46 protein-coding genes, 1 tRNA gene and 1 pseudogene (2 of these 48 running past the window's edge) are annotated in these 57,671 nt (G+C 67.0%); 26 read left to right on the forward strand and 22 right to left on the reverse strand.

What is annotated here, in order from left to right:
- The 3 genes in view from rpmF to mutM are tightly spaced (at most 16 nt apart) and all read left to right on the forward strand, a layout consistent with a single transcriptional unit that may run on beyond the window.
- Positions 1–201, forward strand: partial view of a 50S ribosomal protein L32 gene (gene rpmF, locus RIL96_RS03070; RefSeq protein WP_070161041.1) — the 3' portion only. 3 nt of this gene lie to the left of the window's left edge; 201 of the gene's 204 nt are visible here — the last part of the coding sequence; its start codon lies beyond the left edge, outside the window; the stop codon is at positions 199–201.
- A gap of 16 nt (positions 202–217) precedes the next feature.
- Positions 218–949: a ribonuclease III gene (rnc, locus tag RIL96_RS03075; protein ID WP_310547536.1), complete on the forward strand. Its 732-nt coding sequence runs from the start codon at positions 218–220 to the stop codon at positions 947–949.
- Positions 942–1,826, forward strand: a complete 885-nt coding sequence (mutM, locus tag RIL96_RS03080) for a bifunctional DNA-formamidopyrimidine glycosylase/DNA-(apurinic or apyrimidinic site) lyase (protein WP_310547537.1) — start codon at positions 942–944, stop codon at positions 1,824–1,826. Before rnc ends, mutM begins: the two co-directional genes overlap by 8 nt.
- Positions 1,827–2,014: 188 nt before the next feature.
- Here mutM and RIL96_RS03085 read toward each other — a convergent pair whose 3' ends face one another.
- From RIL96_RS03085 to RIL96_RS03100, 4 genes are all read right to left on the reverse strand, one after another.
- Entirely contained in the window at positions 2,015–2,983 is a 969-nt protein-coding gene (locus RIL96_RS03085; protein ID WP_310547538.1) for an alpha/beta hydrolase, read from the reverse strand.
- Positions 2,984–3,015: 32 nt separating this feature from the next.
- Positions 3,016–3,906, reverse strand: a complete 891-nt coding sequence (locus RIL96_RS03090) for an aldo/keto reductase (protein WP_310547708.1) — start codon at positions 3,904–3,906, stop codon at positions 3,016–3,018.
- Positions 3,907–4,347: 441 nt separating this feature from the next.
- The gene (locus RIL96_RS03095) at positions 4,348–5,013 is read right to left on the reverse strand and encodes an SDR family NAD(P)-dependent oxidoreductase (protein WP_310547539.1); all 666 of its coding nucleotides are present in this window, start codon (positions 5,011–5,013) and stop codon (positions 4,348–4,350) included.
- A gap of 341 nt (positions 5,014–5,354) precedes the next feature.
- Positions 5,355–6,128, reverse strand: coding sequence for an SDR family NAD(P)-dependent oxidoreductase (locus RIL96_RS03100; protein ID WP_310547540.1), 774 nt, complete (start codon positions 6,126–6,128; stop codon positions 5,355–5,357).
- Positions 6,129–6,177: 49 nt separating this feature from the next.
- Here RIL96_RS03100 and RIL96_RS03105 point away from each other — a divergent pair, with 49 nt between their 5' ends.
- The 3 genes and pseudogenes from RIL96_RS03105 to RIL96_RS03115 all read left to right on the forward strand — a co-directional run.
- Complete coding sequence (locus RIL96_RS03105; protein ID WP_310547541.1) at positions 6,178–6,312, forward strand: hypothetical protein; 135 nt, start codon at positions 6,178–6,180, stop codon at positions 6,310–6,312.
- 221 nt (positions 6,313–6,533) lie between these two features.
- A complete protein-coding gene (locus RIL96_RS03110) occupies positions 6,534–7,433 on the forward strand; it encodes a helix-turn-helix transcriptional regulator (RefSeq protein WP_310547709.1) in 900 nt (299 codons plus the stop codon).
- A gap of 553 nt (positions 7,434–7,986) precedes the next feature.
- Positions 7,987–8,130, forward strand: a pseudogene (locus RIL96_RS03115) (zinc finger domain-containing protein); the annotation flags it as partial.
- Here RIL96_RS03115 and RIL96_RS03120 read toward each other — a convergent pair.
- The 5 genes from RIL96_RS03120 to RIL96_RS03140 all read right to left on the reverse strand — a co-directional run bounded on the left by RIL96_RS03120 (position 8,078) and on the right by RIL96_RS03140 (position 11,025).
- A complete protein-coding gene (locus RIL96_RS03120; RefSeq protein WP_310547542.1) occupies positions 8,078–8,260 on the reverse strand; it encodes a hypothetical protein in 183 nt (60 codons plus the stop codon). The pseudogene RIL96_RS03115 and the gene RIL96_RS03120 overlap by 53 nt on opposite strands.
- A gap of 188 nt (positions 8,261–8,448) precedes the next feature.
- Positions 8,449–8,802, reverse strand: a complete 354-nt coding sequence (locus tag RIL96_RS03125) for a helix-turn-helix domain-containing protein (RefSeq protein WP_310547543.1) — start codon at positions 8,800–8,802, stop codon at positions 8,449–8,451.
- A 244-nt stretch (positions 8,803–9,046) separates the two neighbouring features.
- Positions 9,047–9,280: a DUF2188 domain-containing protein gene (locus RIL96_RS03130; RefSeq protein ID WP_310547544.1), complete on the reverse strand. Its 234-nt coding sequence runs from the start codon at positions 9,278–9,280 to the stop codon at positions 9,047–9,049.
- 336 nt (positions 9,281–9,616) lie between these two features.
- Complete coding sequence (locus tag RIL96_RS03135) at positions 9,617–10,528, reverse strand: ATP-grasp domain-containing protein (protein ID WP_310547545.1); 912 nt, start codon at positions 10,526–10,528, stop codon at positions 9,617–9,619.
- On the reverse strand, positions 10,525–11,025 hold the full coding sequence (locus RIL96_RS03140; protein WP_310547546.1) for an Lrp/AsnC family transcriptional regulator: 501 nt from the start codon (positions 11,023–11,025) through the stop codon (positions 10,525–10,527). The genes RIL96_RS03135 and RIL96_RS03140 overlap by 4 nt, the downstream gene beginning before the upstream one ends.
- 811 nt (positions 11,026–11,836) lie before the next feature.
- Here RIL96_RS03140 and RIL96_RS03145 point away from each other — a divergent pair.
- On the forward strand, positions 11,837–13,006 hold the full coding sequence (locus RIL96_RS03145) for an LCP family protein (RefSeq protein WP_310547547.1): 1,170 nt from the start codon (positions 11,837–11,839) through the stop codon (positions 13,004–13,006).
- Entirely contained in the window at positions 13,003–15,183 is a 2,181-nt protein-coding gene (locus RIL96_RS03150; protein ID WP_310547548.1) for a glycosyltransferase, read from the forward strand. Before RIL96_RS03145 ends, RIL96_RS03150 begins: the two co-directional genes overlap by 4 nt.
- A gap of 104 nt (positions 15,184–15,287) precedes the next feature.
- On the opposite strand, the gene RIL96_RS03155 is transcribed toward RIL96_RS03150, so the two are convergent.
- Positions 15,288–18,314: a glycosyltransferase gene (locus RIL96_RS03155; protein ID WP_310547549.1), complete on the reverse strand. Its 3,027-nt coding sequence runs from the start codon at positions 18,312–18,314 to the stop codon at positions 15,288–15,290.
- Positions 18,315–18,463: 149 nt separating this feature from the next.
- Here RIL96_RS03155 and RIL96_RS03160 point away from each other — a divergent pair.
- A tRNA-Gly gene (locus RIL96_RS03160) sits at positions 18,464–18,534 on the forward strand.
- 6 nt (positions 18,535–18,540) lie between these two features.
- Positions 18,541–19,770, forward strand: a complete 1,230-nt coding sequence (locus RIL96_RS03165) for a glycosyltransferase family 4 protein (protein ID WP_310547550.1) — start codon at positions 18,541–18,543, stop codon at positions 19,768–19,770.
- Between the two features lie 17 nt (positions 19,771–19,787).
- On the opposite strand, the gene putP is transcribed toward RIL96_RS03165, so the two are convergent.
- The gene (gene putP / locus RIL96_RS03170; RefSeq protein ID WP_310547551.1) at positions 19,788–21,296 is read right to left on the reverse strand and encodes a sodium/proline symporter PutP; all 1,509 of its coding nucleotides are present in this window, start codon (positions 21,294–21,296) and stop codon (positions 19,788–19,790) included.
- Positions 21,297–21,350: 54 nt separating this feature from the next.
- Entirely contained in the window at positions 21,351–21,866 is a 516-nt protein-coding gene (locus tag RIL96_RS03175; protein ID WP_310547552.1) for a hotdog fold thioesterase, read from the reverse strand.
- Between the two features lie 84 nt (positions 21,867–21,950).
- On the opposite strand from RIL96_RS03175, the gene polA reads away from it, so the two are divergent.
- The 3 genes from polA (at position 21,951) to rpsA (ending at position 27,787) form a co-directional block, all read left to right on the forward strand.
- Entirely contained in the window at positions 21,951–24,686 is a 2,736-nt protein-coding gene (gene polA / locus RIL96_RS03180) for a DNA polymerase I (protein WP_374761841.1), read from the forward strand.
- Positions 24,686–26,035: a GNAT family N-acetyltransferase gene (locus RIL96_RS03185; protein WP_310547554.1), complete on the forward strand. Its 1,350-nt coding sequence runs from the start codon at positions 24,686–24,688 to the stop codon at positions 26,033–26,035. Before polA ends, RIL96_RS03185 begins: the two co-directional genes overlap by 1 nt.
- A gap of 270 nt (positions 26,036–26,305) precedes the next feature.
- A complete protein-coding gene (gene rpsA / locus RIL96_RS03190) occupies positions 26,306–27,787 on the forward strand; it encodes a 30S ribosomal protein S1 (protein ID WP_310547555.1) in 1,482 nt (493 codons plus the stop codon).
- A gap of 318 nt (positions 27,788–28,105) precedes the next feature.
- Here the strand turns inward: rpsA and RIL96_RS03195 are convergent, their stop codons facing one another.
- Positions 28,106–29,329, reverse strand: coding sequence for a class I SAM-dependent methyltransferase (locus tag RIL96_RS03195; protein ID WP_310547556.1), 1,224 nt, complete (start codon positions 29,327–29,329; stop codon positions 28,106–28,108).
- The gene (locus RIL96_RS03200; RefSeq protein ID WP_310547557.1) at positions 29,326–30,069 is read right to left on the reverse strand and encodes a YigZ family protein; all 744 of its coding nucleotides are present in this window, start codon (positions 30,067–30,069) and stop codon (positions 29,326–29,328) included. Before RIL96_RS03200 ends, RIL96_RS03195 begins: the two co-directional genes overlap by 4 nt.
- Positions 30,070–30,197: 128 nt before the next feature.
- Here RIL96_RS03200 and RIL96_RS03205 point away from each other — a divergent pair, with 128 nt between their 5' ends.
- The 3 genes from RIL96_RS03205 to uvrB are packed head-to-tail and all read left to right on the forward strand — an operon-like array spanning position 30,198 to position 34,860.
- The gene (locus RIL96_RS03205) at positions 30,198–32,078 is read left to right on the forward strand and encodes a BCCT family transporter (RefSeq protein ID WP_310547558.1); all 1,881 of its coding nucleotides are present in this window, start codon (positions 30,198–30,200) and stop codon (positions 32,076–32,078) included.
- Complete coding sequence (gene coaE, locus RIL96_RS03210) at positions 32,075–32,671, forward strand: dephospho-CoA kinase (protein ID WP_310547559.1); 597 nt, start codon at positions 32,075–32,077, stop codon at positions 32,669–32,671. The genes RIL96_RS03205 and coaE overlap by 4 nt, the downstream gene beginning before the upstream one ends.
- Before the next feature lie 32 nt (positions 32,672–32,703).
- The gene (uvrB, locus tag RIL96_RS03215; RefSeq protein ID WP_310547560.1) at positions 32,704–34,860 is read left to right on the forward strand and encodes an excinuclease ABC subunit UvrB; all 2,157 of its coding nucleotides are present in this window, start codon (positions 32,704–32,706) and stop codon (positions 34,858–34,860) included.
- Between the two features lie 23 nt (positions 34,861–34,883).
- On the opposite strand, the gene RIL96_RS03220 is transcribed toward uvrB, so the two are convergent.
- Genes RIL96_RS03220 through RIL96_RS03240 form a run of 5 tightly spaced genes read right to left on the reverse strand, consistent with a single transcriptional unit; the run spans position 34,884 to position 40,747 of the window.
- Positions 34,884–35,771 (reverse strand): ABC transporter ATP-binding protein, encoded by an 888-nt coding sequence (locus tag RIL96_RS03220; protein ID WP_310547561.1) that lies wholly within the window; start codon positions 35,769–35,771, stop codon positions 34,884–34,886.
- Positions 35,768–36,850, reverse strand: coding sequence for a FecCD family ABC transporter permease (locus RIL96_RS03225; RefSeq protein WP_310547562.1), 1,083 nt, complete (start codon positions 36,848–36,850; stop codon positions 35,768–35,770). Before RIL96_RS03225 ends, RIL96_RS03220 begins: the two co-directional genes overlap by 4 nt.
- Positions 36,847–37,860, reverse strand: coding sequence for a FecCD family ABC transporter permease (locus RIL96_RS03230; RefSeq protein WP_310547563.1), 1,014 nt, complete (start codon positions 37,858–37,860; stop codon positions 36,847–36,849). The genes RIL96_RS03225 and RIL96_RS03230 overlap by 4 nt, the downstream gene beginning before the upstream one ends.
- Positions 37,848–39,767, reverse strand: a complete 1,920-nt coding sequence (locus RIL96_RS03235) for a siderophore-interacting protein (RefSeq protein ID WP_310547564.1) — start codon at positions 39,765–39,767, stop codon at positions 37,848–37,850. Before RIL96_RS03235 ends, RIL96_RS03230 begins: the two co-directional genes overlap by 13 nt.
- The gene (locus RIL96_RS03240; protein ID WP_310547565.1) at positions 39,764–40,747 is read right to left on the reverse strand and encodes an ABC transporter substrate-binding protein; all 984 of its coding nucleotides are present in this window, start codon (positions 40,745–40,747) and stop codon (positions 39,764–39,766) included. The genes RIL96_RS03235 and RIL96_RS03240 overlap by 4 nt, the downstream gene beginning before the upstream one ends.
- 255 nt (positions 40,748–41,002) lie before the next feature.
- On the opposite strand from RIL96_RS03240, the gene RIL96_RS03245 reads away from it, so the two are divergent.
- From RIL96_RS03245 to RIL96_RS03260, 4 genes are all read left to right on the forward strand, one after another.
- Positions 41,003–41,764: a helix-turn-helix domain-containing protein gene (locus tag RIL96_RS03245; protein ID WP_310547566.1), complete on the forward strand. Its 762-nt coding sequence runs from the start codon at positions 41,003–41,005 to the stop codon at positions 41,762–41,764.
- A gap of 50 nt (positions 41,765–41,814) precedes the next feature.
- Positions 41,815–42,558: a hypothetical protein gene (locus RIL96_RS03250; RefSeq protein ID WP_310547567.1), complete on the forward strand. Its 744-nt coding sequence runs from the start codon at positions 41,815–41,817 to the stop codon at positions 42,556–42,558.
- The gene (locus RIL96_RS03255) at positions 42,555–43,232 is read left to right on the forward strand and encodes a hypothetical protein (RefSeq protein ID WP_310547568.1); all 678 of its coding nucleotides are present in this window, start codon (positions 42,555–42,557) and stop codon (positions 43,230–43,232) included. The genes RIL96_RS03250 and RIL96_RS03255 overlap by 4 nt, the downstream gene beginning before the upstream one ends.
- A 285-nt stretch (positions 43,233–43,517) precedes the next feature.
- Positions 43,518–44,774: a TerC family protein gene (locus RIL96_RS03260; RefSeq protein ID WP_310547569.1), complete on the forward strand. Its 1,257-nt coding sequence runs from the start codon at positions 43,518–43,520 to the stop codon at positions 44,772–44,774.
- A 6-nt stretch (positions 44,775–44,780) separates the two neighbouring features.
- Here RIL96_RS03260 and RIL96_RS03265 read toward each other — a convergent pair whose 3' ends face one another.
- From RIL96_RS03265 to RIL96_RS03275, 3 genes are all read right to left on the reverse strand, one after another.
- A complete protein-coding gene (locus RIL96_RS03265; protein ID WP_310547570.1) occupies positions 44,781–46,220 on the reverse strand; it encodes an alpha/beta fold hydrolase in 1,440 nt (479 codons plus the stop codon).
- Positions 46,221–46,304: 84 nt separating this feature from the next.
- Positions 46,305–48,902 carry a DEAD/DEAH box helicase gene (locus tag RIL96_RS03270; RefSeq protein WP_374761833.1) on the reverse strand — a complete coding sequence of 866 codons (2,598 nt, stop codon included), beginning with the start codon at positions 48,900–48,902 and terminating at the stop codon, positions 46,305–46,307.
- A complete protein-coding gene (locus tag RIL96_RS03275) occupies positions 48,881–49,558 on the reverse strand; it encodes an MBL fold metallo-hydrolase (protein WP_310547571.1) in 678 nt (225 codons plus the stop codon). The genes RIL96_RS03270 and RIL96_RS03275 overlap by 22 nt, the downstream gene beginning before the upstream one ends.
- 155 nt (positions 49,559–49,713) lie before the next feature.
- On the opposite strand from RIL96_RS03275, the gene uvrA reads away from it, so the two are divergent.
- The 6 genes from uvrA to whiA form a co-directional block, all read left to right on the forward strand.
- Entirely contained in the window at positions 49,714–52,638 is a 2,925-nt protein-coding gene (uvrA, locus tag RIL96_RS03280; RefSeq protein ID WP_310547711.1) for an excinuclease ABC subunit UvrA, read from the forward strand.
- A gap of 161 nt (positions 52,639–52,799) precedes the next feature.
- A complete protein-coding gene (locus tag RIL96_RS03285; RefSeq protein WP_374761842.1) occupies positions 52,800–53,477 on the forward strand; it encodes a lysophospholipid acyltransferase family protein in 678 nt (225 codons plus the stop codon).
- Positions 53,477–55,486, forward strand: a complete 2,010-nt coding sequence (uvrC, locus tag RIL96_RS03290; protein WP_310547572.1) for an excinuclease ABC subunit UvrC — start codon at positions 53,477–53,479, stop codon at positions 55,484–55,486. Before RIL96_RS03285 ends, uvrC begins: the two co-directional genes overlap by 1 nt.
- Before the next feature lie 11 nt (positions 55,487–55,497).
- Positions 55,498–56,391 carry an RNase adapter RapZ gene (gene rapZ, locus RIL96_RS03295; RefSeq protein ID WP_310547573.1) on the forward strand — a complete coding sequence of 298 codons (894 nt, stop codon included), beginning with the start codon at positions 55,498–55,500 and terminating at the stop codon, positions 56,389–56,391.
- A complete protein-coding gene (locus RIL96_RS03300; protein ID WP_310547574.1) occupies positions 56,388–57,395 on the forward strand; it encodes a gluconeogenesis factor YvcK family protein in 1,008 nt (335 codons plus the stop codon). Before rapZ ends, RIL96_RS03300 begins: the two co-directional genes overlap by 4 nt.
- 49 nt (positions 57,396–57,444) lie before the next feature.
- Positions 57,445–57,671: the start of a DNA-binding protein WhiA gene (whiA, locus tag RIL96_RS03305; RefSeq protein WP_310547575.1), read on the forward strand. Its footprint extends 754 nt past the window's final position; the window shows 227 of its 981 coding nt (coding positions 1–227); the start codon lies at positions 57,445–57,447; its stop codon lies off the right edge, out of view.

The raw sequence follows: 57,671 nt of genomic DNA on the forward strand, positions 1-57,671 counted from the left end.
GCTGTTCCGAAGCGGAAGAAGTCCCGTGCCAACACCCGTCACCGCCGTTCCCAGTGGAAGGCCCAGGCGCCGACCCTGGTGAAGACGGTGGAGAACGGCCGTGTCGTCTACAGCCAGCCGCACCAGGCCAAGCTGGTCACCGACTCGGCCGGTACGCCGCTGTTCTACGAGTACAAGGGCCGCAAGGTCGCCGACGCCTGATCTCCGCACTGAGGAGATGACGCAGGAGACGACGGCGGACCATCAGACGCTGACGAAGAGTCTCGGGGTGCATATCGCCCCCGAGACTCTTCGTCTTGCCCTGACGCACCGGTCCTATTCCTACGAGAACGACGGGATCCCCACCAACGAGCGCCTGGAGTTCCTCGGTGACTCGGTGCTGGGATATTCGGTCACCGACTATCTCTACGCCCAGTACCCCGCACACAGTGAGGGCGACTTGGCGAAGCTGCGTGCGGCGCTGGTCTCCACGCGCGCGCTGGCGCGCATCGCCCGTTCCTTGGAGATCGGCCCCCACATCATGCTCGGTGCCGGTGAGCTGCGCACCGGCGGCCGCGACAAGGACTCGATCCTCGCGGACACGATGGAGGCGCTGATCGGTGCGGCCTACCTCTCCACCTCGCTGGAGACGGCGCGACGTTTCGTGCTGCGCCAGGTGGTGCCCCTGCTCTCGGACCGTCAGGCCATGAACGCCGGACGCGACTGGAAGACCACCGTCCAGGAGATCGCCGCCGCCCGTGAGCTCGGAGACATCCGGTATCTGATCGAGGACTCCGGGCCGGATCACGATAAGACCTTCGCCGCCACCCTGACGGTGGGTGGGCGTCGGTACTCCACCGGCGTCGGCAAGTCCAAGAAGGATGCCGAGCGGGAGGCGGCGCGTCTCAGCGTGGAGACGCTGGACCCAGACCCTGGTATGTATCCGGGCACTGGTGTCTCCGATGCCTGAGCTGCCCGAAGTCGAGGTCGTGCGCCGCGGACTCCAGGACTGGGCCGCTGGGCGGCTCATCGAGAAGGTCACGATCCTCGATCCCCGGAGCCTGCGTCGGCACCAGGCCGGGCCTGAAGATCTCATCCGGCGGCTGACCGGGGCTCGTCTGATGTCCCCGCAACGACGGGGGAAGTACCTCTGGATCCCTGTCGAGAGCGCGGACTCCGATGCCGCGGGGACAGCGCTGATGATCCACCTGGGTATGAGCGGCCAAGTACTGATGGAAGATGCCGCAGCTCCGCGGGAGAAGCACCTCAAGGCCGTGCTCGAGCTCAGTGCCGCCGCCGAGACGCCCGCTCAGCTGCGCTTCGTCGATCAGCGGATCTTCGGGGGACTCCAGCTCTCGCCGCTGGTGACCTCTGACCATCCCTCCGGCACTGTGCCGCAGGCGGGTGCCCACATCGGCCCGGACCCGCTGGAGCCGTATGTCGAGGCGGAGTGGCTCTTTCGGGCCCTGCGACGGCGTCGTACCGGGCTGAAGCGCGCGCTGCTCGATCAGAACCTGGTCTCCGGCATCGGCAACATCTACGCCGATGAGGCGCTCTGGGCGGCCCGGCTGCACTTCGCCCGCCGTACCGAGACGATCACACGGCGTCAGACCACGGATCTGCTGAATGCTGTTCGCGAGGTCATGAACGCCGCCTTGGCTGCCGGCGGCACCAGTTTTGACTCCCTCTATGTCCACGTCAACGGGGCATCGGGGTACTTCGACCGCTCTCTGAACGTGTACGGACGTTCCGGCGATCCCTGCCGGCGGTGTGGCACCCCCATCGTGCGCGAGCGTTTCATGAACCGGTCGAGCTACTTCTGCCCGGCCTGCCAGCGAAAACGCTAGCCAGGCGGTCGCGTCAAGCGGACCACGAGCAATCGTCCGACCTCTGTCATGATGGCTTGTCACTCAGTTCAGTTGAGATGTCGACGCCAAGACGGGTCGTTTGCCCAGCCTTGAGGCACGCCCGTCCCGCGCAGGTTCATCGCAGGCCGGGTCCACCATGTGGTTTTCCCGGCCCTTCGTGCTCCTGCTCAGGCCAGACTCTCGCCGTAGAACGCTGCGATCCGATCGAAGGGGATCAGGTCCGTGCGGTCGTAGAGGTCGATGTGGCGGGCTCCGGGGACGATGACAAGCTCGCTGGGGCCGAGGGCCTGGGCGTGGACGTCGTCGCTGAAGTAGCGGGAGTGGGCCTCCTCCCCGGTGACCAGCAGGATCGGGCGCGGGGCGATGTCGTCGAGGTGACGCAGCGCGCCGAAGTTGATGTGCGCGGGCCAGCTGGTTGTGGTGAACCCGCCAACCGCCCGGGGATGGTGACCGCGCTCGGTGCCGTAGAACTCGAAAAACTCGCTGCTGACCGGGTCAAGCCCCTCGGGGATCTCGGTGACCGGTTCTTCGGGAAAGGCACGGATGACCTCCGCCTCGCCGGAGTCCACGTCCTTCCACCGCTGTTGCGAGAACGCCTCGATGTTCTTGCGGCGCTCCTCGTCGGTGGCGGAGTGCTCCCAACCGTCATGGTTGACGCCGCTGATGTCGTACATAGCCGAGGTGACCACGGCCTTGATACGGGAATCGACCTGGGCGGCGGACAGGGCGAAGCCGCCGGAGCCGCAGATCCCGAGCGCGCCGATCCTCTGTCGGTTCACGTAGCCGAGGGTGCCGAGGAAGTCGACACCGGCGCTGAAGTCCTCAGCGAAGATCTCCGGTGATGTGACCCGGCGAACTTCCCCGCCGGATTCACCGTTGAACGACGGGTCGAAGGCGACGGCGACGAGCCCGCGCTTCGCGAGCTGGTTGGCGTAGACTCCGGGGGCCTGCTCCTTGACCGCACTGTGCGGCGGGCCGATCACCACCGCCGCGTGCTGCGCGGATTCGTCCAGAACCTTGGGGCGGTCGAGGTCTGCTGCGATCTCGATGCCGTACCTGTTCTGGTAGCGGACCGGGGTGCGGGAAACCGCTGGGTCGAGCTCGAAGCGGTAGCCTCCGTCGTGCGGTGCTGTCATGAGGTGTTCTCCTTGGTTCTTGATGAGCTGGGTCACGGAACATTGTGGCCGGCGGCCTGGATGAGGGCGTACCACTCGCTCCGGGACAGCGGGATGTCGGATCCTGCGGCGGCGTCGGCCACGCGCCGCGGCGTCGTCGTGCCGAGCACGACTTGCATCCCGGCGGGATGGCGGGTGATCCAGGCGACGGCGATCGCGATCGGCTCGACTCCGTACTGAGCGGCCAGGCGCTTCAGCTCGGTGTTCAGCTCCGGGTAGTCGGGCGAGTCGAAGAACACGCCGTCCTGGAAGCCTTTCTGGAACGGCGACCACGCTTGCAGGGTGATCTTGTTGATGCGGGCGTAGTCGACGAGCCCGCCGCCGTCGCGGGTGATCGAGTCATCGAACCCTGTCATGTTCGACGACAGGCCCTGCGCGATGAGCGTGGAGTGGGTGATCGACAGCTGCACCTGGTTGGCAACGATCGGCTGCGTCACCGCGGTCTTCAGCAATTCAATCTGGCGGGGCGTGTGGTTGGAGACACCGAAGGCGCGGACCTTGCCGGAGGACTGGAGGTGGTCGAAGGCACGGGCGACCTCCTCGGGCTCGACCAGTGCGTCGGGGCGGTGCAGCAGGAGCACGTCGAGGTAGTCGGTCCCCAGCGCCTTGAGCGATCTCTCGGCGGAGGAAACGATGTGCTCGTAGGACTGGTCGTAACCCCACGGGTCGGCGACGATGCTCGTCTTGGTCTGCAGGATGATCTGCTCGCGCTCGGCAGGGCGCAGCCGCAGGGCCTCGGCAAAGCGGCGCTCGCACAGGTGCGGGCCGCCGCCGGGGTGATTGAAGCCGTAGAGGTCAGCGTGGTCGAAGAAGTCGATGCCGGCCTCGCGGGCACTCGCGTAGAGGGCGCGGATCTGCTCGTCAGTGTCGCCGGCGATGCGCATCATATCGGTGATGACGTTAGGGACCTCTTGGCCAGTGGTTCCGAGGGGGGACGGTCTTCATGGTGTCCTTTCGTGGGGTGTTCATGGTCTCGGGTCGTATCGGGGTATGCGGTCGTCGTCGGTCTCATTCGTCAGCACTCACAGCGACCCGTCCGGGCCCTCGCCGTCGGTGCACGAGGTCAGCGCAATCGGGACGAGCAGGGCTCCGGTCATGAAAGCTGCGCTGCAGCTGGAGCTCCTTCCCCTGTCGCACACCCCGGGCCGTCTCAGGTGCGGCATTGACGTCGTCTGTCTGGTTGCGACGGCCGCCATTCTTCTCTCCGCACATGTCCTCGAATGCCTCAGTCAGGGTGAGCTGCGAGAGTGGCTATACGTCCCGCCCGGCCTGTTTCTCCCAGACGGTGGCGAGCGACGCCGCGGTGGCGCGCCGTTGGACTGCGCTCACTCGGCTGGGCCTCCGACGAAGGTCCTGTACTCGCCGCGTTCGCTATGCAGGGAGAAGATACGCTCGGCGAGGGCGTCAGGCTCGTGGTCGGGCTCTCCGCCGCCGATGCCCCGTGGGATGATCAGCTGCGCGATGTGGATCTGCTCGGAGGCGAGGGCATCATGGAGCATCTGGCCGTAGGCGGATTCGCCGGCAAAGGCGACTGAGGTCCCGGCGACGCCGCCGCTCGGAGTGACCGCGCTGCCGCCGTTGATGAGCAGGACTGTTCCGCGACCCAGGTCGCGCATTCCGGGCAGGACGTGCTGGACAGCGGCGACCGGTCCGTACAGGGACTGCTCGACCGGACCGACGAGGTCCTCGGCGGTGGTCTCGAGCACCGGCTTCATGAACTCTTTGGCCGGAACAGGGCTGTACTGCAGGACCTCGATCGGGCCCAGGTCGGCGGCTGCAGAGTCGAGGGCAGCGCGCAGCGACTGCGGGTCGCGGGCGTTGGCTGCGTAGCCGCGGGCGATCACGTCCTCGGCCGCGAGCTCAACGGCGAGGGCATCGACGTTGCCCTGTGTCCGCGAGATCAGCGCGACGGAGAAGCCTTCGCGGCCGAAGCGGCGGGCAGTGGCGATACCGAGTCCGGACCCGGCTCCGACGATGGCGATGGTGCTCATGATGGTTTTCCTTCCTCAATGGGTGTGTTGCGCCTTGTGGGTGGAGGGCACCCGGGTTGCATGGCTACTCCTGCCAGGACGGGTGTCTGGGGCTCCGTCCTGCGACACCGATCAGGCACGCTTCCCATGGCGGCTCACCGCGTCAACCGTACGGGGGTCGAGCCTGGGATGGGAGTCCCTTCGAGTACCACTATTGAACGGGCTTCCCGCGCGACGGGAGGGCGTGGTGCCAGGTGTGCCGTCGCAGGCATGCTGATCATGGTGTTCGGGATCGGGATGATCGTGGGCCCGCGCTGATGACGGCAGTGCTGATGACCATCACGTTCGCCACCACCGGCGTCTCAGCTGATGCCGACGGTCTGGCCGCCGTCGACGACGAGGGCGTGGCCGATGGCGAAGCCGCCGAGATCGGAGCAGAGCCAGAGGACGGCTGAGGCGATCTCCTCGGGCCTGCCCATGCGCCCGATCGGCTCCTGGGCGATGACGCGGGCGCGTCCCTCCGGGGTGCCGCCGGAGAAGCGGCCCATCATCGGGGTCTCGATGATGCCGGGGCAGATCGCGTTGATCCGGATGCCCTCGGAGGCGACCTCCAGGGCGGCGGACTTGGTCATGCCGATGACGCCGTGCTTGGTGGCGGCGTAGGCGGCCTGGCCGCTGATGCCGACGACGCCTGCGCCCGAGGAGAGATTGATGATTGCTCCGCCGTCGCCGGACTGCCGGATGGCGGGGATTTCGTGTTTCATCGAGAGGAAGGTGCCGACGAGGTTCACGGCGACGATCCGATTCCAGTCCTCCTCGGTGGTCTCGGCAAGCGGTGTCGGTGCCTGCTCCACGCCGGCGTTGTTCACGGCGAAGTCCAGCCGTCCGAGCTCCTGGACGGTCGAGGACACGGCTACTGCGATCGCGCTGCTGTCGGAGACATCGGCGACGACGGTGTGGGCGCGTCGGCCGGTCTCTCGGACCAGGCGAGCTGTCTCCTTCAGATCGTCCTCGCCGATCGAGACCAGGGCGACGTCGGCCCCGGCCTCGGCGAATGCCAGTGCAGTGGAGCGGCCGATTCCGACGCCGGATCCGGTGATGAGGGCGACTTTTCCGGTGAAGTCAGTGGTGGTCATGACGGTGTCCTTTCAACGGGCTGGTCTGGACGCTGGGCGGAGTCAAAGGGTGAGCATGACCTGGGTGGCGCGTCGCTTGGCCATCGCCGCGTACCCCTCGGCCGTCTGTGAGCTCCTTGATCCTCGCGACCCCGGCGTCGCCGCGCTCCTCAACGACGTCCGTGGTCCCGAACTCCCGGGCTAGGGACTGCCGGTCGGCTCGACGATCCGCAGGTTCTGCCGGTCGGTCACGTCGATCTTGCCGGGACGTGCATGATCACGGTGCGCATGATCTTCTCCTTCTGCGTCGTCGTTCGGTGGTCACCCTTCGATGGGACCATTCATCCGAAGTTTGCGGGAGTCCTCGCCGATGGTGGTACCGGGAAGCACTCCCACGGCCTGGTCTTCCCGTTTACCGTTGTACATATGGACAATCGAGCCGAGGCCCGCAAGTTCCTGACCTCGCGGCGAGAGAAGATCACCCCGGATCAGGCCGGGCTGCCCGGGGGCCCGAATCGGAAGGTCAAGGGGCTGCGCCGCACGGAGGTCGCGGTGCTGGCCGGCATCAGCGTCGAGTACTACACCAAGCTCGAGCGCGGCCAGATCAGCGGGGCGTCCCCGGAGATCCTGGACGCACTGGCCAAGGCGCTGCAGCTCGACGATGCCGAACGTGCACACCTGTTCGACCTCGCCCAGGCAGCCAGCCCGGTCGGGCGGCCGCCCAAGCGGCGCGCGTCGACGCGCTGGTCGGCCGGACCGGGCCTGCAGTGGGCCCTGGACGGTTTCACGGCCGGTCCGGCGTTCGTTCGGAACGGCCGCATGGACCTGCTCACAGTCAACCCGCTGGCCCGCGCGTTCTACACCGAGCTGTACGACATGCCCGGTCCGGTGCCGAACATTGCCCGCCACGCCTTCCTCGACGAGCGTGCCTGCCGGTTCTACCCCGACTGGGACGGCTTCGCCGACATCACGGTCGCCATCCTGCGCACCGAGGCCGCCCGCGACCCGCACAACAAGGAGCTCCACGACCTCATCGGCGAACTGTCCACCCGCAGCGACGAGTTCCGCCGCCGCTGGAGCAAGCACGACGTCCGGCACCACGGTTCCGGCTTCAAGATCTTCCGCCACCCGGTCGTCGGCGAGATGACTCTGGCCTACGAGGGCATGGATATGGAGGCCGAGCACGGACTGACCTTCACCGTCTACACCGCCGAGCCGGGCTCGAAGTCAGAGGAGGCGATGCGGCTGCTCGCTTCCTGGGCCGCCAGCGAACGCCTCGACTCGGAAGACGCGGCCGACCAGTCCACGGACGCTCGCGGGAAGTGACGCGCATGCTGGACGACGTCCCGAGCCGCGCTGGAGCTCGCACCGGAAGCCCCGTCCCGTGACCACACCATCGGCATCACCACCTACGGCGCGTCGGCAGGCCAGCCCGACAAGGGCGTGCCGATCACGGACCCCCGACGAGAAGCGCCGCCTGATCGCGCCGATCTTTCGTGGGCTCGAGCAGATGGGCGGCTGAACCAACGCGTCCGCGGAGAACATCGACGCTTGGCCCCAGGGGCCCATTGGTCGAGGTTGTGTTTGAGGAGGACGGCGCGCTATAAATCCTGGTGGGGACCAGCGTCTGACGATTAAGCAGCGCGTTGCCGCTCGCAGGCATCTCCTTCTCCAGGCCCAGGCAGGCAGGATGCCTAGTCGCGCGGGTGCTGTCTGACCAGCCCAGCGTGCCGGTTGAATGTCATGACGGTCGAGTGCTCATGGCTGATCGGGTGGAGCCTTGGTCCATCAAGGTTGGTCCATGACCATCCGAACAACCCTCGATTTGCGTGAACGCGCCATCCGAACACTCCCCGCACATCAATGTCACAAACGTCAGGAGTCGGGGTACTTCGACCGCTCTCTGAACGTGTACGGACGTTCTGGCGATCCCTGTCGGCGGTGTGGCGCCCCCATCGTGCGCGAGCGTTTCATGAACCGGTCGAGCTACTTCTGCCCGGCCTGTCAGCGCAGCCCTCGCTGAGCCCGGCCTGTTCCCGCAGCTCGCGGAGGCGGTAGGCGCGGACCTCGGCGAGCACCCGCTCCTTGTGCGCCTCGACGCGCTTCCGGTCCACGGGGTGCTCAGCGAGGAAGTCCTTCAGGGTCGTGGTCATCCCGTTCGCTACTGAAACCGCAGGTCACGACAGCATGACGGCTGAATCCGCAGGTTGCCCGACTCTTATTTCCGGGTCCCTGACGATCAGGAACGTGCCGCATGACCTCCCTCCCATCTCCTGTGCTTTCGCCGACGCGCTCCACCACTGCTGCCCCGCAGTCCCCATCCGGTCCATCAGGGGGCCACTCAGGAGATCGGCGAAGGGCCGCGGTCCGAGCGCTTGCACTCGACGAGCTGCTCCACTGCCGCCCCGTCGCGCGTCAGGTGGACCTCGAGGATCCCGGCGCGGGCCAGGGGCTCAAGTGTCCGCATGGATGGGATGACGTCTCCGCGCTCCAGCCGGGCTACGCGAGCCTGCGTCCATCCGAGAACTTTGGCGAGCCCGGTCTGGCTCAGGCCCTGCTCAGCGCGGTGCCTGACCACCACGACGCTGACGGCACCGGCCAGCCGCAGTCGATCCGCCTCGGCCGCGTACGCCGGGTCCACCGCGCGGCGTTCACGGACGACCTCGTCGTGGGACTTCAGATCGGAGAGCCTCATGTCAGGGACGCCTCGCGGTCCGCAGGCGGCAGCGCGCTCATCAGCGGGTGTGCAGCAGGCTCTGCGGTCTCATGCTTCATACAGAGCAATCCTGCCATCTATGGAACGGGGACAATAGGAGCCAAGGCCAGAGAACGTCAGGTATCAGGTTAAGAACTCGTCTGGGAGACGGACGCTGCTCAGGCCGAGTTCGAGCGGGTCCGCAGCGGCGACTGAACGTCCTTCGTGACCCGGGTTCTGGCATTTAGCCCTTCGGCGGGTGCGGGTCCTTCTTGCCTACTGTGTCAGTATTGCGGATCTGGTTGTTGTCCTTCCGGTGATCTCGGACTTCACCCCCGCCGCTCCGTGCGGCGTATCCGCGCGCAGCATCGTGGGCGGCCGCTTGGGTGTCGAACCGTCCGGCGGTGCGAGAAGCTCCCGCACGTTTCGCGCTCCAGTCGTCAGTGTTTTTGTTGTATTGAACGTCGTAGTCGGCCATGTCGAGCTCCTTCGTGATGAGTTGAGGTTCGTGTCCTGATCCTCGCACGAAGCACTGACATTCGAGCGTCCCACAGAAATCTCTTGTCAGAGACCCCATGAGGAACATCTGCTGTCACCACGTGGATGCTGTGTGACCTTGTGAAACGTGACGTCTGAGGCTTCTCCGTACATTGCTGTCCCAAACGTACGGAGTCGGGCTATTTCGCCCGGATCATGAATGCCTTCGGTCTTGCGGGCCGGCCCTGTGCACGTGTTGCGGGTCGCCGGTCGTGTGGGAGAAGTTCATGAACCGGTTGAGCCACCCCTGCTCAGCCTGTCGGCGCCGATGATCCCCTTAGGGCATCCATGCCAGGGCGTGGATGGACTTCTCGAGTCCCACCGCGAAGGACTCGGCCACCGATGAATCTACGCGATCCAGTGACAGGTAGGGGTTGAGGTCCTCGAGTTCGACCAGCAGCAGCCCGCCGGTGCGGGTGCGGCAGGCATCGACACGCTGGACGCCGTGCTCGATGTCGTTCCAGTCGATAAATCCCTGCGCGAAGGCGAGGTCCTCATCGTTGGGCTCGTACGGCTGCAGGTCCCACCTGCGGGCAGGGTCCGGTGTATACAGGGCGTAGTGGAAGTCGTGGTCGACGAAGTAGAAGGAGACCTCGTACTCGAAGTCGATGCGCGGCTGGACTAGGAGGCCGTCCCAGTCGAGCTCGGTGAGTTCCTCGCGTTTGAGGTAGCGCAGTCCCACGGAGTCTGCCCCGAACTTGGGCTTGACGGCGTACTTAGAGGCCGAAGGCAGCCGGTGCAGGTCGCTCGGGGTTTCGATCGTCGGAGTCACCGGATATCCCTTGCTGTACAGGTCAAGGAGGTACTGCTTGCCAGCCATGTCCGCTTTTCCGCTCAGCTGGGTGAGCACCTTCGCCCCGGTGGCTTTCGCGTGCTCCACGAACGCGGCGTAGTCCTCGGGGTAGTGGATCACAGGACCGCTGTTGCGGACCAGAACCACGTCGAAGCCGTCCATCAGCGATACGGCGTCGCCGGGATGGCACAGGGCGATGTCGAAGCTCCTGCGGAGCCTGGTGGAGAGGGCGATGTCTTCGTCGCAGTAGCGCCGTCCACGAGCCGAATAGGCCAGGTCGGTCACGTAGAGCACCCGTGGACGCCGTGCTGCGTTCGCGCTCACGCCGCGGCTGGCGCGGCCCACCTCCACGTCCTGCAGGATGGTGAAGCGGTCCCCGGCGGCGGGAGTGGTCATGATCGGCTCGTTTCGTTGATGGGTGCGATGTCGGCTAGGAGGTTCGCGGTGAAGCCGGGAATGGGAATGGTCTCGACCGCTAGGGTCGTTTCCACGCGCTGGATCCCTTCGACCGGCCAGATCTTCTCGACTAGGAGCCTGCGCAGGTCGGTGAGGTCGGCGACCCGAGCTCGAACCAGCAGGTCGGTCGTTCCGGTCACGATCGAGATCTCCTCGATCCGATCCACCTCGCGCAGCCGGGTCACGATGTTCTCAATGTGCTGGGTCTTGTCAGTGAGCAGCGCGATCTGAGCGAGTGTCGGAAGGCCCAGCTTCGCCCAGTCGATGTCGACGGCGAACCGACGAATGATGCCCCGTTCGGTGAGCCGGTTGATGCGGTCGGCAACAGATGGGCCGGAGAGCCCGACGGCGTCGGCAAGGCTCCGCAGCGAGGCGCGCCCGTCCTGGTCGAGCAGCTGGAGCAGTCGGGCGTCGACTGCGTCGAGTGTCTCGTTCACAACGTTTCTGCTCCTCTGCTCTGAGCCTGAGTTCCGGGTAGCTCTGCGGTCGTATGCGAAGGACTCAAACAGCGCAGATCACCTAGTAACAATGCGATGAAGAGCTATCTTCCTTTGATTATCAAGGCTAATTACGAACTTTACCATGATTTGCAAGAACGTTGAAGCTGTTGACGCTCCACCTCCGGCCGCGCTCCCATCCTGTCCGCCGCAGCGGCCTGCTCGAGCAGCTGCGCCGGCTCTATGTGGCCCTCCCGGCACCCAAAGAGCGAGGTTTCAAGATCGGTGACTTCTCCTACAACACCGGAAAGCTGCGGGGCTCAGAGTGCGATGGGACTGGTCAGATCTCGCTGGATACCCAGTTTCTCCCCGATGTCGACATCGTCTGCCCCGCGTGTGAAGGCTCCCGCTACGCCTGCGATGCGCATGAGATCACTCGGCCCCGCTCCGATACAGGCGGCGTGCCTGGAACCGAGGGTTCTGGTCACAGCTTCCAAGGGTCCAGTAAGTCAATGCCCGCGCGCACGCCCGTGGTTAGCCACGCGTTAAGCGAAGGGTATGCCTGATTCCGCGCGTAGCTGAGGACGTTCGTGTCGAGCAGGTACTTTACAGATCGAACTGTCTCTCGGGTTCGACGCGGCGCTCGGGCAGCTCGAACCCGATGTGTGAATCCTGATATTTCCAGAGGCGGGCGCCCCTTGGCTCCGGGCGGGCCGCCGGTGAGCCCGGGACGTTCGGGCTCGTCCTATACCATGGCTTGCGACATCACGGCCTCCCTGCTGGGGCCTGACCATGCGCGAGAGGAATCTGCGTGGCGACTTCCGACGCTGACGACACTGAGGAGCTCGATGCCGTCCCGGCTGAGGACGCCGAGCCCGGTGATGACGTCAGTGATGATGCCGGCGACGAGCCAGGGGACGAGGAACCGCACGGGCAGCGTCGGCGTCGCCGTCGTCGGGTTCTGCTCATCGCCGCCGCCTCGGTCGCCTCACTGCTGATCGTCACGCTCGTCGCCGGAGGGCTGTATGTGCGCAACCTGCAGAACACCTTCGATGACAACCGCAATATCCTCGACTTCACCCTCGATGGAGATTCCGAGGGACGTACTGAGGACGGCACGGTCAACATGCTGCTGCTGGGTTCCGACAGCCGCGGCGAAGGGCTGGACACTGCGGATAACAAGGGCGAGGACGGCGAACGCTCGGACACGATGATGTTCGTGCACATCCCCGCCGACCGCTCCGGGGTTTATGTGATGTCAATCGTGCGTGATCTCTGGGTGGACATCCCCGGGGAAGGAGAAGGGCGGATCAACACCGCCCTGGATCTGGGTGGGTACCCCCTGGTGGTCGACACTGTCGAAGAGCTCCTGGACACCCATATCGACCACATCGGCATCATCGACTTCACCGGCTTCGAAGACCTCACCACCGCCCTGGGCGGAGTGTATGTGGAGAACTCGGTCAGTTTCTCCGCAGGCCAGCACAACCCGACGTTCTACCCGGAAGGCACGATCCGGTTGCAGGGCAATGACGCGCTGCGCTATGTCCGAGAGCGCAAGTCCTTCGTCCAGGGGGACTTCATGCGCGTGCAGAACCAGCAGCGAGTGGTCAAAGCGATCATCGACCGGTTCCTCTCCGCTGACACGCTCACCAATCCCCAGCGGGTCAATGACGCGGTGGAGGGCATCGTGCCGTATCTGACCCTGGACGAAGGCCTCGACGCCTCCACCGTTGGCGGTTACGCCCTGGAGATGCGGAACCTGCGCTCGTCGGATATCCATATGTTCACCATCCCGACCGGCGATCAGATGGTCACCGGCGGCGGTGCCTATGTGCTGGAAGAGGACCGCAGCGCCACCGAAGTGCTGCGGCGTTCGCTGCGCACGGAGAACCTCGACGGCTTCCTGACCTATATGGATGCTCGCAATGAGGCTCTGGACGAGGACTCCTGGATGCGCTTCGACGAGGAGAACGGATGACCGGTGGCACCTCACCGGGGCGAGTGCAGCTGCTGACCTCCTCGTATTGGCCCGAACGCACCCCGCCGCAGCGGCGGTGGCAGCGGCTGGTGGCCGAACTGGTGGCCGAAGGCTGGCAGGTTGACGTCATCGCACCCGCGCAGAACCCGCGGCACACGCCCGAGGGTTCCGGTGGCCTCGGACGCTTCACCCTCCGGGCGGGTCCGGGGCCGGCGGGCGAGCAGATCCGGCGGGTGCCCTATGCGGTGCTGCGCGACTCGCGGCTCGGACGGTTCGCCGCCGATGTGGTCTCGGCCGCGCTGGTGGTGCCGCGCTCGCTGAGCGCCCCCCGTCCCGATGTGCTCATCGCCACCGTGCCGGCGCTGCCGTTGGCGGTGACCGGATGGGTCGCCGCCCGGTCACGTCGGGTGCCGCTGGTCCTCGATATGCGTGATGCCTGGCCGGATCTTGCCCGGGAGGCGAAGCTGAAGGCGGCCCCGGCGGTTGATGTCCTGGAGCGGGTGCTCACTACGGTGCAGCGGCGGGCAGAGCTGGTGGTCACGGTCACGGAGGGATTCGCCGCTCGGCTGCGCGCCCGGGGAGCGCGCGTGGAGACGATCAGCAACGGTGTGGACCTCGCCGAGGTGCCGCTGCTGGAACCTCGCCCCCGCCGTGCGGGAGAGCTGCACGTGCTCTACTACGGCAACCACGGAGAGAGTCAGGCGCTGCAGACGGCGATCGATGCGGTGCGCACCCTAGAGGCCGGTGGTGAGGTCTCCGTGGTGCTGCGGCTGGTGGGTTCGGGCACGCAGAAGCCGCGGCTCATCGAGCATGCTGAGGGTAGTCCTGCCGTGGAGTTCCATCCGCCGGCGCACGGGCAGGCCCTGCAGCAACACCTCGACTGGGCAGACACGATGCTGGTGAGTCTGCGCACCGATTGGCCCTCCTTCGCCTGGACGGTGCCCTCTAAGACCTTCGAGCTGATGGCCCGGGGGCGCCATATCACCGCCGCCGTCCGGGGTGAGGCTGCGGAGATCCTGCGGCAGGGGGGTCACGTCGACGTCGTCGAGGCCGCTGATGCGCCGTTATTGGCGGACCTGTGGGAACGACTGGCCCGGGATCCGCAGGCCACGCCGTCTTCGGAGACCGGGCGGCAATGGGTGGCCGAGCACGCGGATCTGCCCCGGCTGGGGCAGCGCTACTCGGCGCTGCTGCGTGAACTCATCGGCGCGCCCGAAGCGGCGTCGTCGCCGAGTGTCTGGCACCCGGTCCGTGCCGAGCACACCTGGATCTGTGTGTGCACCTATCAGCGTCCGGAACTGTTGGCGGAGCTGCTGGTGTCGCTGCGGGCCTCAGTGGGGCTTGCCGCGGACCCGGCTGCGGAGCCTGCAGCGGACCCAGGTTTCGTGCCGCGGCTGATCGTCGTCGACAACGATCCCCAGGGCGGCGCCCGCAGCGTGGTCGCTGAACGATACCCTGAGGCCATCTATGTCCACCAGCCCGAGCCCGGGATCGTGGCCGCGCGCAACGCCTCGCTGGATGCGGTGCCCGCTGAGGCTGAGGCCGTGGTCTTCCTCGACGACGACGAGCGGGTCACCCCGCAATGGCTGGCCGCACTGATCCGTGCGGCTGAGGCCTCCGGTGCTGACACCGTCTCCGGGCCGGTGGTCTCCCATCTGCCTGCGGGATCTGATCTGGCCTCCGGTGGTTTCATCCGGCGAATCGATTTTCCGGCCGGCCCCTGGTCCGGGCGTCCGGCGACGAATAATGTGCTGGTCCGGGCGCAGTGGTTCCTCGGAGAGCAGGGGCTGCGTTTCGATCCGGAGTTCAATCTCACTGGAGGTGAGGACTCAGAGCTGTTCTCCCGGATGCAGGCCGCCGGGGCACGCAGCTGGTGGGAGCCGGAAGCCGTCGTGGAGGAGGACGTACCGGCCGAGCGAGTCACTGGCGCGTGGCTGCGCCGTCGGGGGATCCGCGCAGGTCACGTCCGGGCGAAGAAGGCGCAGAAGGTCGGGCGTGGTCGTGCTTCGATCCTGGCTGAGGCTGCGGTGCGTCTGGGTGCCGGGGCTGGCCGCGCCGCCGTCGCTCGGCTGCGTGGCGGTCCGGTGCGCTATACGGACCGGATCTGGTGGCGTGAAGGCCGGGGCATGGCAGAGTACGCCCTCGGCCACCGTCTCGAAGAATACGCCCGCCACTGACCTCCCACCCCATCCACGGCACGGCACAAAAATCCGAATCCTCTGCGGAATCCGGATGCCATAGGGCACGGATTTCGCAGAGGATTCGGATAAACGTGCTTGGGTCAGGGGGTGAGGCGACGTTCCCAACGGTCAGCTTCGGAGACTGCTGAGGTGGGGGAGAGGATCATCTTCTCATCAGCACGCATCTGCGCCTGTTCCGCTGCGGCCTCAGGGTCACGCGGTTTGAGCGTGCGTCGGTAGACCCCACCGGCCAGCCGCCCCGGTCCGGTCCGGCGGAAGGACTCCCCGCGCTCAGCCGCCTCGGCCCGCAGCCGACGACGCCACCGTCCCAGCGTCGGACGCATCCGCCTCGGGTCGGGAAGCGCGCGACGGCCGAAGAAGCGCAGCGCCTCCGGGGTGCGCCAGCGCATCGTTCTCTCCTCGTCGGTGTAGAGCCCGATGATCTCGTGCAGCACGGCTTCCGCCTCGGAACACTGGGCATCGGGTACCAGGGCCAGCTGCGGCAGATACCAGGTGACCAGGAAGTGCTCCAGACGCGTATCGCGGTAGGCCTCAAGCAGTCCCTCGGCCCGCAGCCAGTCCGCGCGGGCGGCCTCGACGATCAGATACTTCCGGAAATACCGCGGACTCACCACATTGACGATGGAGGTGTCCACGGCCCCGTAGTACACGTAGGCGGGTTCAGCCACAGGCAGGTACGCCTCAGTGCGGTCCAGCAGCTGCTGGAAGAACAGGGTGTCCTGTCCCGTGGCCCCTTCCGGCTGGACCAGGCCCAGGGAACGCAACCAGTCAGTCCGTGCCACCATGCCCTCGATGCTCGCCGGGCGGAAGGAGGCCGCGGCCAGGGTGTTCCGGTCTGGGCGCAGCAGTCTCCCGTCGGCGGTGGACGCCGGAGTCAGCCAGCTGTGCACGTCGAGATGACGACGGCGATCGCTCCAGGTGTACTGCGTGCCCAAGGCGAACTGCGCCTCAGGTTCTCCACGCAGCAGGTCCGCCATAGTGGTGTAGGCATCGCCGTACTGTTCATCATCGGGATCCAGGTAGGTGACGAACTCCGTGGCGGCGATCTCCAGCCCGAGGTTCCGGGGCCGGGAGGCTGAGCCTGAGCCGCCCACGGGGTGGCGGAAAGCGGTCACATTCGGGTACCGCGCGGCGAGCTCCTCGAGGATCGAGGCGGTGATCCCATCGGTGGAGCCGTCGTCGATCAGCAGCACCTGCATCCTGGAGAAGCCGGGGCTGCGGCGCAGCGAGGCGAAGGCCTTATGCCGCAGATGCCCGCCGTTGTTGAAGACCGGCACCACGACGGAGACCTCCAGCCCGAGCCGCTGCGCCGTCTGCCGTGCGGCCTCGGCCGCGTGGTTCGGCTCGGTATGCACTCGTGGTGGTCCCGGTTCCGGCTGGATCGGAGTGTGGTTGAGGTGATCGCCGAGGAACACGCGGCGGCCCACTGCTTCAGCGTGCAGTCCCTCGGCTGACGGGCGTGAGGTGGACAGGGTGCTCGGCTTCCAGAAGGCGGTCAGTGAGAGGTCCAAGCCTTCAAGACCCTGACGGTGGCGCAGCGCCAGGGAGTCAGTGGAGGCGGCGTCGCCGTCGAGCTTCACGCTGATCGGCGAAGACTGCAGCCGGAAGGCTGCTACATGATCGGCCGTGTAGTCGGCTCCGTATCGCCGTTCAGGGGTGACCGGCATCAGGATCTCGGCCTCCGGGGCTCCGGCGCTGACCAGCTGATCCCAGGTCACCAAGGTGGTCTGTTCGTGCGTCTGCGCCGCGATGTCCGCGGCAAGCTCCTCGGTGATCTCCGCGGTGACGGCGAGGACGCGCTCCTGCGGCAGCTCCACGGGGACACCTGCCACCTCAGCCAGATGGGCGAGTAAGTCCACGCCGTGATTCTGCCGGAACACCTGCCGGATTCCGTCGGATTGTATGCGCCGCAGCATCTCAAGCCCTTCGGCTCCGTCGTCGAGATACTGCAGCATCGCGGCAACATTCTCAGCAGAGTTCGCGATGTGGACCTGAGGATAATAGGAGTTGATCCCCTGGTTATAGGTAGAGAGCACGGCAGTGCCAGATGCCTGCAGTTCCAACGCCCGGTTGGCGAACATTGTCTGGGAATCGGGGACGGAATTCAGGTTCACCGCGACGTCGACGACTCGCTGCAGCCCCATCAGTGCGGTGTGGTCCACGGCGGGGGCCCGGTAGCCCCAGTAGTCGTAGGGGACCAGCTGGTTCGGGCTCGGGTGCTCAGCCTCATAGTAGCGATCGATGATGACGGGGGAGCGACGGGCGGCGAGCGTGCCGTCGAGGATCCACCGGGCATATTCAGCGCGCAGCGGATACTTCTTTCCCATCCATGAGCCGGCAAAGAGCACGGCCTGCGTGGCCGCCGGGCGAGACCCGAGAGGCGAGTGCAGCAGAGGGTTCACCGCGAAGGGCAGCACGCCGACGCTGTGTGCTTCCGGGCAGTCCCGGTGGTACCAGTCGACGGCTTCGACCGCTGTGGTGAGGATATGCTCGCAGGCCCGGGCTACGGCGAGGAACTTCCGGTAGTCCGGGGGGTCCTCCTTGCCGTAGTAGACCGTCGGTATCCCGGCCTGGCGATAGGCGGGGATCAGGGTCTCGATGAGCAGCTGCCGGCGTGAGGCGGCATCGTCGGCGGTGGTGTCCCAGCTGTGGCCGTCGTGCCCCCGCCAGGTGGCGGCCACCAGGAGGAGATCGACGTCGTCGAGGTGGTCCTGCCAGTTCTGCGGTGTCAACGGGACCAACTCGGCGAGCCCGGTGAAGGTGTCGAAGAGGAAGCGGTCGCAGATGATGCCGATCCGCAGGTCCAGCCGCGGGCGTGAGATCCCCATCTCACCGGGGGGCAGCGTGGCGGCGGTACGCTGCAGTGCGGCAACTTCCTGGGGTGCGGAGACGGCGGCATGCGGTGCTTCCGGTGAGCCGACGCTCCGCAGGTGGGCGGCACGGTCGCGGTGGGCGGCGGCCAGGGTCTCCCAGTGCTGCCGGCGGTGGGTCTTCGTCTCCAGGAGGTGGGCGGCGGCCTCGTGGGCACGGGCGGTCGCAGCGGCGGCCTCGTGGGCGCGGGGGTCCTCGGTCGCGGGCATCTGCACGGGGATTTCGGAGCGGCTCACGACGTCGAGCGTATCCCCGCCCGAGCTGTGCTGTGTATCGGGGCGCGCTGGATGGGCGGGCTTTTGGAGGAGCGAGCGGGCCCTTGCTAGACTCACTTCTCGTCGCACATCGGTCACGGCCTTGTGGCCGACCGGTGGAGGTGACGAGCGGGGATGTAGCTTAATGGTAAAGCTTCGGTCTTCCAAACCGACGACGCGGGTTCGATTCCCGTCATCCCCTCCGAACATGTCATCCATGACCGATGACGGCTGCGAGGTGACTATGACCGATGATCCCCAGCGTCTCCGTGTGTTCTTCGTCGTCCAGCCGACGGCCGCCCATTATCGGGAACCGCTGCTGAGATGCCTGCTGGCCTCCGACCATCTGGACATCGACCTCCACGGCCGTGTCACCAATACCGAGGTGCCCTCATCGGAGGAGATCCATTCTGCCTCGCAGGATGTGCTCAGCCAGGTCACGCCCATCGATTTTCGAACTGCCGGAGAGTTCTGGTGGGAACGCGGTCAAGTCTCGGCGATCTGGCGCGGCACACACGATGTCTACGTCCTGGCCGGACGCATCTACACCCTCTCGGCGTGGGTCGCCACGCTGGTGGGGAGGCTCCGAGGCCGCACCGTCCTGTTGTGGGGTCACGGCTGGAAGCGCCCGGAACAGGGCATCAAGCGCCTGCTCAGGCTCGCCCTCTACGCCCTCTGCGACGGGCTGCTCGTCTACGGTGACCGCGCGGTGGCCCTGGGCGTGAGCTACGGGGTGCCCGAGGATAAATTCGCCGTGGTCTACAACAGCATCTACTCCGAGGCCCAGATCGGCGACGTCCGGGCGTCCCGGGCACCTGACGATGCGGACCCGAGCCGCAGTACCGTCCTCTACAGCGCCCGGCTGACCGCCCGGCACCGCCTCGACACTCTGGCTGAGGCTCTGGCCCAGATGACGCAGCCGCCGCGGGCGGTGATCATCGGCGACGGGGCTGAGCGGGAGCGTCTCGAAAGGCGCTTCGCCGAGCTCGACGTCGACGCCGAGTTCCTCGGACCGGTGTATGACCAGTACCGACTGCGTGAGCTCTATGCCCAGGCCTATGCCGCGCTGTCCATCGGCGGGGCCGGCCTCAACGTCACCCAGGCGATGAGCTTCGCCGTGCCGGTGATCGCCGAGGCCGACCACCCGGACTCCAGCCCGGAGATCGAGGCCGTGGAAGAAGGTGTCTCCGGCCGGTACTTCGCCCACGGTGACCCTGCCTCGCTGGCCCGCGTCCTCACCCGGACTCTCGCCGATCCGGCGGAACTCAGGCGCCTGGGCCAGCGCGGGCTGCAGATCGTCCGGGCGCGCTACACCGCCGAACGGCATGCCGAGGCGATCGAAACCTCCATCCTCCGGCTGGCCGAGCGGGCCCGCATCCGCCGGGCTCGCACATCCCGGCGCAGACCCGCCCGGTGGGATGAGCCGACACCTCGGTGATCAACGGGTCTGAGTGATCATCGTGCGTCGGTGATCATCGAGTGGGCCTGCGCCTTCATCTGATCGAACTCGGCGTCGATCTCCGGGTTCGGCCGGTAAGTGGCCTTGGAGACTACGAAAGCGACCAGCAGGTTCAGCGCGAAGCCCGGCACGATCTCATAGAGCTCACCGGCCAGCGAGTCGATATTGCCCCAGACGGCCACAGTCACCGCCCCGGTGACCAGCCCGGAGATCGCCCCGGGCATCGTCAGTCCCCGCCAGTACAGGCTCAGCAGCACGATCGGTCCGAACGAGGCCCCGAAACCGGCCCACGCGAAACCGACCAGCTCCAGGATCGTCGACTCATTGTCCAAAGCCAGCAGCCCGGCGACGAGCGAGACCACCAGCACTGCCGCGCGGCCCAGCACCAGCTCCTGCCTGCGGTTCCTGCTGCTCCTGAATACCCGGAAGATGTCCTCGACCAGGGCGGAGGAGGAGACGACCAGCTGTGAGGAGACGGTGGACATGATGGCCGCCAGCACCGCCGAGAGCAGCAGAGCCGCGATGAAGGAGGGGAACATCGCCTGGGACAGCGCCAGGAAGGCGTGCTCCGGGTTCTCCAGACCGCCGTCATCGGCGAAGTAGGGGATCGCCACCAATCCGGTGAACACGGCCCCGAGGCAGGAGATTCCCATCCACCCGATGCCGATACGGCGCGCGGCCTTGGCATCGGCGGCAGTGCGCAGCGCCATGAACCGGACGATGATGTGCGGCTGGCCGAAGTACCCCAGCCCCCAGGCGGCCGCCGAGATCACGCCCAGGGCGGTACCGCCGGTGAGGATGTTCAGCCGGTCGATGCCCTCGGCGGCGTCCAGTGTGGAGATCTGCGTGGTCATCTCCTCGAAGCCGCCGACGACGGTCACCGCGATGATCGGCACGATCAGCAGACCCAAGAACATCATCGTTCCCTGGACCACATCGGTCAGCGAGGCCCCGAGGAAGCCGCCGATCAGCGTGTAGAGCACGGTCACCCCGGCGACGATGAGCATCCCTGAGGTGTAGTCCAGCCCGAAGGCCAGGCGGAAGAACTCGCCGCCGGCCACCAGCCCGGAGGAGACGTAGAAGGTGAAGAACCCGAGGATGACCACACCGGCGGTCAGCCGCAGGGCATGGTTGGTGGTCTTGAACCGGGCCTCGAAGAAGCTGGGGATGGTGATCGAGTTGTTCGCCACCTCGGTGTAGGCCCGCAGCCGGGGTGCGACGAACTTCCAGTTCAGCCAGGCACCGACGGTCAGGCCGATGGCGATCCACGCTTCGATGAGCCCGGAGGCGTAGATGGCCCCGGGCAGGCCCATCATCAGCCAGCCGGACATATCGGACGCACCGGCGGACAATGCGGCCGTGGTCGGCGTGAGCTGGCGCCCGGCCAGCATGTAGTCCTCGGTGTCGTTGGTCCGCCGGTAGGCGTAGTAGCCGATGGCCAGCATGGCGGCGAAATAGAGACAGACGGCGATCAGCTGCACCGTCGGATCAGCATAAGTGGTCATTCGGCTGAGTATGTCATCGGTACCGCACGTGCCGGGAATCGTGCCCGAGGCAGTTCAGTCCCGCTCCGGCAGGATCATGTTCGTCATCCGCACCGTGGAGAGGCGCCGGTCCTGCTCATCGCGCATCACGATCTCGTGGCAGGTCAACGTCCTGCCCAGAGTGATCGGCGTGCAGGTGCCGGTGACCAGTCCTTCAGTGATCGAGCGGTGGTGCGTCGCCCCGATCTCGGTGCCGACCACCGCACGCTGCCAGCCCAAGGTCAGCCGCACATGGAGCACCGCTGACAGAGAGCCGAGGGACTCGGCCATCACCAGGTGCGCCCCACCGTGCAGCAGACCCACATTCTGTTCGTTGCCGGCGACGGGCATCGTGGCCACCACCCGATCCGGGGTGAACTCCACGAAGCGCATGCCCATCCGTACCGACAACGGCGCGATGCCGTAGGGCCCGCTGTGCTCCCACAGCTCTTCCGGGACTCCGGCGGCGCGGAGCAGGGCTTCACGCTGTGCCGTCGAGGGCTGCGGGGTCGGAGCGGAGGGACGGGTGCGTGCGATGAAATCTTCGATCATGCCCACTAGAGTGACACCGTGAGTCAGACAAGTGAAGCGCGCCCCACATCCATCGACCGGTTGCTGGTCATCGACGGACATTCGATGGCTTTCCGGGCGTTCTACGCCCTGCCTGTGGAGAGCTTCGTCACTGACACCGGCCAGCACACCAACGCCGTGCACGGTTTCACGAACATGCTGCTCAAGCTCATCCGGGAGGAGCGTCCGAGCCACGTCGTCCTCGCCTTTGACCTCGACACCCCCACCTTCCGGCACGAGTCCTACGACGAGTACAAGGGCGGACGGGCGAAGACGCCCGAGGAGTTCCACGGACAGATCGACCTGATCAAGCAGGTCGCCGAGGCCATGCGCATCCCAGCGGTCACGGTCGAAGGCTACGAGGCCGATGACATCGTCGCCACCTATGCCGCTCGGGCGGAGGAGGCCGGCTGGCAGACGCTGATGGTCTCCGGGGACAAGGACACCTTCCAACTGGTCACCGAGCAGACCTCACTGCTCTACCCCACCTCGGGCATCACCAAACTGCCCATCATGGACCCGGCGGCCGTGGAAGAGAAGTTCCTCGTCCCGCCGGGGCAGTACCCGGACCTGGCCGCGCTGGTCGGCGAATCGGCGGACAACCTGCCCGGTGTGCCGAAGGTCGGGCCGAAGACCGCCGCGAAATGGCTGGCCCAGTACGGCTCCACCCGCGGCATCATCGACCACGCTGATCAGATCGGCGGCAAAGTGGGGGAGAACCTGCGGGCTTCGCTGTCCGACGTCGAGCGCAACCTCGAGCTCAACCGGCTGGTCCGTGACCTCGAGCTGCCCGTGGCGCTGGAGGACACCGTATTAGGCACACCGGACCGTGAGCTGCTGGATCCGCTGTTCGACGCCCTGCAGTTCGGTCAGATCCGCGACAGGCTCTACGACATCTTCGCCGAACGGTTTCCCGACTCCGTGGCGAAGCAAGAGCCTACTCACCAGCTGCCCGAGATCCGCCTCGCCGAATCGGCGGAGGACCTCGTCGGACTCGCTGAGGGGCCGCTGGGTGTCGCCCTCTGCCTGGACCGCAGCTGGGAGCACCTCTCGACGAAGGCCAAGCGCGACGAGGCCGCCCGCTGGTCCGAGGCGCTGGCCGTTCTGCTGGCTCCGGCGCCGCAGGGCGAGGAAGAGTCCGGCGCAGTGGTCGCGGTCTCCCTGACCACTGCGGACCAGCAGCTGGACTCAGCCCTGGCGGATCTGCTGGCCGATGAAGACGTCCCGAAGCTCATCCACGATCTCAAGGACGCCGGCCGGCGGTTGTCCTGGCGGGGCCTCAGCCTGCGCGGTGCCGTCGACGACTCGCTGATCTCCGGGTACCTGATCCAACCCGACCGCAGGAACTACACCTTCGAGGAGCTGGTCACCCAGCACCTGCGCCGCTCGAGCGATCCGGCGGACTACCTCGGCGGTGAACAGGACGACGCCGACGCCGAACCCGCCCCGGACCTGTTCAGCTCACAGGACGTGCTCGACGGCGTCTCTCGCCAGATGCTTCAGACCGCCGCGCTGCGGGCACATCTGATGCACCCGCTCTCTGAGGCGTTGGACTCCGAACTCCAAGCCCGGCACGTCGCCGAGCTGCTGCGCGGCCTGGAGATCCCCCTGGCCGAAGTGCTGCTGGACATGGAGCTCACCGGGATCGCGGTCAGCCGTGAGCGGCTGGAATCCCTCGACGCCGACTTCGAGGCCGCCATCGACCGCGCCGCCGAAGGAGCCTACTCGGCCATCGGCCACGAGGTGAACCTCAGTTCCCCGAAACAGCTGCAGACGGTGCTCTTCGAAGAGCTGGGGCTGCCGCCGACGCGGAAGACCAAGACCGGCTACTCCACCGACGTGGAATCCCTGCGCGAACTCCACGCCCGCACTGAGCACCCGTTCCTGGATCATCTGATGGCCCACCGCGACGCCACGAAGCTGCGGCAGACCGTGACCGGGCTGATGGAGACCATCGGCGATGACGGCCGGATCCACACCACCTACGCCCAGACCGTGGCCGCCACCGGCCGCCTCTCCTCGCTGAACCCGAACCTGCAGAACATCCCGGTGCGCACCGCCGAGGGCCGACGGATCCGTGACGCCTTCGTCGTCGGCGAGGGCTGGGAGATGCTGCTGACCGCCGACTACTCGCAGATCGAGATGCGCATCATGGCCCACCTCTCCGGAGATGAGGCGCTGATCAGCGCGTTCGAGGAGGGCGAGGACCTGCACAGCTTCGTCGGCTCCCGGGTCTTCGGCGTCTCCACCGATGAGGTCTCCGCCGAGATGCGCGCGAAGGTCAAGGCGATGAGCTACGGCCTGGCCTACGGGCTCTCCAGCTTCGGGCTCTCCAAACAGCTCGACATCGGCGTCGACGAGGCCCGCGAGCTGATGAGCGAGTACTTCGAGCGTTTCGGCGCCGTACGTGACTACCTGCGCGACGTCGTCGAGCAGGCCCGCGCGGACGGCTACACCTCCACGATCTGGGGACGCCGTCGTTACCTTCCGGACCTGACCAGCGACAACCGTCAGCTGCGTCAGATGGCCGAACGCGCTGCGCTCAACGCCCCCATCCAGGGCTCGGCGGCGGACATCATCAAACGCGCCATGCTCGACGTCGACGTCGCGCTCACCGAGCAGGGGCTCACCTCCCGGATGCTGCTGCAGGTCCACGATGAGCTGATCCTCGAGGTCGCACCCGGTGAGCGTCAGGCGGTGGAGGCGCTGCTGGTCGAGCGGATGTCCGGGGCGGCGGAACTCTCCGTACCGTTGGACGTCAACGTCGGGGTCGGCACCTCCTGGCACGAGGCGGCGCACTGATGGGCCGCGCACCGCAGATCGCACCGCTGGCCGCCGGACTGCGTTCGGCCTCGTTCCCAGCGGGGCTCGATGCCGAGGGCCGGGCGGATCGGCGCTCTGCCGCGTTCACCCGCGCAGTCGAGCAGGGATTCTACGAGCCGTGGGCTGACGGCGAGGTGCTGAACCGGGCGGTGCCCAGCTTCGCCGCCGACGGTCAGCGGCTGGCCGGTGTCTACCCGGAGCCGGGGAGCGTGCCACCGGAGATCGGGTTCACCGAAGAGCACCCGGTGGGCACCTTCATCGACTACGACAAGACCCTCAACGCCGGGAGCCTGCTGCCGGCACGGCTGATCACCGGAGTGACGGTCAACCCCGGGTACCGTCGCCGGGGCGTGCTGAAGCACCTGATGACGGACGCGCTGGCCCGCGCCGTCCGGGACGGGATGCCGATGGCTGCGCTGACCGCTTCGGAGGGCGCCATCTACGGGCGCTTCGGCTTCGGCGTCGCCGTGCGGGAAGCCTCGATCCGCCTGGACCTCGCTGGTGCCCGCAGTACCGGGGCGGCGCTGCGCAGCGCACCGATCGGCCGGGTCCTGCCAGCCGATCCGACCCGGCTGGGCCCGGTCATCGAGACGATCGCCGCCGCCGATCACGCCGTGACGCGCGGCTCGGTGGAACGGCAGGACATCGTCCGGGAACTGGCCACCGGGCGTATGACCAGCTTCAACGACACCTCCTGGAACCGGGCACGCCGGGCGGCGGTGCACGTGCGTGAGGACGGGTCGATCGGTGGGTACGTGTGCTACCAGCACATGGGGTGGGAGACCGAACCGAGCACCGTGCGTGTGGTCGATCTGGCCGCAGCGGAGGAGACCAGTCGTCTCGAACTGTGGCGCTTCCTGACCTCGCTCGACGTCGTCGACCGTGTGACGATGCGGACCGCACCGGTGGAGGACCCGCTCTATCACGCCCTGGTCGACACCCGTGCCTATGAGGTCACTGCGGTCCGCGACATGCTGTGGCTGCGGATCCTCGACGTCCCCGCCGCGCTCGCGGCCCGTCCATGGTCGGGGGAGGGCGAGTTCCTGCTGGAGCTGCAGGACGGTCTCGGCATCATCGACGGGACGTATCGGGTCACGGTGCGCTCCGGCGCCGCGGAGGTCACCGCTCATCACGACGGCGGTGCGGCCCGGGAGCTGCCGGTGCTGCGCACTGATGCGGAGACCCTGGCGGCGCTGTACCTCGGTGACGCCACGCTGGCCTCGATGCACGCCGCCGGGCGCGTGCACGTCGATGCCGCGGCAGATGTCCCCGCCGTCGCCGCTCTGCTGGATTTGGCTGACCGGCCGTACTGCGCGACGCACTTCTGAGGAACACCCGGCACGTTCGTCCCAGAGCTACGCCCCAGTGCTTCCTCCCACAAGGTCCGCCACACGAGGTTTGTCCCAGATTGCGCGGCAGTATAGACTGACCGGGCGCGTTCTGCGCACAGAGTCGATCTCGACGTCTGACATCATCCTCTGCAGGATCCGCTCATGGACGAGCGGGCCCGGCAGGCTGTCATCTGTCCATCGCTCAGTGCACCACAGAGATCGTGCGCTGACACAATACACACCATCCATCATCGGAGCCCCTACTACATGACCACCACCACCAACGCCCCGCAGGTCGCCGTCAACGACATCGGCAGCGAGGACGAATTCCTCGCCGCTGTTGACGCCACGATGAAGTACTTCAACGACGGAGACCTCGTCGAGGGCACGATCGTCAAGGTGGACCGCGACGAGGTCCTCCTCGACATCGGCTACAAGACCGAGGGCGTCATCCCGTCCCGTGAGCTGTCCATCAAGCACGACGTGGACCCGGACGAGGTCGTCGCCGTCGGCGATGAGGTGGAGGCCCTGGTCCTCACCAAGGAGGACAAGGAAGGCCGCCTGATCCTGTCCAAGAAGCGCGCCCAGTACGAGCGTGCCTGGGGCGACATCGAGCGCATCAAGGACGAGGACGGCGTGGTCTCCGGCACCGTCATCGAGGTCGTCAAGGGCGGCCTCATCCTCGACATCGGGCTGCGCGGATTCCTCCCGGCCTCGCTGGTCGAGATGCGCCGCGTGCGTGACCTGGCTCCGTACATCGGCCAGGAGATCGAGGCCAAGATCATCGAGCTGGACAAGAACCGCAACAACGTGGTCCTCTCCCGCCGCGCCTGGCTGGAGCAGACCCAGTCCGAGGTCCGCTCCTCCTTCCTCAACAAGCTCGAGCGCGGCCAGGTCCGCACCGGCACCGTCTCCTCGATCGTCAACTTCGGTGCGTTCGTGGACCTCGGCGGGGTTGACGGTCTGGTCCACGTCTCCGAGCTGTCCTGGAAGCACATCGACCACCCGAACGAGGTCGTCGAGGTCGGTCAGGAGGTCACCGTCGAGGTCCTCGAGGTGGACATGGACCGCGAGCGCGTCTCCCTGTCCCTGAAGGCCACCCAGGAGGACCCGTGGCAGGTCTTCGCCCGCACCCACGCCCTGGGTCAGGTCGTGCCGGGCAAGGTCACCAAGCTGGTGCCCTTCGGTGCGTTCGTCCGCGTGGAGGACGGCATCGAGGGTCTGGTCCACATCTCCGAGCTGGCGGTCCGCCACGTGGATCTGGCCGAGCAGGTCGTCTCCGTGGGTGAGGAGCTCTTCGTCAAGGTCATCGACATCGACCTGGAGCGCCGCCGCATCAGCCTCTCGCTGAAGCAGGCCAATGAGGGTGTGGACCCCGAGGGCACCGAGTTCGACCCGGCCATGTACGGCATGGACGCCGAGTACGACGCCGAGGGCAACTACAAGTACCCCGAGGGCTTCGACCCGGAGACCAACGAGTGGATGGAAGGCTTCGAGGAGCAGCGTGCCGCCTGGGAGGCGCAGTACGCCGCCGCCGAGGCTCGCTGGGAGGCCCACAAGGCGCAGGTCGCCGCGGCGCTGTCGGCCGACGCCGATGCTGCCGCTCAGCAGTCGGTCAGCGGTTCCTCCAAGTCGGAGCCGGCTCCGTCGAACTACAGCAGCTCCGAGTCCACTACGGACGCTGGCATGCTGGCCTCTGATGAGGCGCTTGCCGCACTGCGCGAGAAGCTCACCGGCACCCAGAGCTGATCACCGTATCCTGCCGCTCTGCGGAGGGTACGCCACAGAAGGCCCGTCCCGCCTCGCGCGGGGCGGGCCTTCTGTCATGTCTGGACTCGTCCTGTCTGCCCCGTCTGCCACGGAAGGTCTCTTCTTCCCAGGTGCGGCTCACCAGGTAAGACTGGCCATGTACGGCTGGCCATGGACGGCTGACCATGTACGGCCAGCGCGCCGAGGGCCGTCAGCGGATTGGTGCAGGCTTCGGCTATGGATATGCGTCGGGCTGAGACATAGTCTCAGCCCGACGCACCCACGTAGCTGAGCAGATGGCAGGCTGTAGATGGCAGGCTACGCAGCAGGCGAGGTGCAGCCGCTGACAGGGTGACCGGCAGTCCGGCTGACCGGCCGGGTCGAGACTGTGACCGTGAACTTCGGGTTGCGAGCCAGCTGTAGGGTCGGCCCCACGGCCGCCTCGAGGACGGGCCGGTGCCGCAGGTGGGAGTTCCAGACGCAGTACAGCGCACCGCCGGGGGCCAGGGCTCGTCCGGCTTGTCGGATCATCCTGTGGGCGACCGTCGGGTCCACTGCATTGCCCCGATGGAACGGGGGATTGAGCAGGATCAGGTGCTGCGATGAGTCCGGCAGACTGAGCAGGCCGTCATCGTGGAGGACCTCGATGCGATCGGCCACACCGTTCGCCGCCGCCGTCAGCCGGGCAGAGGCCACCGCGGAGGCGGAGATATCGGTGGCCAGGACGCGCAGGTCAGGACACCGCAGAGCTGCCACTGCGGCGACAGTGCCGTTGCCGCAGCCCAGATCCACCATCGGCACCCCGGTCTCCGCCAGAGACCGCAGCTGCGCAGTGGCCTCGGCGTCATCCAGGACCGTGCTGAGCAGGAACCGGGTGCCGGGGTCCAGTGAGTCGCCACCGTAGACGGCGCCGACCGCGCACAGGGTCAACGGTGCGCCCAGCCCCCATTCTGCGCGGACATCGTAGTCTCGGCATCGTTTCCTCGGCGCCGCAGCGTCCCGGCGCGGCGCCCGGGCAGTGAGGACTCGGGACTTGCTGCGGCCCCGTCCTGCACTGACATCGGTGAAGTGACGGCTCAGGACCTCGTTCATGGACCGGGTCATATGTTTGTCCCGCCCGGCGGCCAAGACCACCACCTGCGGGGTAGCCGAACGAGCAATCAGCGCAGCCCATTCCTCAAGGGTCTCCAAGGACCGAGGCAGCGGCATCAGCACCAATTCGGCCCCGGTGAGCAGCCGCTCATCCAGGGGATCCGTGGCCGGGTCCTCATCGCGAAACCGGCGCACGCGCGTCATCTCAGGCGTCCCGGCGGACAGCGCCGGGGTCAGAGAGTCGGAGCGATCATCGAGAACCGCCACAGCGTGCATCGGTCTGCCGTGCTCGGCGGCAGTGTCCAGCCAGGCTTCAGCGGTGTCGAGCAGCAGCAGATCGGCCGCGTCGCCGTGCAGATCAGGATCATCGCGCAGCTGCGCGGCGAATCGTCCTGGTGTCACGGTCGGCGTCGTCCCCGGGGCAGGCAGGTGGGCGGTGCTCTCGGTCATGAGGCCTGCGTCCAGAAAGTGTCCCCGGCCTGGGGCGTCGCCGTGCCGGAGGACAGAGACGCCAGCAGGGCGGTCAGCCGTGCTGAGTCCTCCCCGGTGTCCGCCGTCGCCAGATGCAGACGCGCGGCGGGCTGGCCGGAGAGCGTCTCCGGGCAGGTGTAATCGGTGTCATCGACCGCGATGCCCTGGCCGCGCAGCTCGTTCTCCCACCGGCCGACCTCGGCGACAGGTGCGAGCACCGTGTGCCGGCGCAGCTGCCGACGCCGTACCAGGTGCCCGCCGGCCGCGGCCTCGGCCACCACTGCTGCCGTGGCATCGGAATAGGCGGAGACGAGTCCGCCGGCGCCCAGCAGCGTGCCGCCGAACCACCGGACGACCACTACGACGACGTCGGAGAGGTCTTGGGCCCCGTCGGGCATCGTGGCGTGGGTCAGGGCTTCGAGCATAGGGGCCCCGGCGGTGCCGGAGGGCTCGCCGTCGTCCTGGGAGCGGCGGATGTCCCGCTGCGGTCCGATGACCCAGGCGCTGCAGTGATGCCGAGCCTCGTGGTGGCGGCGTCGCAGCGTCTCCAGATGGTTCTGGGCCTGGTCAGCCGTCTGCGCACGGGTCAGCACTGCGAGGAACCGGGACTTGCGTCGCTCGATCTCTACGGCCACCTCGGCCTCGGACCGCGGGGCCGTATAGCCGCGTGGCTCAGTGCCGCCGTCGGCCTGGCCGTGGGTCTGTGAAAAGGTGTCCATGCTCTTCAGGAGTCTATCCCGATGACGCACACGCCGCCGGGGGAGAGCGCATCAGCTGCTGTTCTGCCGTATGGTCGGGATACGACCGAGGCCCTTCACGGGTCGGCAGAGCACCGAAAGGCACCGGCATGTTAAAGAGGATCCACGACCTCTTCCGTCTGCGCACCAGCCCCATCCTGTTCTTCACCTCGGCGGGCATCATCCTAGGTTTCGTCGTCCTGACTCTGCTGTTCCAGACGCAGATGGGAAACTTCTTCGGAGACGCCTCCGGGTGGATCTACGACCATCTCGGGTGGTTCTACATCTCCGGAGTGACGATCTTCCTGCTGTTTCTGGTGTTCATCGCGCTCAGCCGCTTCGGACAGATGCGGCTCGGTGCCGATGATGAGAAGCCTGAACACTCTGACATCTCCTGGTTCGGGATGCTCTTCGCCGCGGGTATCGGCACCATCCTGATGTTCTGGGCCGTGGCCGAGCCGGTCAACCACTTCGCCAATCCGCCCCGGGAGGGTGTCGAGAGCGCCTCTCACGAGGCGGCCTCTGAGGCCATGGGCTTCACGCTGTATCACTTCGGCCTGCACACCTGGACGATCTTCTGCCTGCCGGCCCTGGGTTTCGCCTACTTCATCTATAAACGCAACCTGCCTCCGCGGGTGTCCTCGATCTTCCAGCCGCTGATCGGTGAACGGATCCACGGCCCGATGGGGCGGACTATCGATGTGCTGGCCATCGTCGGTACGGTCTTCGGTGTGGCCGTCTCCATCGGTCTGGGCACTCTGCAGATCAACTCGGGGCTCTCCCGGCTCTTCGGCATCGGAGAAGAGGCGCTGTCGCAGATCATGATCATCGCCGTGGTCACCCTCGTGGCGCTGATCTCGGCGATCCTCGGCGTGAACAAAGGCATCAAGCGGCTGTCGAATCTGAACATCTGGGTCGCCATCCTGCTGCTGGTCTTCATCCTCGCCACCGGCCCGACGGTCTACCTGCTGCGCGGAATGATCGAGTGGACCGGCGTCTACGCCTCGATGCTGCCGGAGCTGGCCTTCTGGAACGACACCCTGGCGGACACCGGCTGGCAGAACAGCTGGACCATCTTCTACTGGGCATGGACGATCACCTGGTCGCCCTTCGTGGGCATCTTCATCGCCCGGATCTCTCGGGGCCGGACGGTGCGCCAGTTCGTCGCCGGTGTGCTCGGGCTGCCCACCGCCTTCACCATCGTGTGGTTTGGCGTGTGGGGGACGGGTGTGTTCCACATCGAGTCCGAAGAGGGCGGCGGCCTGATCAGCACAGTGGTCGACAACGAAGATATCCCCGGGGCCATGTTCGAGTTCCTGAGTCACTTCCCGCTGGTCTCGGTCACCTCAGCTGTGGCGATCCTGGTCGTCGGGGTCTTCTTCATCACCTCGATGGATTCCTGCGCCCTGGTGCTGGACAACATGTGCAACGGGTTCGAGGAGGACGCCCCGCTGCATCAGAAGGCCTTCTGGGCGATCTCCATCGGACTCATCGCCGCGGTGCTGCTCACCGCCACCGGTGAGGGTGGGCTCGGGGCTCTAGAGTCGGTGGCCATCGTGTTGGGGCTGCCGTTCTTCCTGCTCGGCTATCTGATCATGTTCAACCTGCTGCGGGCCATGCGTGAGGATGCCGGAGAGGTCGGCTATCTGCGTACCCGCAGGTGGCTGCGCACGCTGCCGCCGGAGGAGTATGAGCGTCGGATGGAGGAACCGGACAAGTCCCTGGCCCTTGCGGTGGTGGCACCGGACTATATGGAGGGCACCCAGCCGGAGAACGCGCCGGAGGTCGAGCACACCGAGCAGCCGGAGATCGTGGAGGAGTACCGCACGCGCAGCGGTGAGATCCCCGTGGTCGATCCGACGGTCCCCTCGGCAGAGTATGAGGCCACCGGGCATAAGACCACGGAGCCTGAGACGACCGGAGACGGGACAACTGGGTATGAGGCCACCGGGCATGAGACCACGGAGCACGACGGCGGTGACCCGCGATGACCCTCGACGTCGGCCTGACCGGTGGGATCGCGGCGGGCAAATCGGCGGTGGCCTCCCGGCTGGCAGCCCGCGGGGCAGTGCTGATCGATGCCGATGTCCTGGCTCGGCAAGTCCTGGCCCCGGGCAGTGAGGGCCTGGGGGAGGTCGTCCGGGTCTTCGGGGATGACGTGCTGGGCTCTGACGGTGCCCTGGACCGTGCTGCGCTGGGAGACATCGTCTTCGGTGACGCCAACGCCCGGGAACGGCTCAATGGCATCGTCCACCCGCGGGTGCGGCGGGCTGCCGAGGCCTACCGTGCGGAGGCCGATGAGCACGCCGTCGTCGTCGAGGACATCCCGCTGCTGGTCGAAACCGGGCAGGCCGAACGCTTCGACGTCGTGGTGGTGGTCAGCGCCCCGCTGGAAGAGCGTATGAGGCGGCTCACCGAAGACCGCGGGATGACGCTCCGGGACGCTGAGGCGCGGGTCGCCGCGCAGGCCACCGATGAGCAGCGCGCCGCCGTCGCCGATCACGTGCTGGTCAATGACGGGACCTTGGAGGAGCTGCACGCCGACGTCGATGCGCTCTGGGAGGAACTCATCTCCCGCGCCTGACCAGCCGTTCCGAGACGCAGTAGGCTGGGTCCATGAGTCTGGCGCCGAAGATCTCCCGCACGGTGGCCCCGTTCGAAGTGGTCAGCCCCTATGAACCCTCCGGAGATCAGCCCAAGGCGATCGAGGAATTGGCGGAGCGGATCGAGGGCGGCGAGAAGGACGTCGTCCTCATGGGCGCTACTGGCACGGGAAAATCGGCGACGGCGGCCTGGCTGGTCGAGCGGATCCAGCGGCCCACGCTGATCCTGGTGCAGAACAAGACCCTGGCCGCCCAGCTGGCCAACGAGTTCCGGGAACTGCTGCCGCACAACGCGGTGGAGTACTTCGTCTCCTACTACGACTATTACCAGCCTGAGGCCTATGTGCCGCAGACCGACACCTTCATCGAGAAGGACTCCTCCGTCAATGAGGAGGTCGAGCGGCTGCGTCACTCAGCCACCAACGCTCTGCTGACCCGCCGTGACGTCGTGGTGGTGGCCACAGTGTCCTGTATTTATGGTCTGGGCACGCCGGAGGAATACATCGCGCAGATGGTGCCGATCAGCCGCGGTGATGTGGTGGACCGGGATGAGCTGCTGCGTCGTTTCGTGAGCATGCAGTACGCGCGCAATGACGCTGACTTCCACCGCGGCACCTTCCGGGTGCGCGGGGACACGGTGGAGATTATCCCCATGTATGAGGAGCTCGCCGTGCGCATCGAGTTCTTCGGCGACGAGGTCGAGGCGATCCACACCCTTCACCCGCTCACCGGCACAGTGGTGCGTGAAGAGGAGGAGATGTACATCTTCCCGGCCAGCCACTATGTGGCCGGAGATGATCGGATGGCCCGGGCGATCGCCCAGATCGAAGATGAGCTGCGGGTGCGGCTGGAGGAGCTGGAGTCCCAGGACAAGCTGCTGGAGGCCCAACGGCTGCGCATGCGCACCACCTATGACCTCGAGATGATGCAGCAGATGGGCTTCTGCAACGGCATTGAGAACTACTCGCGGCATATCGACGGCCGAGGCGCGGGCTCTGCCCCGCACTGTCTGCTGGATTATTTCCCCGATGATTTCCTGCTGATCGTCGACGAATCCCATGTGACGATCCCGCAGATCGGCGGGATGTACGAAGGCGATATGTCGCGGAAGCGGACCCTGGTGGACCACGGTTTCCGGCTGCCTTCGGCCATGGACAACCGGCCGCTGAAATGGGATGAGTTCCTCGAGCGGATCGGTCAGACCGTCTACCTCTCAGCGACGCCGGGGCCCTATGAGCGCGGAGTGTCCGACGGCGTGGTGGAGCAGATCATCCGTCCCACCGGCCTGGTGGACCCCGAAGTCGTGGTCAAACCCACGAAGGGTCAGATCGATGATCTGCTGGAGGAGATCCGTTCCCGGTCCTCCCGGGACGAGCGGGTGCTGGTGACCACGTTGACCAAACGCATGGCCGAGGACCTCACCGAATATCTGCTCGAACACGGGGTTGCCGTGGAGTATCTGCATTCGGATGTGGACACGCTCAAACGCATCGATGTGCTGCGGGAGCTGCGCAAGGGCACCTACGACGTCGTCGTGGGCATCAACCTGCTGCGTGAGGGGCTGGACCTGCCGGAGGTGTCACTGGTCTCGATCCTGGATGCCGATAAGGAAGGCTTCCTGCGTTCGACCACCTCGCTGATTCAGACCATCGGACGTGCCGCGCGCAATGTGTCCGGCCAGGTGCATATGTACGCCGATACGGTCACCGATTCGATGCGGCGGGCCATCGATGAGACGGAGCGCCGCCGTGAGGTGCAGATTGCCTACAACACGGAGCACGGGATCGATCCGCGGCCGCTGCAGAAGAAGATCGCTGACATCACCGATCAGCTGGCCCGCGAGGATGCTGACACGGCCGATCTGCTGCAGGGCATGGGCGGGCTGGCCACCGGTTTCGAGTACGGCAAGGGCCACCGCGGACTGACCCAGTTCCGCAAGGACGACGGCGACGCCGGTGAGTCCGGTGCCGCCGGAGGTCCGGACGCGGAGCAGGCGGGCGCTGCCTCGACCACACCGGCTACGGACCTGGCGGATCTGATCGAGCAGATGACCTCCCAGATGCACCACGCCGCGGAGGAGCTGAACTTCGAGGTCGCCGCACGGCTGCGTGACGAGATCGGAGACCTGAAGAAGGAGCTGCGGCAGATGCAGCGCGCCGGCCACGACTGAGCCACGACTGAGCCGCGGACCGTTCAGCGGGGCAGCACCACCGGGCTTCCGGTGTCCGGATCCTCGATGACCCGGCAGGGCATGCCGAAGAGCTCCTGGACCGTCTCAGCGGTGAAGACTTCTGCCGGTGGGCCTGCCGCATGGATTCTGCCCTCGCGCATGGCGATGAGATGAGTGGCCCACCGGGCGGCGTGGTTGAGGTCATGCAGCACTGCGACGATGGTGCGGCCCTCGGCGCGCAGACTCTCGAGCAGCCGCAGCACCTCGACCTGATGGGCGACGTCCAAGTAGGTGGTGGGCTCATCGAGCAGCATCAGCCCGGTATCCTGCGCCAGGGCCAGCGCAATCCAGCATCGCTGACGCTGGCCGCCGGAGAGCGTCTCGACGGCGCGGCCGCCGAGCTCATCGAGTCCGGTGCGGCGCAGCGCCTCCGTCACAGCCTCGGCATCGGCCGGGCTCCACTGGGCGAAGAAGGACTGGTGGGCATAGCGGCCACGGGCCACCAGATCGAAGACGGTGATCCCCTCCGGAATAGGGGGCTGTTGGGGCAGCAGACTCAGCTGCCGGGCCAGCACTGCGGGCCGCAGCGTGGCGAGCGCTTCTCCGCCGAGGGATACCCGGCCCTGCTGCGGTGTCAGCAGCCCGGCCAGAGTGCGCAGCAGCGTGGACTTTCCGCAGGCATTGGGCCCGAGGATCACCGTCAGAGACTCCGGCGGGATCACCGCGGAGACGTCACGCAGCACCGGCGTCACCTCAGTGCGGCTCGTCCGGTATCCGACCTGGAGCCCTTCCGCGCACAGAGTGTTCCCGGTGTGCCCCGTGTGCCCGGTTCGCCCGGAGTAGCCGGTGTTCCCGGAAGCTGCCGAACACTGTGATCCGGTGATCGTCTCAGATTTCTCTTCCTCGCTCATCCCCGTCCTCTCTCACGGAACAGCACCCACAGCAGATAGGCCCCGCCGATCAGTACGGCCACCACTCCCACCGGCAGCACTGCCTGGGGCCAGGCATGCTGGGCGAGCAGGTCCGCACCGGTGAGCAGCACAGCTCCGACGGCGGCGATGCCGAGGGGATCGAAGAACCCGGCTCGCCGCAGCCGACGGGCGATGTGCGGCGCTGCCAGGGCGATGAACGGAATCGGCCCACTGATCGCCGTCACGGCGGCCACCAGCCCGATCCCGGCGATGACGGCGAGGATCTTCACCCGCTCCGGACGTGCACCGGTCATCTGCGCAGTGTCCTCGCCCAGTGCCAGCTGCCTCAGCCCCCGAGCGATCGGCGGCACCAGCAGCAGGAACACAGCGCCGATCCCGGCAGCCACCAGCAACGAGGACCACTGCACGGTGGCCAAGGTGCCCGCACCCCAGACAGCGGCGCGCAGCGCCACACTGAGATCGGAGGAGACGGAAAACCAGGTGTTCAGTGCCGTGAGCATCGCGCCCACAGCAATGCCGACGACGATCAGCCGGAACCCCTGGAGCCCGTTCCGGTAAGCCAGCAGATAGACGGTCAGAGCGGTCAACAGGCCCCCGACGACAGCGCCGGAGGCCAGCGCCAGCGTGCCGGTGCCGCCGGCGACCAACACCACCAGGACTCCGGAGTAGGCACCGGTGGTGAGCCCGATGACGTCGGGGCTGCCCAGGCTGTTGCGGGTCAGCGCTTGGAAGACCGCCCCGGAGATCCCCAGGAAAGCGCCGAAGATCGCCGCACCGAGAGCCCTCGGTGCCCGCCATTGCCACACGACCATGCGATCCAGCCGATCAGCCTCGGGCAGCAGTGCCTCCAGCACCTGCTGCGCGGACAGCGGCCGATCGCCCAGGCACAGGGCCAGCAGCACCAGTAGGACAGTCAGTGTGCCCAGACCCGCTGCGCTGAGCAGTCCCCGGGTGGAGAACCGTCGGCTGAACCGGCCGATGCGCAGGACTCGGATATCAGGCTCGCTGCGCGTGCTGCGTGCCTGCTGCAGGCTCTCGGCTCGCTGCTCAGGTGTCATAGCGTGTTCCGGTGGCTGTGGCGGATCAGGGCGATGAGCACAGGGGCACCGAGCAGGGCGACGACCACTCCGACCTGCAGCTCCGCCGGCCGGACCACGAGCCTGCCGAGCACATCGGCTCCGACCAGCAACGACGGCGCGAAGAGCAGGCACAGCATCACCATGCGGCGCTGATCGGTGCCGACGAAGGGCCGCAGCGCATGGGGCACCATCAGCCCGACGAAGGCGATAGGCCCGGCCGCGGCCGTCGCGGCGGCGCACAGCACGGTGATCGCCCCGACGCTGAGCCACCGGGTGCGGGTCACGTTCACCCCGACGGACCGTGCGGCCTCATCGCCGAGTCCCATGGCGTTGAGCGAGCGGGCCAAGACCAGCGCCAGGATCACCCCGGCCCCGATCAGCGGGGCGACCGCCTCCAGGGTTCCCGCGGGCCGGTCGGCGAGACTGCCGGCATCCCAGAACCGCATCCGATCGAAGACCTGTGGCCGCAGCATCGCCAGCGCTCGGCTCGCCCCGGTGAACACCCCTGAGACCGCCACACCGACCAGCACCAGGCGCACCGGAGTGGCGCCCAGCGTGCCTCCCATGGCCAGCGCGTATACCAGTGCGGCACCGAGGAAGGCCCCGGCCAGAGCGAACCAGAGGTAGCCGCTGATCGTGGTGAGACCGAAGACGGCGACGCTGAGGGCCACCGCCAGTCCGGCACCGGCGGTGACCCCGAGCAGGCCAGGGTCGGCCAGAGGGTTGCGGGTCACTGCCTGAGCCAGTGCTCCGGCCACTCCCAAGGCGGCGCCGACGAGGACACCCAGCAGCGTCCGGGGCACACGCAGGGCCGTCACCGTCTGATGGTCGATGCCGCCGTCGCCGGCGACCAGCGATTGCCACACCACCTGTGGGGACAACCCTCCAGAACCGATGAAGAGGCTCAGCACGCAGAGTCCCACCAGAAGCACTGACCCCACCACCGCCGCGACGGCGGGCCTGGTGAGTGTGCGGGTCAGGGCGAGCATCCGGTTCCCGGCGCGTCGTCGCGCGGTTCCAGCACCCAGGCGGTCATGCCCCATCCCAGGTCGACCCGTGTGCGAACGATTCGTCCGGAGCGGCGCATCAGAGTATCCACTTCGTGGAGTCCGCGCAGCGGAGCCCCGGCCCGCCCCAGTGCGAGCAGGTTCTGTGCGCTGGCCTCCGTGGAGAGTTCATCGAGTCCTACCTGGTCGATGAGCACCGCCGGGGCGTCGAAAGCGCCCAGTTCTCGCAGGTGGTCTTCAGCCTCAGCCTCGGTGAAGGTGCTGAGCTGCAGGACTGAGACACGGACCGGAGCATGTGCGCGCTCCTGTACCATCTGGCGTGTCAGCACGGCCGTTGTGTTGTGTGTTGGGTGGTGTTCGGTGATGATCTGCCGCAGCGCGGAGGCCCCCGGCCCGCTGAGGGCTAGGTCACGGGGATCCCAGGGCTCCAGAAGACGTCGGAGCCCGTGCTGCAGATACATCAGCCCCTCAGCCTGGTCTGTCAGGCCTTCGCGGATCATGCGCCCCTGCTCGGTGTCCTTCCGAAGGGAGGTGGCGAAGCTCGAACCGTGGACGTGCCACCAGGCGGGAGTGCGTACGGGGTCCTCCGGGGGAGTGCGCAGTGCCGCGGCCAGCCCCTGCAGTGCCAGGGTCTCCTCCGCCTCCAGGCCCAGGAACTCCTCGCGCTGGTGCTCATCCTCAAGGAGCGTGACGGCGGGTTCGCCCAACTGAAGAAGGGGCGCGTGTGCCGATGGGCTCCCCGGTGCGGACGATTCAGCGGCATCTGCCGCGGCATCTGCAGCGGAGCGGATCAGTCCCAGATCCTGCAGGGCCGTCACCAGCGGCTGGAGGCGCAGCGGATCGGTCCCGCAGCGGTGGGCCAGATCGGTGATGTCACCGGGTTCCTCGTCGAGGGCGTCGAAGAGCCCCAGCTGGAGTCCGGCGCGCACGGCGAACCAGCCCAGCGGGCTCGGCGGCAGCGCCGGAGCTCCAGCTGGCGCCTCGGACCCCACTGCCGAACCAGGTGTCACAGTCGATTCAGGCACCACAGCGTGCCCGGAGGCGTGCTCGTCGCCGTCTGCGGACTCCTGGCGGATATGCCAGTACCCGGTGATCGAGAGCAGCTCGCGGGGAATTCTCCAGGTGCGACGCGCCAGCCTCCGTAGGCCGAGCAGGGAGCGGGACTCACCGGCCACCCAGAGGAACACCCGTCCCGGCTGCTCATCGGCCGCGGGTGCGAAGAGGTCCTTCGGCAGAGCCTCCTGCACCGCATGGGACACGTATTCGCTCTCGGGTGTGGCCATGGGGATCCAGTGCACACGGTCACCGGCCCGTTCCGCCAGAGGCTGCCGGGCAGCATCGTCGACGGTGAAGAGCACGGCCTGCACCGGGGCCGCGGTCGGCCGTTCCTCGAAGAAGCGGCCGACCGCCGGCAGCGCAGATTCGTCACCGATCACCACCATCGTCTCGATGTCCTCGGGCAGCACCAGGCTCGACTTCGGGCCCACCACGGCCAAGAGGTCCCCGATCTGCGCGGAGCGGGCCCAGGCGGCCGCAGGCCCGGAGCCGTGGAGCACGAACTCCAGGTCGAACTCGCCGGTCACCGGGTCCACGCGGCGCGGTGTGTAATCGCGTATGATCCGGTGAGCAGCGGCGGTCCACTCGATTCCGTCAGGCAGCTGACGCGGCAGCGCAGTCTCCACAGGCCCGCCCTCGGCCAGGATGATCTTCACATGGTCATCGAACCCGGGCGCCGAGAAGGCCGGGAAGTCCATACCGTCGCGGTGGAAGGCAGCCACCTCGGGGCCGCCCAGACGCACCCGGCGCATCCGTGGGCCGAGGTCCTCGAGCGCGACCACCTCGGCCCGTCGCAGCACCAGAGGGTGGACGATCAGCTGGTGGCTGCTCACGAGCTGAACGTCTCTTCGACGATGTCGAGCATCTCGATGGCCTCGTCATAGTCGTGCCGCAGCACCCAATAGGGCAGATCGTAGGCCTCATCGTTATCCATCGCCGGAAGGCTGCGCCAGACGGACTCCTCACGGAGGTCCTCAGCGGAGTATGTGTCGGTGTTGAAGCCGAAGACGAACAGTGTCTCAGCGTCCATGATCTGTCCCAGCTGCTCGGTGGAGAGCTCGGCCATATCACCGCCGGGGACATAGGGGTCCAGCTCATGCTCCTCGCCCAAGGGCGCGATCTCGAAACCGAGATCCTCGAAGACGCGGGGGAGTCCGGTGTCCTCCAACACCAGGTAGGGAGTCCCGTCGGCGAGCACTGAGACGAAGGAGGTCGGCTGCGGGGGAAGCTCGATCGCCTCGGCCACCTCCTCCAGGCGAGCCTCATAGTTCTCTACGCTGTCCTGGTAGGTCTCCGGCTCATCGAACACGTCCTCAGCGAGGAAAGAGTACTGCTCCTGCCAGTCGGCCAGTTCCTGGTCGACCATGACCGTCGGAGCGATGTCCGAGAGTTCCTCGTAGGCCTCCTCCGCCTGGAAGTATGGGAAGCCCCAGCCGCCGGCGATGATCAGGTCCGGATCCATCTCCAGCACCGCTTCGAGGTCGAAGCCTTCGGGGCTCCACGGCAGGAACTCCGTGCCGTCCTCCTCAGGCGCATCGCCCCACAGCTCCGAGAACTCACCGTCGGCGTCGGCGTCCTCGGGCACCATCCCCACCACCGGAATGCCCAGGTCATAGAGATAGCCGGCCAAGGCATAGTTCAGCACGACGACGCGCTCGGGGTTCCCCGGCACCTCGACCTCACCCATCGGGGTGTCCACAGTTCGCGGTGCGGAGTCTGACTGCTCGCCACCGCCGTTCTCCGCCCCGCTGTTCTGGCCGTCGCCCTCACCCGGCGAGCAGGCGCTGAGAGCCAGTACGAGTGCGGTGGCCATGCCGACCGAGGCGGTGATCAGTCGGCGGGGAGGCCGGTCAGTGAGCCGGTTTTCTGGGTTGAGAGGTGAGGCGAAGCCGTGCATGGGACCTCCGAAGGGGCACGTCGAGCAATTAGAGCATTAGTACATGTGGGAATTGACCCAGGCGAGTCTATCCATAAGAATCTGCGGTGGACGGTCCGGAGGTGACATCACCTCTGCTCCCAGCTGACATGCCCGCAGGGGGTCTGACCGTGAGGGCGCCAGGAGGGTGTGATGTCGTTCAGTCCGGAGCTCATCGGTGCGGTGCCGGAGAACGCGGTGCGGTTCCTCGGGCACGCGCCGCACCGCCATGACCAGCCGCATCTGGTGCATCTGGTGATCGGTCAGGGGGTGCTCACCCTGGGTGACCGTGAGGTGACGATGGAGCCGCGCAGCTGTGTCTGGCTCGCCGCCGGAGTGCTGCACGGCCTGCGTCTGAGCGGGCGGGCCATCGCTCTGGGTCCGGTGCTCGCGGAGCACGTGACCCCGGAGGATAAGGTCGAGGTGCTCGGCGTCGTTCCGGCGATCCATGACCTGATGCTGGCGCGGATGGCGGCCGCACCCCGGACGCCTGAGCAGCTGGATCGGTTCACCCATGCACTGGAGGAGATCCTGCTGGGACTGCGCCGCGAGCCGTTCGCCGTGCCGAATCCACGGCATCCTGTGGCGCGTCGAGTCGGGGAGCGGGCGATGGTCTCGGCTGAGCAGCTCTTGGAATTGGTCGGTGAGGAGGGTGTGAGTGTCCGTCAGGTGCAACGGCTCTTCCTGGCGGAGACGGGAATGACGTTCTCGCGATGGAGGCGCCGACGTCGGCTGGGCCGTGCCGTGCGCGTCATGGCCTCAGGGGGTTCGGCGTCGACGGCGGCCCGTATAGTCGGTTATGCCAGCAGCCGTGCGCTGCTGCGTGCGATGAGCGCGGAATCGGGTGTGCCGGTGTCGCGGCTGCCGCAGGAGCTCATGGGGCCCCGGGGTGTATCGAAGATCCCCGCACCCTAGAGCAACGAAAAAGCTTATATATCTGTCTATATAAGTGCTAACGTGGTCTCATGTCGAGGAGCGAAGAGGCAGGCTCATCCGTGGTCCCGAGCACAGGAGCCGATACCCGGCCGAGCAGCCCGCCAACCCCGCCGCCTGTCGGACTCATCGCCGATATCGTCGCCTCCCGGGGTCTTGAGGACCGCGCCGCCGCGCAGAAGACGATCCACGCCGCCTTCGCTCAGGCGCATGAGGTCGTACTGCCCCGGGAGTCGGCCTGGGCGACCGTCGGGGACGAGTTCCAAGCCGTCTACCTCACCTGGCAGGACGCCGTGCGAGCCACGCTGCGCCTGATGGTCGAGCTTCCCGAAGGGCTGCGTCTGCGCTGCGGTTTGGGGGAGGGGGAGATCAGCGACGTCGAGCCCGGTGCCTACGGTCCCATCCAGGAGGGGCAGGGGTGGCTTCACGCGCGTGCTGCCGTCGATGAGGCCGCCGCCCGTCAGGGCAGACGTGATGAGACGGTCAGCTGGTTCAGCGGTACTGATCCTGTGCGAGCTGCGGCGGTCAATGCGCATCTGTTGCTGCGTGATCACATCGTGTTCCGGATGAAGGCGCGGGAGCGGCGCCTCTGCGCGGTGCTTCTGGCCGGAGGCACCCAGAAGCAGGCGGCCGCTCAGGAGCGCATCTCGCAGTCGGCGGTCTCGCAGTCGCTGCACAGGTCCGGCGGGGCGGCTCTGGTGGAGTTGGATCGTGTGCTGGCCGAGTCAGGGCTGGAATCGGACCCAGGAACGGTGCCAGATTCGGAGCCTGTATGACAGTCCTGCTGCTGTTCACCATCGCCGTCTGTGACCTGATCCCTCTGCTCACTGTCTCTTCTCTGCCGGGTGTGTCGTCGTCCGCTGACGGCGGGCGGATGCTGCGCCGAGTCCTCTGCGTCGGTGCGCTCGTCATCATTGCGGTCCTCGCGCTGCTCGTACTGCCTGTGCCGTGGTGGAGCGGGCCGGCAGCGGCGCTGGCTGGTGGGGTGTGGCTGCTGCTGCGGACGCGCACCCCTGCCGCTGCAGTGGTCATGGTCGCAGCAGTGGGGGCCTGTGCGTTGGTGGAGACAGGCCTCGGGGAGGGGATCGGCCGGGGGATACCCGTCGGTCTGACCGTGGCCGCCGTCCTGCTGTTCCTCACTGAGTCCGCGAACTGCGTGACCCGGGCAGTGCTTGACCTCACGGGCCGGGGCGCCTCGGCCGATGACGGCCTGCGCGGTGGCCGCGTCATCGGACCGCTGGAGCGTATTCTCATGGCAGTGCTGGCCCTGTTCGGCGCTCAGGCGGTGATCGCGGCATTGGCTGCGGCGAAGGGCATCGTACGGTTCCCCGCCATCTCCAGCGACCGCCCGGGCGGGACGCGGGCGGAGGAGTTCCTCATCGGCTCGTTGACCAGTTGGAGCCTGGCCGGCGGCGGGGCGCTGCTGCTCTGGGCAGCGTCAGTGCTCTGATCCTGCGCGGACCACCCACCGCACATTTATCCGAACTCTCTCGGAAATCCGGCCTCTATAAGGCACGGACAACTGAAAGGAGTCGGATAAACGTGCTGTGGGAGTGTAGAGTTGCCCTCGACGTGAGGGAGTATCCCCCGCGCTGTGCACGTCAGCACGCAGATCGCCGTCGATCTGCCGGGCACAGCGGTCCGTGCGAGAAGTCCCCTGGGGCTCCGGCGGGCGGAGAGACTCACGGGGCCTCAGCGTCCCCTGACACCTCTCACGAAAGGTCCACGTCCTGCCATGGAGATCACCCCGCTGCTCTGGGGCATCACGATCGCACTGATCGTCGGCCTGCTGCTCTTCGACTACATCTTCCACGTCCGCAAAGCCCACGTCCCCACCATCCGTGAAGCGGCGATCTGGTCTGCGGTCTACGTCGGCATCGCCCTGCTCTTCGGTCTGATGTTCTTCGCGGTCGGAGACACCGCCCATGCAGTCGAGTACTACGCCGGCTACCTCACCGAGAAAGCGCTGAGCGTCGACAACCTCTTCGTCTTCCTGGTCATCATGGCCTCCTTCCAGGTGCCCCGCGAATACCAGCAGAAGGTGCTCCTGTTCGGCATCACCTTCGCGCTGATCTCACGCACGGCGTTCATCCTGGTCGGTGCGGCCATCATCGAGGCCTGGTCCGACGTCTTCTACCTCTTCGGCATCCTGCTGCTGCTCATCGCCGGCCAGCAGCTCAAGGGGGAGCTGACCGGAGACAAGGACAAGGATGAGGCGGACAACATCATGGTCCGCACCGCCACGAAGATCCTCCCGGCCCATGACGAGTACGTCGAAGACAAGCTCTTCACCCGGGTCAACGGCAAGCTGCTGATCACCCCGATGCTGCTGGTCATGGTGGCCATCGGCGCCACCGACCTGCTCTTCGCCTTTGACTCCATCCCGGCGATCTTCGGCCTGACTCAGGAGCCGTACATCGTCTTCACCGCCACGGCCTTCTCCCTGATGGGTCTGCGGCAGCTGTACTTCCTCATCGACGGGCTGCTGGACCGCTTGGTCTATCTCTCCTACGGTCTCGCCGCGATCCTCGGGTTCATCGGTGTGAAGCTCATCCTCCATGCCCTGCACGAGAACAACCTGCCCTTCATCAACCAGGGCGCGAACGTCCCGGTGGCTGAAGTGCCGACGAACATCTCCCTGGTCGTCATTATGGTCATCCTGCTGGTCACCGTGCTCCTCTCGCTCTACAGCCCCAAGGGCAAGGCGCTGCGTGCCCTGCAGAATGCCGAGCGCTTCGCCTTCCGCTACACCAAGCTCGACGAGGACGCTCCGGCACAGGAGCGCGCCGAGGCCGAGGAGCGGATGGACCGCTGGACCCAGGCGGCCGAGCAGGTGGCCCCGAAGTTCCGCGAGGAGCTCATCGAGCACAAGGACCGGTACTCGCAGATCATCCGGACCGCGCACGAGACCAGGTTGGCCTCTGCTCAGGCTGCCGGACGCCAGGCCCCGGTCTCCGAGGACATTGTGGAGCAGAACGGGCCCTCGCTCTGAGTCGAGCTATTCTGTGCTCTCTGCCTCATCCAGCTCATCCAGTCCAGCCAACTCATCCAGCCCATCCAGCCTGTCCAGCTCCGTCAGGCGCAGCAGCTCCCGCAGGATCCGCCCGCCGTCGTCGCTGAGCCCGTCGTGGTGGAACTCATCGGTCTCCCAGACACGGAGACCGGCGACGGCGCAGGCGGTCTCTCGGGAGAGGACCCGGTCGACGTAGACGTCATGGGTGTAGACCGCGGCGGCGGCCGGGACCCGGTTGCGCGACAGACGCTCGGCGTCGTAGAGCGGTTCCCAGTCGTCGACGGCGGCCAGGGCCTCCGCCGCCTCGTACAGCGGGGCGATCGCCGGATCCTCGGCGATGTGCTCGGGGAGGATCATCTCCCCGGTCAGCAGGGGTGAGTCAGCTTCCGGGGAGAACTCCGGGAACTCGTCGCGGACCCGCCAGGCCGCCCAGCCGGTGTCTCCGCGCCCCTCGGTGAGCTCGGCGGGCTGTCCGTAGATGGACTCGTGCATCACCGCGTACATCGGGTTCGCCCGGAAGCTCAGCTGCTCGTGGACCGCCGCGAGGAACGTCTCCGACAGCGCCTCTGGCCCCTCGCAGAAGGCATCCTCGAGCAGGAAGTGCAGACCGTCGGCCCGGGTGTTGCCGCCCAGGGTCATCCCCAGCATCTGCAGTCGGGGCACGGTCAGCGTGGAGCCGTCGGGCAGCCGTTCGGGTGCACCGGCCTCGGACCGGCGGCGCAGATGCGCGACGACGGCGTCGAGCCGTTCCCGGTCCGCCGGGAAGCGTGCGAAATGATCAGCGTTGCGCGCGGCCATCCGGCGGTATGTGGCCCGGTAGACCCGGTCTGCGTGACCGGTGAGCGGGGCCAGCCCGCCGGTGAACAGCGCTCGGTCCACCGACTGCGGCGCCAGTGAGAGATAGGTGAGCAGACAGAATCCGCCGTAGCTCTGCCCCAGGACCGACCAGGACTCCACGCCCAGGGCCTGACGCAGCGCCTCGGCGTCGCGGACGATGGAATCGGCACGGAATCGCCTCAGGTAGGCGACCTGCTCCTGCACGTTCCCGCGGGAGGTGACCGTCCGTGCGGTCAGCGGCGTGGAGAGCCCGGTGCCGCGCTGATCGAGCATGATGACCCGGAACCGGCGCAGTGCCTCAGTCATCCAGCCGGGAAGCCGTGGCGCCCGCACCCCGCGTCCGCCCGGTCCACCTTGGAGGAAGAGCAGGCAGGGTGTGTCCGTCTCACGGCCGATGGACTCTGGGCTGGTGGACTCCGAGCTGGTGGACTCCGGCCTGATGAACTCCCGGGCGAAGATCTCGAGGCGTTCTGCCTCAGGATCTTCTGCCTGCGCCCAGTCCAGGGGAACCCGGATCCGGTGCTCACGCATCCGCGTGCCGTCCCTCAGGGCCGTCGTATCGTCTGCGGGGTGTCGCTGCACGTCCATCTCTCGTCTAGAAGTCGACCGATGAGGGGTCACTGATGTATCCCGGTGATGTATATCACCGATGTGTGTGTCACTGATATATGTCTATATGTCACCGACGCGATCGATGCGCACCGCCGGTGCGCCCTGTGCGTCTGAGGCCTTCAGGTCGATCCACGCATGGATGCCCCAGTCGTGGTTGCCGGCAGAGTCGTCGAGCACCTGCACGGCACGCCAGAACCCCGGGGCCTCAGCGGGTTGCTCATCAATACGGATCAACCCGGGACCACGGGCCTGAGCATCGACGTAGACATCGTCATAGATCTCGAAGAACGCATCCATGGCCGCACCCCAGCGCTCGGCGTCCCAGCCGGATTCCTCACCGTCGAGCTCCTCCAGCCGGGACTCCTTCTCCTCGGCGAAGAGCTCGGCCCGCAGGAACATCGCATTGCGCACCATCACACGGAACGCCCGGATGTTCGAGGTGACCCCGGCAGGGGCGTCCGGCTCGTTGGAGCTGAGCCCAAGATCCGCGGCCGTGGAGTCCTCCGCGCCGGAGGACAGCCGCTCCCACTCTTCGAGCAGGGAGTTGTCGGTCTGCCGGATCAGCTCGCCCAGCCATTCGATGAGGTCTTCGAGCTCCTCGGTGAGCATCTGCTGGGGAACGGTCTGCCGCAGCGCCTTATACGCATCGGTCAGATAGCGCAGCAGCACCCCCTCAGACCGGGCCAGCTGATAGAAGTTGACCATATCGACGAAGTTGAACGCCCGCTCCACCATGTCCCGGACCACGGACTTTGGCATCAGCTCGTGATCACCGACCCACGGATGGGCCTGCCGGTAGACCTCGAACTGCTGGGTCAGCAGCTCGGCCAGCGGCTGGGGATGGGTGAGCTCATCGACGATGCGCATCCGCTCCACATACTCGACCCCCTCGGCCTTGAGCTCGGCGATCCGTTCACCCTTGAGCTTCTTCACCTGCGCCCCGGTGACCTGGAACGGAGTCTCCAGAATCGACTCCACGACGGAGACCACATCCAGGGCGAAGGACTCGGACTCCGGATCCAGCAGGTCCAAGGCCGCCACGGCGAACGGTGCCAGGGGTTGGTTCAGCGCGAAGTCATCCTGCAGATCCAGGGTGAGATCGACGGTGCGCCCGTCCTCATCGGGCTCCTCGAGACGTTCCAGCACCCCGGCGGCGAGCAGCTCCCGCAGGATCTGCAGCGCCCGTCGCAGCAGGATCGTCTGCCGCGCGGGGCTCTCATCGGAGGCGCGGATCATCCGGCGCATCGCCAGGATCGGATCCTCCGGGCGCTGCAGCAGCTGCAGCACCATCGCGTAGGTGACCTCCATCCGGGAGACCATCGCCTCCGGGACAGCCTCGACGAGACGGTCGAAGGTCTTCTCCGACCAGGAGACGAAACCCTCCGGCGGTTTCTTCCGCCCGGCCGAACGCATCGCCTGGGCGACCTTCTTCTCATCGTCGCCGTGCTTGGCCCGGGCCTTGGCCAGGGCCTGCTCGTTCTCGATCACGTACTCCGGCGCCTGAACGATGACGGTGCCTTCGGTGTCATAGCCGGCGCGTCCGGCACGTCCGGCGATCTGATGGAACTCCCGGGCGTTGAGCTGACGTCGGCGTTCTCCGTCGAATTTGCTCAGCGCGGTGAGCACCACCGTCCGGATGGGCACATTGATGCCCACACCGAGGGTGTCAGTGCCACAGATGACCTTCAGCAGCCCCTCCTGAGCCATCGACTCCACCAGGCGCCGGTACTTCGGCAGCATCCCGGCGTGGTGGACCCCGATGCCGGCGCGCAGCAGTCGGTTGAGCATCTTCCCGTAGCCCTTGGCGAAACGGAACCCTTCGAGGCGCTGCCGGATGCGTTCTTTGTCCTGTGGGCCCAGCACGTTCAGCGAGGCCAGCCCGACTGCGCGCTCAGCGGCCTCGCGCTGGGAGAAATGGACGATATAGGCCGGGGCCTTGGCCTCGGCGACCAACTGCTCGAGTCTTTGCTGCAGCGGGGTGGTGGAGTATTCGAAGTCCAGGGGCACCGGACGTTCGGCGGAGGAGACGGTGACCACGTCACGGCCGGTGCGTGCGGCGATGCGCTCTTCGAACCGAGTGGTGTCTCCCAAGGTGGCTGACATCAGCAGGAACTGGGCCTGGGGCAGCTCCAGCAGCGGCACCTGCCAGGCCCAGCCGCGCTGGGGGTCGGCGTAGAAGTGGAACTCGTCCATCACCACTGGGCCCAGATCGGCCTCGCGGCCGTCGCGGAGGGCCTCATTGGCCAGGATCTCCGCAGTGCAGCAGATGATCGGTGCCCCGGAGTTGACCGCGGAGTCCCCGGTGACCATGCCGACCTGCTCGGCGCCGAAGATCTCCACCAGGGCGAAGAACTTCTCGGAGACCAGGGCCTTGATCGGTGCGGTGTAGATGCTGCGCAGCCCCCGGGAGAGCGCGAACAGGTGTGCGGCCACCCCGACCAATGACTTCCCGGAGCCTGTCGGGGTGGCCATCACCACGTGATCGCCGGCGGCCAAGTGCATCGCCGCATCCTGCTGGGCGGGGTAGAGCCTGAGGCCTCGTGACTCGGCCCAGGTGATGAAGCCCTCCAGCAGGGCGTCATCGTCAGGGGTGGAGCCGTCTTCGGCCGTGATCTTCTCCAGCGGTGAGGTCGGCACTACCAGCCGCGCTCCCGCCATTGGGGCAGCTCAGCCCGCTCAGCGCCGAGCGTGGTGGGGTCACCGTGGCCCGGATGGACCAGCGTGTCATCGGCGAACCGTGCGAAGAGGCGGGATTCGACGTCATCGATGAGACGGTTGAAGTCCTCATCGGACCAGGTCTTGCCGACTCCGCCGGGGAACAGAGAGTCCCCGGTGAACAGGTGGGTGGGTCCGTCCTCGACGTCCAGGGCGAAGGCGACGGAACCCTCGGTGTGACCGCGCAGACTGATGACCTCCAGCTCGATCCCATCGCAGCGGAAGGTCTCGCCGTGGTGCAGCCGCCGGTCGATGCGCACCCCCTCAGCCTCCTCGATCGCCTCGGCGTCGGCCGCGCCGGCCCAGGTCTCCACCGGTTCACCGTCCTGCGGGCGGGCGATCTCCGCCAGCGCCCGGATGTGATCCCAGTGCCGGTGAGTGGTCAGCACCGCGCGCAGCTGCGGATCGCACGGGGTGTCCGTCTCGGCCTCGGCGCGCATCGCGGAGATCGCCGGGGCGTCGTCGGCGGCGTCGATCAGAACCTGCGCCCCTGTCTTCTTCGAGGTGAGCAGGTAGACGTTGTTGCTCATGTCGGAGACAGCGATACGCCTGACGATCACCGCCGGTAGGTCGTGGATGAGTGAACCCTCAGAAGCCATGCCGCACAGTCTATGGTGTGCTGTGATCAGGCGCTATGGGCTGCTGGGACGGCCCCGGCGCTGCGGGGATCGACCGGCTGTGCCCGGTGGGGTATCGCGGGCATAGACTGGCAGGCGTGTCTTCTGAAACCGTGATCCACTCCGTCGACGAGTTCCTGACCGCCTCTTCCTCGGCCGGGCAGCGGAGTGCTGAGGCTGACCGCATCGTCGTCCAGGGAGCCCGCGAGCACAACCTCGACAGCGTCGACGTGGAGCTGCCGCGCAACGCCTTCATCGTCTTCACCGGGCTCTCCGGTTCGGGGAAGTCCTCACTGGCCTTCGACACGATCTTCGCCGAGGGCCAGCGCCGCTATGTGGAATCGCTCTCTGCCTACGCGCGGATGTTCCTGGGCCGGGTGGACAAGCCCGACGTCGACTTCATCGAGGGGCTCTCCCCGGCGGTCTCGATCGATCAGAAGTCCACTTCCCGGAACCCGCGCTCCACGGTGGGCACCGTCACGGAGATCCACGACTATCTGCGTCTTCTCTGGGCCCGGATCGGGGTGCCGCACTGCCCGGAATGCGGGGAGAAGATCGACCGGCAGACCCCTCAGCAGATCGTGGACCAAATCCTCGCACTGCCCGAACGCACCCGCTTCCAGGTCCTCGCTCCGGTGGTCCGCGGACGCAAGGGCGAGTTCAAGGACCTCTTCCGGGACCTCTCGGGGGAGGGGTTCTCCCGGGCGGTGGTCGACGGCGAGCTGATCCAGCTCGATGAGCCGCCCACGCTGGAGAAGCAGTACAAGCACCAGATCGACGTCGTGGTGGACCGGCTGGTCATCCGTGAGGGGATGCGCCAGCGCCTGACCGATTCGATCGAGACCGCACTGCGCCTGGCCGACGGCCGGGTGAGTGTGGACCTGGTTGACCTGGCCGAGGACGGCTCGGCCGAGAACCCGGACCGGGTGCCCGAGGGGCTCCAAGGCCCGAAGCTGCGCTCCTTCTCCGAGAACCTGGCCTGCCCGAACGAGCACCCGCTGCCGATCGACGAGATCGAACCCCGGTCCTTCTCCTTCAACTCGCCCTTCGGCGCCTGCCAGACCTGCTCGGGCATCGGCTCCCGGCTGGAGGTCGACGAGGAACTGGTCATCCCCGATGACACGCTCACCCTCGAGCAGGGGGCGATCGCCCCCTGGCACCGCGGCTCGGCGACCGCCGAATACTGGCAGCGGCTGATCCGCGGGCTGGCCGAGGAACTGGACTTCGACCTCAAGACCCCGTGGAAGCAGCTGCCGAAGAAGGCCCGCCAGGCCCTGCTGCACGGGCGCAACCACAAGGTCGTGGTCCAGTACCGCAACCGCTTCGGACGCGAACGCAAATACTCCACGGGATTCGAGGGCGTGATCGCCTATATCCACCGCAAATACGAGGAGACCGAGTCCGATCACGCCCGTGATCACTATGAGCAGTACATGCGGCAGATCGCCTGCCCGGACTGTGCCGGTCAGCGGCTCAACCCGGCCTCCCTCTCGGTGCTCGTCCAGGGGCGGTCCATTGCGGAGGTCTCGGCATGGCCGCTTCAGGACATCGTCGCGTTCTTCCGCACCATCTCGCTCTCCGCGCGGGATGCGAAGATCGCCGAACAGGTGCTCAAGGAGATCCTGGCCCGGCTGACCTTCCTGCTCGACGTCGGCCTGGGCTATCTCAACTTGGAGCGCGCCGCGGGCACGCTCTCCGGCGGCGAGGCCCAGCGCATCCGGCTGGCCACCCAGATCGGGGCCGGACTGGTCGGTGTCCTCTATGTGCTCGACGAGCCCTCCATCGGTCTGCATCAGCGGGACAACACCCGGCTGATCCAGACGCTGACGCGGCTGCGTGACCTGGGCAATACGCTCATCGTGGTCGAACATGATGAGGACACCATCGCCGAGGCCGACTGGGTGGTCGATATCGGTCCCGGTGCCGGCGAGCGCGGTGGGCGCATCGTCCACTCCGGATCTGTGGCGGGGCTGCGGGAGAACTCCGGCTCCATCACCGGTGACTACCTCGCCGGACGGCGGCTGATCCCGGTACCCGAGCAGCGCCGAGCGATCGATCCGCAGCGCAGTCTGCGCATTGTCCAGGCCTATGAGAACAATCTGCGCGATGTCAGCGTGGACATTCCGCTGGGTGTTCTGGTGGGTGTCACGGGCGTCTCCGGTTCGGGGAAGTCGACGCTGATCAATGAGATCTTCTACCGCGCCCTGGCCAATAAGCTCAACAACGCCAGGCAGGTACCTGGCCGGCATCGCCGGATCGAGGGCACCGAGCATCTGGACAAGATCATCCATGTGGATCAGAGCCCGATCGGCAGGACTCCGCGGTCGAACCCGGCCACCTACACCGGGGTGTTCGATCATATCCGTAAGCTCTTCGCGGAGACCTCCGAGGCGAAGACCCGCGGGTACCAGCCGGGCCGCTTCTCCTTCAACGTCAAGGGCGGGCGCTGCGAGGCCTGCGCCGGTGACGGCACGCTGAAGATCGAGATGAACTTCCTGCCCGATGTCTTCGTCCCCTGCGAGGTGTGCCACGGAGCCCGGTACAACCGGGAGACCCTGGAGGTGAAGTACAAGGGCAAGAACATCGCCGAGGTCCTCGATATGCCGATCGAGGAGGCCGCGGAGTTCTTCGCCGCGTTCACCCCGATCGCCCGGCATCTGAACACATTGGTCGACGTCGGGCTGGGCTACGTGCGTCTGGGGCAGTCCGGCACCACGCTCTCCGGCGGTGAGGCCCAGCGGGTGAAGCTGGCCGCCGAGCTGCAGAAGCGGTCCAAGGGCCGCAGCATCTACGTCCTCGATGAGCCGACCACGGGCCTGCACTTCGAGGACATCCGCAAACTGCTCGGCGTGCTGCAGGGGCTGGTGGACAAGGGCAACACCGTGGTGACGATCGAGCACAACCTCGACGTCGTGAAGTCCTGCGACTGGCTCATCGATCTCGGCCCCGAAGGAGGCACCGGCGGTGGGCTGATCGTCGCAGAGGGCACCCCGGAGCAGGTCGCCGCCGCGCATGAGGAGTCAGGTTCGCACACCGGACGCTTCCTCGCGCCGCTGCTCTGAGGCGCAGATAGACTTGAGCGCGGCGGGGCACCGCTGAGCTCTGCGCACCGATACCGTTGCACAACCGTTTCAGTGAGGACATCGTTTCAGTGAGCACAGAACGAGCGACCGCCGAGGAGGCTGCGGAGTCTGTGAAGTCCGCGGCCCGGCGCAAGACCAGGCTGCTGACCCACGGGGCTGTCCGCAGCACCTTCGCGACGATGCTGCGGCTGAGCTGCCGTCCGGTGATCACCGGGATGGACAACGTGCCGGCCGAGGGCGGCTTCATCGTCGCCAGCAACCACCTCTCCTTCTTGGACTCGGTGCTGATCCAGGCCCTGTTCCCCCGGCAGGTCAGCTTCTTCGCCAAAGCCGAGTACTTCACCTCACCCGGGTTGAAGGGCCGCGGCATGCGCATGTTCTTCGAATCGGTCGGCTCAGTGCCGGTGGAACGGCAGAAGCAGTCAGCCTCGGTGGAGGCGCTGCACGAGCTCGGCCGCATCGCCGCTGAGGGCTACGGGGTGGGGATCTACCCCGAAGGCACCCGCAGCCGGGACGGCCGGCTCTACCGCGGAAAGAACGGGGTGGGGTGGCTGGCCCTGGCCACCGGTCTGCCGGTGGTCCCCGTCGGACTGGTGGGCACCGAGAAGCTCCAGGCCGCCGATTCCCACACCATGCGGCCAGCACGTTTCGAGATGCATGTGGGCGCGCCGCTGCGGTTCGAGCACCTGGGTCAGAAGCACCCGCTGCCGGTGCGCCGCGAGGCCACTGCACAGGTGATGGACGCCATCGCCGCGATGTCCGGGCAACAACGCGCCGAGGGGTACAACGCCCCGCCTGCCGCCGCCCAGCACGACTGATGGCCGACCCCCGCAGCTACCGGCCCCGGCCCGGAGAGATCCCCAGCAACCCGGGGGTGTACCGGTTCATCGACCCGCATGGGCGGGTGGTCTACGTGGGGAAGGCGAAGAACCTGCGCTCGCGGCTCAACAGCTATTTCGCCGACCCCGACGGGCTGCACCCGAAGACCTATGCGATGGTGCATGCGGCCTCCTCCGTGGAGTGGACAGTGGTGGGCTCCGAGCTCGAGGCGATCCAGCTTGAGTACACCTGGATCAAGCAGCACACGCCGCGGTTCAACATCATGTACCGCGATGACAAGTCCTATCCGTACCTGGCCGTGACCATGAACGAGACCTTCCCCCGGGTGCAGGTCATGCGCGGAGACCGGCGGCCCGGGGTGAAGTACTTCGGCCCGTTCCATCCGGCCAAGGCCATCCGCGAGACGGTGGACACGATGCTGCGCGTGTTCCCCGTCCGTTCCTGCTCAGCCGGGGTCTTCCGCCGAGCCGAGGCCTCCGGGCGGCCCTGCCTGCTGGGATACATCGACAAATGCTCCGCGCCCTGTGTGGGGCGGATCAGCGCCGAGGACCACCGTGAGCTGGCCGAGGAGTTCTGCGAGGTCATGGCCGGGCGCCCGGGTCCGCAGATGCGCCGCCTCGAAGCGGAGATGAAGGAGGCCGTGGCCGATCTCCGGTATGAGGACGCTGCCCGACGTCGTGATGATCTCCAGGCGCTGCGCCGGGTCTTCGAGCGCAACGCCGTGGTCCTCTCCGAGGAGACGGAGGCCGATGTCTTCGCGGTGGCCGAGGATGAGCTGGAAGCCGCCGTGCAGGTCTTCCACATCCGTCAGGGCCGGATCCGTGGTCAGCGCGGCTGGGTGGTGGAGAAGGTCGAGGAGACCGACGAGGCCGGGCTGATCGAGCAGCTGCTGCTGCAGGTCTACGGCGCCATCGGCGACGCCGAACGCATTCCCCGCCAGGTGTTGGTGCCCACACTGCCTGACCAGGCCGAGGACGTCTCCGCCTGGCTGCGCACCCAACGGGGGGCGGCTGTGGACCTGCGGATGCCCCGCCGCGGTGACAAGGCGGCCCTGCTGGGCACCGTCCGGGAGAACGCCGAGCAGGCGCTGAGCCTGCATAAGGCCCGCCGGACCTCGGACATCACCACCCGGTCCCAGGCGCTGCGCGAGCTGCAGGAGGCCCTGGATGCTCCGGAGCCGCTGCTGCGCATCGAGTGCTTCGACGTCTCGCACACCTCGGGGACGCACGTGGTGGCCTCCATGGTGGTGCTGGAGGACGGTCTGCCGACCCGCCGGGACTACCGCCGCTTCTCGATCCGTGGCGAGGCCGCCCGTGATGACACCTCAGCGATGTACGACGTCATCTCGCGGCGTTTCGCCCGCCACCTGAAGCAGCAGGCAGAGCAGGAGTCCGCGGTCACCGAGGCCGTCGAGGGGCTCGAGGAGTCTGAACAGATCGGGCAGGCCGGGCAGGAGCCCGCGGAAGGTGCCGCGGAAGGCGCCGCGGAAGATGACGACGCCGCGCCGCGTGCGGACACCACCACCGACCGGCAGGCGTCCCGGTTCGCCTACCCGCCGAGCCTCGTCGTCGTCGACGGCGGCCAGCCGCAGGTCGCCGCCGCACAGCAGGCCCTCCACGACCTCGGCATCACGGATCTTCCCGTCATCGGCCTGGCCAAGCGGCTCGAGGAGGTCTGGCTGCCCGATGACGAGTTCCCGATGGTCCTGCCGCGCGGCTCCCAGGCGCTGTACATGCTCCAGCGAGTCCGCGATGAGGCCCACCGCTACGCCATCGCCTACCACCGTTCCCGGCGCTCGCAGGAGATGACCCGCTCCGCCCTGGATGAGGTGCCCGGGCTCGGCCCCGCCCGGCGCAGCGCCGTCGTCGAGCATTTCGGGTCGGTGGCTCGGCTGAAGGAGGCCACCGTGGAGCAGATCGCCGAGGTCCCCGGGGTCGGGGAGGCGACGGCCCGGCGCATCCTCGACCACCTGCAGGCCGACGGCTAGGCTGGAGAACTATGAGCGACGGACTGACACCGGTGAAGCCCCCCGAGAACGAGCTGCTGATCGTCACGGGCATGTCGGGCGCCGGTCGGACCACGGCCGCCCACGCGCTGGAGGACCTCGGCTGGTACGTCGTCGAGGGGATGCCCACTGAGCTGATCCCCACCATGATGGACCTCATCGCGCGCAATCCCGGTTCGGTGGAGAAGCTCGCCGTCGTCGTCGACGTCCGCTCCCGCGGGCTCTACACCGACATCCTCGGCGCACTGGAGCAGATCCGCACGGCGGGGATCAGCTACCGTGTGCTGTTCCTCGACGCCTCTGATGAGCTGCTGGTGCGCCGTTTCGAGCAGGGACGCCGGCCGCATCCGCTGCAGGGCTCCGGGCGGATCCTCGACGGCATCACCGCCGAGCGGGAGACCCTAAAGGACATCCGCAACGGTGCCGAGATCGTGCTGGACACCACGGATCTCAACGTCCACGGGCTGGCCGCGGCAGTCACCGACCTGTTCAGCGAGGACGGTCCGATCACGCTGCGGCTGAACGTGATGAGCTTCGGCTTCAAATACGGTGTGCCCGCCGATGCGAACTTCGTCGCCGATGTGCGCTTCGTGCCGAACCCACATTGGGTGCCGGAGCTGCGTCCGCTCACCGGCCAGGACTCCGCGGTGCGTGACTACGTGCTGGTCGACGCCGGGGCCGAGGAGTTCGTCGCCCGGTATGTGGAGGCGCTGCGCCCGGTGCTGGAGGGCTACCGGCGGGAGAACAAGCACTATGCGACGATCGCGGTCGGCTGCACCGGAGGCAAGCACCGTTCCGTGGCCATCTCCGAGGAGCTGGCCCGTCGGCTGCAGCAGACCTCGAACGTCACGGTCAACACTGTGCACCGTGATCTGGGACGGGAATGAGCATCGACCGGCTGACCCCACGGACGACTCCGACGGCGACGCGGAGTTCCTACCGTGTGACTGCGCTCGGCGGCGGTCATGGCCTCTCAGCCTCGTTGGCGGCGTTGCGTGTCATCGCCGCCGAGCATCTGACTGCTGTGGTGACGGTGGCCGACGACGGCGGCTCCTCCGGCAGACTCCGTGAGGACATGGACGTGCTGCCTCCCGGTGATCTGCGGATGGCCCTGGCGGCGCTCTGTGACGACACCGAGTGGGGCAGGACATGGGCTGCGGTCATGCAGCATCGTTTCTCCTCCCGCGACGGCGTCTCCGGGCCTTTGGACAATCATGCGATGGGCAATCTGCTGATCGTCGCGCTCTGGGAGCTGATCGGTGATCATGTCGAGGGCCTGCGCTGGGCAGGAGCGCTGCTGGGGGCCAGGGGTCAGGTGCTGCCGATGTCCCGGCATCCGCTGACCATGTCGGGCCTGGTGCATCCGCCGCAGGGCGGGGAACCGGTCCGTGTGCAGTCTCAGGCTGAGCTGGCCCGTGCCGGGCGGGTGGGGCGCGTCTCCGATGTGCGGATCCAGCCGGCGGAGGCGGAGGCCTGCGCGGAGGCCGTCTCGGCCATCGAGCTCAGTGACTGGGTCGTCTTCGGCCCCGGCTCCTGGTACACCTCAGTGCTGCCGCACCTGCTGCTCGCCGATCTCCGGGAGGCGCTGATCGGCACCGAGGCCCGCCGCTGCGTGGTGATGAATCTTGAGGCCGGTTCGGACGGGGAGACCGACGGGATGACCCCGGCCGATCATCTTCAGGTGCTGGGGCACTACGCTCCGGGGCTGCGGATCGACCGTTTCATCGCTGATGAGGCCTGTGTGAAGACCGCGGACCGGCCAGCCTTCGAAGAGGCCGCCCGCGCACTCGGCGGCCAGGTCAGCTACCATCACATCCGCAGAGATGATCATCCGGCGGTCCATGATCCGCTGCGCCTGGCCATCGCCTTCGGCGAGGTCTTCGGCAGCTGATCGTCTCCGCAGCTGACACAATCCACGACACCGACGAGGACACGCATCCATGGCCCTGACCGAATCGGTCAAAGAAGAGCTCTCCCGGCAGGAGGCCGCCACCACCTCGGAGCGGAAGGCCGAGGTCTCGGCGATGCTCCGGTTCGCCGGCGGCCTGCACCTGATCTCGGGTCGCATCGTGATCGAGGCTGAGCTCGACCACGCGGCCACCGCTCGTCGTCTGCGCGCGGCGATCTCCGAGGTCTATGGGCACGGCTCGGAGATCATCGTGGTCAC

Source organism: Nesterenkonia aerolata (assembly GCF_031470965.1).
Lineage (GTDB): Bacteria > Actinomycetota > Actinomycetes > Actinomycetales > Micrococcaceae > Nesterenkonia > Nesterenkonia aerolata.

Bases quoted from the DNA above. Each gene is read 5' to 3' on its own strand.
- rpsA (WP_310547555.1), top strand. From the start codon at position 26,306: ATGACCACCACCACCAACGCCCCGCAGGTCGCCGTCAACGACATCGGC.
- RIL96_RS03265 (WP_310547570.1), bottom strand. From the start codon at position 46,220: ATGGACGTGCAGCGACACCCCGCAGACGATACGACGGCCCTGAGGGAC.
- RIL96_RS03200 (WP_310547557.1), bottom strand. From the start codon at position 30,069: ATGGACACCTTTTCACAGACCCACGGCCAGGCCGACGGCGGCACTGAG.
- RIL96_RS03245 (WP_310547566.1), top strand. From the start codon at position 41,003: ATGTCGTTCAGTCCGGAGCTCATCGGTGCGGTGCCGGAGAACGCGGTG.
- RIL96_RS03300 (WP_310547574.1), top strand. From the start codon at position 56,388: ATGAGCATCGACCGGCTGACCCCACGGACGACTCCGACGGCGACGCGG.
- RIL96_RS03085 (WP_310547538.1), bottom strand. From the start codon at position 2,983: ATGACAGCACCGCACGACGGAGGCTACCGCTTCGAGCTCGACCCAGCG.
- RIL96_RS03185 (WP_310547554.1), top strand. From the start codon at position 24,686: ATGGGCCGCGCACCGCAGATCGCACCGCTGGCCGCCGGACTGCGTTCG.
- rapZ (WP_310547573.1), top strand. From the start codon at position 55,498: ATGAGCGACGGACTGACACCGGTGAAGCCCCCCGAGAACGAGCTGCTG.
- RIL96_RS03110 (WP_310547709.1), top strand. From the start codon at position 6,534: ATGGACAATCGAGCCGAGGCCCGCAAGTTCCTGACCTCGCGGCGAGAG.
- uvrB (WP_310547560.1), top strand. From the start codon at position 32,704: ATGAGTCTGGCGCCGAAGATCTCCCGCACGGTGGCCCCGTTCGAAGTG.
- RIL96_RS03150 (WP_310547548.1), top strand. From the start codon at position 13,003: ATGACCGGTGGCACCTCACCGGGGCGAGTGCAGCTGCTGACCTCCTCG.
- RIL96_RS03095 (WP_310547539.1), bottom strand. From the start codon at position 5,013: ATGAGCACCATCGCCATCGTCGGAGCCGGGTCCGGACTCGGTATCGCC.
- RIL96_RS03275 (WP_310547571.1), bottom strand. From the start codon at position 49,558: ATGGCTTCTGAGGGTTCACTCATCCACGACCTACCGGCGGTGATCGTC.
- polA (WP_374761841.1), top strand. From the start codon at position 21,951: ATGGCTTTCCGGGCGTTCTACGCCCTGCCTGTGGAGAGCTTCGTCACT.
- RIL96_RS03130 (WP_310547544.1), bottom strand. From the start codon at position 9,280: ATGGCCGACTACGACGTTCAATACAACAAAAACACTGACGACTGGAGC.
- mutM (WP_310547537.1), top strand. From the start codon at position 942: ATGCCTGAGCTGCCCGAAGTCGAGGTCGTGCGCCGCGGACTCCAGGAC.
- RIL96_RS03220 (WP_310547561.1), bottom strand. From the start codon at position 35,771: ATGAGCGAGGAAGAGAAATCTGAGACGATCACCGGATCACAGTGTTCG.
- RIL96_RS03260 (WP_310547569.1), top strand. From the start codon at position 43,518: ATGGAGATCACCCCGCTGCTCTGGGGCATCACGATCGCACTGATCGTC.
- RIL96_RS03100 (WP_310547540.1), bottom strand. From the start codon at position 6,128: ATGACCACCACTGACTTCACCGGAAAAGTCGCCCTCATCACCGGATCC.
- RIL96_RS03090 (WP_310547708.1), bottom strand. From the start codon at position 3,906: ATGCGCATCGCCGGCGACACTGACGAGCAGATCCGCGCCCTCTACGCG.
- RIL96_RS03195 (WP_310547556.1), bottom strand. From the start codon at position 29,329: ATGACCGAGAGCACCGCCCACCTGCCTGCCCCGGGGACGACGCCGACC.
- RIL96_RS03135 (WP_310547545.1), bottom strand. From the start codon at position 10,528: ATGACCACTCCCGCCGCCGGGGACCGCTTCACCATCCTGCAGGACGTG.
- RIL96_RS03205 (WP_310547558.1), top strand. From the start codon at position 30,198: ATGTTAAAGAGGATCCACGACCTCTTCCGTCTGCGCACCAGCCCCATC.
- RIL96_RS03240 (WP_310547565.1), bottom strand. From the start codon at position 40,747: ATGGCCACCGCACTCGTACTGGCTCTCAGCGCCTGCTCGCCGGGTGAG.
- RIL96_RS03165 (WP_310547550.1), top strand. From the start codon at position 18,541: ATGTCATCCATGACCGATGACGGCTGCGAGGTGACTATGACCGATGAT.
- RIL96_RS03125 (WP_310547543.1), bottom strand. From the start codon at position 8,802: ATGAGGCTCTCCGATCTGAAGTCCCACGACGAGGTCGTCCGTGAACGC.
- RIL96_RS03230 (WP_310547563.1), bottom strand. From the start codon at position 37,860: ATGCTCGCCCTGACCCGCACACTCACCAGGCCCGCCGTCGCGGCGGTG.
- RIL96_RS03225 (WP_310547562.1), bottom strand. From the start codon at position 36,850: ATGACACCTGAGCAGCGAGCCGAGAGCCTGCAGCAGGCACGCAGCACG.
- RIL96_RS03250 (WP_310547567.1), top strand. From the start codon at position 41,815: ATGTCGAGGAGCGAAGAGGCAGGCTCATCCGTGGTCCCGAGCACAGGA.
- RIL96_RS03270 (WP_374761833.1), bottom strand. From the start codon at position 48,902: ATGGCGGGAGCGCGGCTGGTAGTGCCGACCTCACCGCTGGAGAAGATC.
- coaE (WP_310547559.1), top strand. From the start codon at position 32,075: ATGACCCTCGACGTCGGCCTGACCGGTGGGATCGCGGCGGGCAAATCG.
- RIL96_RS03175 (WP_310547552.1), bottom strand. From the start codon at position 21,866: ATGATCGAAGATTTCATCGCACGCACCCGTCCCTCCGCTCCGACCCCG.
- RIL96_RS03120 (WP_310547542.1), bottom strand. From the start codon at position 8,260: ATGACCACGACCCTGAAGGACTTCCTCGCTGAGCACCCCGTGGACCGG.
- putP (WP_310547551.1), bottom strand. From the start codon at position 21,296: ATGACCACTTATGCTGATCCGACGGTGCAGCTGATCGCCGTCTGTCTC.
- uvrC (WP_310547572.1), top strand. From the start codon at position 53,477: ATGGCCGACCCCCGCAGCTACCGGCCCCGGCCCGGAGAGATCCCCAGC.
- rnc (WP_310547536.1), top strand. From the start codon at position 218: ATGACGCAGGAGACGACGGCGGACCATCAGACGCTGACGAAGAGTCTC.
- RIL96_RS03255 (WP_310547568.1), top strand. From the start codon at position 42,555: ATGACAGTCCTGCTGCTGTTCACCATCGCCGTCTGTGACCTGATCCCT.